Genomic DNA, 57,671 nt, shown 5'->3' on the forward strand with positions numbered 1-57,671 from the left:
GATTATTTAAAATTTAAGGCATACGAACTAAAAGCATATAAAAAAGAAGTAGACAACAATAAGTTAAACTGGAAAGACACTTGTATATTATACTTTAACGAAGAATCAACAAACTTTGGATTAGATTGGACAAAAGGACTTTTTTTTACTTTTCAATGGAGTTATCTTTTTTACATTTTGTATCTTATATCTTATTCATATTTTGTCTTAGATATAAATCTTATTCCTAAAATAGATGCTTATTTGGTCAACTATTTAAAATTCATAAATCCATTCTCTTTTTTAAAAGCACCTATTGAAGATTCTGAAAATTACTTTTGGCCTTTTCTATTTTTTATGCTAGGCAAAATATTGGTTTCTTTCGGAATTTACCAAACAGTACAAGCATTCAGAAAATTTGGCGTAAATGGAGGATAAGAAACTCATTTGCTAAAAAATATAGACCCGGTAATTTATGTTATCGGGTTTTTCTTTTATATCAAAGTCACTATTAAAAACTAGTAATCAATTCATTACAAAAAAAAAACAATTAAATCCAATTCAAATAAACATATGTAAAAAGCTACAAAAACAAAAATATTAACACCCTTCGCAGAATTTTGATGCAGTTCGTCGAAATTAACACAGAATTTAACACAAAAATTATAACTTGTAATCTTACAACTTTAAAACCAGATAATTATGAAAACTAAATTTTTTATTATTTTATCGATGTTAACTTTCTCGTTCGTTAATGCTCAACAAGAAGAAGTAGAGTCAGAAATGAAAACTGCAAAAGGAATCACTTTTGCGCATGGGGATATGTTTATAGAAGGTTCTATACAAATTAGCACTGGCGGCGACCAGGATTACTATGCTTTCAATCCTAAATTTGGATACTTTCTTAATAACAAATTTGCTGTTGGAGGCCAATTAAATTATTCAAGTAACAAATATGAATCAACAAATACTAAAACAAGCATCTTTGGTATTGGAGGATTTGCAAGATATTATGTGCTTGAATTAGATAAAAAACGTTTCAAAGCATATGGTGAAGCCGGTCTTGGCTATGGCCGAAACAAAGTTGAAACAAGTGCAGGTTCTAACGACAGCAACAGTCTTACTGCCAATATTAATGTTGGTTTAAACTATTTTTTAACCAAAAATATCGCGGTTACATTTACTCTTGCTAACATTTTATCTTACAATAGTGTTTCTCCGGAAAATGGTCCTTCATCAGATACTTTTCAATTAAACATCAACTTATTTGAAAACATTTTTGACCAACCTAAGTTTGGACTTTTGTATAAATTTTAATTCGTTTCTACGATTTACCTATAAAAGCTGTCTCAATTTGGGACAGCTTTTTTATTTCTTTAAACATCAAACCTTTGTAACTTTGAGCCTCTTAATCTTTGAACCCAAAAAAATGCTCGACGAAACTCCTAAAAGATTTGACCGAATTGTGGCTATCCTAATTCAATTACAATCAAAAAAGATTGTAAAAGCACAAGAATTGGCAGATCGATTTGATGTGAGTTTACGAACTATTTATAGAGACATTAGAACTCTTGAAGCGTCTGGAGTTCCAATCTACAGCGAAGCTGGCGTAGGCTACGCTTTAATGGAAGGCTACAGACTTCCGCCGGTTATGTTTACGCGTGAAGAAGTAAGCAGTTTTATTGCTGCCGAAAAACTAATGCAAAAGTTTACTGATCCTGCTCTTGGAAATCATTACGCATCGGCAATGTACAAGCTGAAATCGGTTCTACGAAGTACTGATAAGGACTGGCTTTCTAATATTGAATCTAAAGTTGTAATGCAGACTGCAGAACCAATGTTTAATGATAATTCTCCAAATACTTTAGCGGTTCTTTTTGAAAGTATTGCTGAGAAAAAACAAATCCTGCTTTCATACAAAACTTTTGAAAGTGATGAAACTAATGAACGAAATATTGAACCTGTCGGCGTTTTTCACGATCATAATAATTGGTATTTTTTAGGCTATTGCCATTTGCGAAAGGATTATCGCCAATTTAGAACGGACAGAATTCAAAAAATTCAGAAAACGGACTCTAATTTTACGATCGAACATAATTCGCTTGATACATATTTAACTAAAAACGAAACTATCCCAACTACAAAAGTCAGAATCTTAATTGACAAAAAAATATCCCGCTATTTAGGAACTGAAAAAAAATATCACGGCTTTATTTCAGAAAAAGAAGTGGATGGAAAAATCGAAATGACGTTTATGTGCAAGGATATTGAAAGTGGATTTCCGCGCTGGTTTTTAATGTTTGGTGATTATGCCGAAATCCTAGAACCTGAAAGACTAAAAACAAGAGCTTTAGAATTATTAGAAATTAACAGACTAAGACTTTTATAAAAAAAACTCCTCGAGAGAATACTTCTAGAGTTTTTTTGATTTATTTCTGTTTAACAACGTTATAAAAATTATAATCTGTATTTGAAGCATCAGTAATTCCTATATTTCGCCCCATTGTAACAATCTGCCCTCTGTGATAAGTACCATGATTGATAACCTGAAGTAAATAATCAGAGATTGGAAGTTCGCACTCAAACCAAGGATTACTAATTTTAACTTCTTTAACCAAATCTTCTTCAGACAATGAATGGATAATGTCTTTCAACTTTGCAGATGAATTTAATAGTCCCGCAAATATTTCCTCTTTCGACAATTCATTTTCTGCTTTCTTTTCTATTGGAGAAGTTTCAGAAATGATCGAAAACCAATATTCTTCTGTAGACCAGATATGATCCAATGTTTTCATAATATTTGAAAAACTGGAAGATACCTCAGCATAAAGCAAGTCATCAGATTTCGGCGAAAGCCAATTCACAAATTGTTGATTTACCCATAAATTATAATCTGCATAATTAGACATTATCTTTTTTAAACTCATAGCTGTTAATTTAGATTTTTAAAGTTAAACGAATTAAAAAGTAATCTGATTATCTTTCCCAGAAAAATGGAGGCTCAATATTTAAAGCTCGCAAATAAACGTAACCTTGCCCACGGTGATGCACTTCATTATCAATAAAATACAAAATATTCTGGATAATTGGAAATTCATATTGTCCAAATAGATTAAAGTTTTGATTAAAATCTTCTATCGACAATTTCTCCCAATATTTATTAATTTCCTCTGTTGCCTCGTCCCATTTTTCAAGGTACTGTGCTTTAAAAATCAATTTTTCTGTTCCTTCTGTGTAAGGCTGAACGTCACGATTAACTATTGATTTAAGTGCAGGTGCAGCAATAGCTAAAAGCTCATCTGCTAATTTTGCAAAAGGACGCATACCTCCGATCGAGAATTCAAAAAAATCTTTTTCAGGAAAAGCCTCAATCACATGACGTGTAAGTGCGCGATGTCCTTGCCAATGTTTCAATAATTCTTCTGAAGTAATTACTTGTGCTTCTAATGTTTTCATGATTTTAGTGTTTAATATTTCTATACTTCAAAAGTAAAATGAGCCGGTGACAACAGTTTGTCAGCAGTAAAAAACAATTTTTAAATTATTTTTTTATCTAATTATAAAGATGCCCATTAGTACATACAACATACCAGAGATCTACACGTAATTTGTACAGTAATGAGACGCACTGCCGTGCGCCTCTACAGTATAAACATGCTAGAAAAAAACTTAGAACCTTAGCCTCTCAGAATCTTAGTGTCTTTAGAAAAAACCTTTGTACCTTTGCACCTTACAAACTTTGGAACTTAAAAAAAATGATCGAAGATAAAAATCCTCAACGTACCAGTATAGCGCAATTAGGCGAGTTTGGCTTGATTGAACATTTAACCAAGAACTTTGATGTTACTCAAGAGTCTACTTTAAAAAGTATAGGCGATGATGCTGCTGTTCTTGATTTCAAAGCTAAAAAGGTGGTCGTTTCTACAGATTTATTAATAGAAGGTGTGCATTTTGATTTGGCTTATATGCCTTTAAAGCATTTAGGATACAAAGCTGTTGTGGTAAATGTATCTGACATTTGTGCTATGAATGCAAAACCAACGCAAATAACTGTTTCTGTAGCCGTTTCTAATCGTTTTCCATTAGAAGCCTTAGAAGAATTATTTGAAGGGATTACACATGCCGCAAAAGAATATAAAGTAGACGTTATTGGTGGTGACACTACCTCATCGCAAAAAGGATTAATTATTAGTATAACGGCTATTGGAGAGGCTGATGAAGATGAAATCGTTTATCGTAATGGCGCTAAGCAAACTGACTTATTAGTTGTAACCGGCGATATTGGTGCAGCATATATGGGATTGCAGGTTTTGGAACGTGAAAAACAGGTTTTCCAGGTTAATCCAAACAGTCAACCAGATTTGGACCCTTATACTTATTTGGTCGAAAGACAACTAAAACCTGAAGCACGCAAAGATGTTCGAACTCTTTTGCATGCGCTTGAAATAAAACCAACTTCGATGATTGACATTTCTGACGGCTTATCTTCAGAGATTATTCACATCTGCAAGCAGTCTAAAGTGGGTTGTAATTTATATGAAGATAAACTTCCTCTAGATCCGCAATTTATTTCGACTTGTGAAGAGTTTAATATTGACAGCACTACTGTTGCGATTAATGGCGGTGAAGATTATGAACTTCTTTTTACAATAGATATTAATGATTTTGATAAGATAAAAGGAAATCCAAACTTTTCAATTATTGGTCATATGGCTGATGAAAGCGAAGGAATTCATTTGGTAACTCGCGCTAATACGAAAATTGCCTTAAAAGCACGTGGCTGGGATGCTTTGAGTGAATAAATTTTAAAAAATCAAATAAAAAATTCCAAATTCTAATGTGTTTTAAGCCATTGGAATTTGGAATTTTTTGTTTCGAAATTTTATTTTTAGAAGAGTCCTTTGCTCTTTGCTTCTTTTACTAAATCATCATTTGAACCTGATTTTACTTTCAGCAGTTCCATTAAAGCAATCCTGCGTCTTTGAATTTCATTTAAAGAAATAGCAATATAATGGGGCATTTCAGAAAGTTCTGTTCCTTTTGAAAAGTGAAATAAAATCTGCTTATCAAACTCATCAATTTCTATAGAATTGTGCGGTGATTGATTTAGCATTTTTACAACTGATTGGCTATAATACTTTTCACATTTCATTACTTTATCAAACGCAAAAAGCAATTCATCAAAAGTTAAATCATTTTTTATAACTAATCCATTCGGATTAATTGTCCTGATAATGGTTTTGATTTTCAGCAATTCTGTGTACATCGTAAGCAAAACGATTTTACAGTGCGGCATTTTTTTAATGATCAATTTTGCCAGATCTTCGCCAGAAAAAAGATCTTTTTCTTCATAAGCCGGCATACTGATATCTAAAAAAGCAATGTCAAACTGAGGTGTATCCTCATCTTGCAATAACTCGTAAGCTGATTTACAATCGTGAGCTTGTGCAATTACAAACTCATATTCTTTGGGGTTATAGCGAGTTATTGCATTCTTATATCCTTCAATAATAAAAGGATGATCATCGACAATTAATATATTGGGTTTTATTAATTCCGAAATTGGGGCATTGCTATCAGATGTCATTTTTATGTAGGTTAATTTTTTGATCTATCGGAACTTTAACAACTAGAAGTGTTCCTTCTCCTTTGGCAGATTTTATGGCGACTGTGCCCTTACATTCTGCGGCCCGATATTCTATATTATGCAAACCAATACCCTTTTTTTTACGTTTGGTATTAAATCCAACTCCATCATCCATAATTGACAATATAAGATAATCTATTTCGCTTTTAAACTCGACTTTTATGGTTTCTGCATCTGCATACTTATTACAATTTTGAAGTGCTTCTTGAACAATTCTATACAAATTAATTTTAACCGTATTGTTTACAAGCTCCCATTTTATTTGAGAATCAAAAAAAGTAACCAATTTAGAATCGTATGTATTTCTTTGATTTTCAATTAGTTTATTCAAAATTAAAACAAAATTATTGACTAGTTCTGATTTCTCTCGATTTAAATCGTGCGATATTTCTCGAATATCTTCTTCAATACTTTTTAACTCAGCCAAATATTTTTTTCGTTTCGGCGCCGCAAGGCTTTCGTCTACTTTATCTAAACTATCCAAACTAATTCGAATTCCAAACATACGTCCTAAAACACCATCATGCAATTCCTGAGCAACATTTTTCTTTTCTCGAATTCGAGTTGCTTCTATCTCATTTTGCTGCGAAATCATCAGATTATAAATGTCTTCATTTGCCACCTGCTGCTGCTGTTTAAAAAGCAGTTCTCTATTTCTTGCCTGCTGGGTTTTATAAACATAAAAAAACAAACCTAGCAATGTACAAATACTAAAAACATACACCAGGGTTTTGTTTTTTTCTTGCAAGTTCGAGTTCTGGTCTTTTATTTCATTTGTTTCATATTCGATACGAGAGAATTTTTCTCCCATTTTTCGCTCTGCTTTCAGCATTTTATCATTCAACCTGATATATTCCTTTGAATAAACCGACGCATTGGCAGGATCAACAACAGCCAATTGTTTAAGTGCATCTAACGTACTAATCAATTTTGTTGTGCCTCGGGATGAATTTAACGCTTGTTTTGCAAATTGAACGGCTCTTAAAGTATCTTTTTTTAAAGCAAAGTATTCAGACAAATGTATTTTACTAGAAACTACTCCTGATGTAAGACCTAAACTATCTCTAATTTTTAATGATTTATAAAACAAATCCGGCAAGTTGTCAAATTCTTTTAATTTGAATTTAGAATAACCTAAATTATCAAGTAAAATGGCATATAGACTTACCCTGTCTTTAAAAAGGTTTTCTTGGTTTAAACCTTTTTCAAAAAATCCTTTTGCTTCTTTGTAATTATTCCAATTTAAATATATAAAACCTATATTATTTAATGAAGCCGCCTTATATTGAAACAATGTTGGTATTGATTTATCTTCCAAAGTCTTTAAAGCCTTGTTTTGAAACTCTAAAGCTTTTGTATATTCTCCTCTTTCATTGTATAATATTCCTAGCAAATTATAACTTTCATAGTATAATTCATTTACGTTTTGCTGTTTTTTTAAACTGCCCAAAGCTTTAAAAACAGCTATTTCACTTTCAAAAAAATCTCCCTCGTTATATTGCAGACTTGCTTTGTTTAAAATTGTTTTTGACAGATTAAAATTATCATTCAACTTCAGATAAATTTTTTCTGCTTTATAGTAATGCATGAAAGCACTATCCGAAATGGATTGAGAAGCATAATAATCTCCCAAATAGCTGTATGCTTTTGCCATATGGACAGAATCACTAGAATTAGTTGCTCTTTCTAAGATTAACTTGGTTACTTGAAGATAAGATTTCCAGTCACTTATATTATAATATCGATTGGCAACCTTAAAAAGATTTACTTTATTAAGAGAATCATCCTTCTGATTTAGAATTACATTTAACGCTTTCTCATTGTAACCCTTCTTAATATTCAAAGGAAGCTTATCTTCATTTGCTAATGATAGATACGTAGACAAACTATCTATTGTAGGAATTGCATTTTTATCAAATTCTGTTTTCTTGGTACATGCCATTAAAACAAAAATAAAAGCAATATTATTTTACGTTTTTTTTTCAATTGCGATTTAGAGTTTCACCAAAAATAGTAAAACTATAGACACAAAAAAAAAGCTGTCAAAAAATTGACAGCTTTACTATATATTATTCTAAGTTTAATTAATCTAATTTTTTATCTGTTCCAATAGATTGATTAACACTTGCAAAATTTAAATGTGAATTACTTCTTACTTGATGAAAATCAGCTTTCTTTTGTCCGCCTGTAGCACCTGTTCCATCCGTATCCATTAATTGTTCTCTTACTTGATGAAAATCAGCTTTTTTCTGTCCGCCTGTAGCACCAGTTCCATCTGTTTCTCCATCTCTCTCTATTGTCTGATTTTGTGCCAATAGTACTGAATTTGTTTTTGGTGTTGCAAAAGAAGTTGCTACCATTACTAAAGAAAATAATCCGAAAGTTAAAGCTGTTTTTTTCATGATTTGAGGTATTAATATTTTTAAATGATTTTTTTTGGAGTTGTTCACTTAGTGTGAATCATGATGTAAAACTAACACCGTAATCAAAAAAAATTTATACGAAAAAACAGGTTTATGGTAGATCATACCCAATTGATAGTCAATGAGCGTCAAATCAATGTAATCGCTTAATTGTTAGACTTCTAAATAATTTCCGGCAGTAAAATCGGCAATAATTAAGTCAACATTTGATTTATAAGTTTTTGAAAAAGGGATCTTTTTCAATGAGTTTTTTATGTAACATACTGAGTGTCCGCTATGAATTCTTGCAATGTAATTTCGATTTATAATATAACTGTTATGAATTCGAATAAACGGATACACTAAAACGTTCTCGAAATGCTTTAATGTCTTAAAAGCTGTTATCATTTCACCAGAATTTAAATAAATATCTGTTGAATTATTATCGGCTTGAAAATATGCAATATCATCGGCATTTATATAACGATGATCTCCATATGATTTAATACAGATTATAAGTGGTCTATCAAATATTTGACCCGTTTTTGTATCTGAGCTAATTAACGTAGAAACCTCTTGTTTAAAAACTTTTAAGTTTAGATCTTCGGTTATTTTGTTCAGTTTCAAAACTGTTTTCAACAAGTCTACAGGTATTATTGGTTTTATTAAATAATCAAACACGCCAAATTTAATCGCATTAAAAGCTTGTTCTGTTTTTAATGTGGTAATAACAATGTGAGGAATTGTATCTAAAAACCTGTGCAATTCATTAATAAAAGCAAGCGATAAATTACTTGAACTATCCTGGGGTTCAATTTCCAGAAAAACAATTGACGGCTTATGTTCTAAAACCAAATTTAAGCCATCTTGATAATTAGAAGCTGAAGCCGCAAAGGACAACTCCGAAAAACCTTCAGCAATTGTTTTGGTTTTTGAAATACTCTCAGCATCATCATCAATAATTATATACGAATACTTATTCAAGATAGTTTATATTGCTTTTTCATTAATCCCTTCCAGTGCTTTCTATTTGAGATTAGAAAACAGTTTCATAAATACTTTAAGAAAAAATTATTATTTTTCATTTTATCCGCATTTAAAAATACGAATTTCAATATTTTAAGCATTTCATTGTTAATACATTACTTCAAAATGTTAACACATACTGATGAAATGCAAAAATATCCGATGAATTGCATCATTTAAAATTAAAAAAATCCCAAACTCCTGCTAAGGAATTTGGGATTTATATTGTTCAGCATCCAAAGATTACATCTTCATCAACCAATTTTTCATTGAAACTTCGTTTTCAATAATACCTCTTAATTCAGAGATTTTTACACGATCTTGTTTCATTGTATCTCTATGACGAATCGTTACCGTTTCATCTTCGATCGTTTGATGATCTACTGTGATACAAAACGGAGTTCCAAGTGCATCTTGTCTTCTATAACGGCGTCCTACAGCATCTTTTTCATCATAAGAAACATTGAAATCCCATTTTAGATCTTCTATAATCTTTTTCGAAATTTCTGGTAAACCATCTTTTTTAACCAATGGTAAAACTGCTGCTTTTGTTGGCGCTAAAACTGCCGGTAATTTTAAAACTGTTCTTGACGAACCGTCTTCTAATGTTTCTTCTTGTAATGATGTTGCAAATACAGCCAAGAACATACGATCTAAACCAACTGAAGTTTCTACTACATATGGCACATAGTTTTCATTCAATTCTGGATCAAAATACTGTAGTTTTCTACCAGAATATTGTTCGTGTGCTTTTAAGTCAAAATCGGTACGAGAGTGAATTCCTTCTAATTCTTTAAATCCGAATGGAAAGTTAAATTCAATATCTGCAGCAGCATTTGCGTAATGCGCTAATTTTTCGTGATCGTGAAAACGGTAATTATCTTTTCCTAAACCTAAAGATAAATGCCAGTTTAAACGTGTTTGTTTCCAATGTTCGTACCATTGCATTTCTTCGCCCGGACGCACAAAAAATTGCATTTCCATTTGTTCGAATTCACGCATACGGAAAATAAACTGTCTCGCAACAATTTCATTTCTAAAAGCTTTTCCAGTTTGTGCAATTCCAAAAGGAACTTTCATACGACCTGATTTCTGCACATTTAAAAAGTTTACAAAAATACCTTGCGCTGTTTCTGGACGCAAATACAAGTCCATTGCAGACTCTGCAGAAGCTCCTAACTTTGTTCCGAACATCAAGTTAAACTGCTTAACTTCTGTCCAGTTTCTAGAACCAGTTTCAGGATCAGCAATTTCCAGCTCTTCGATCAAAGCTTTTACATCTTCAAGATCGCCATTTCCTAAAGAACGTCCTAAACGCTCTCTAATTTCTCTTTCTTTAGCCAAATATTCAATTACTCGAGCATTTGTAGTTACAAATTCTTCTTCATTGAAAGCGTCTCCAAAGCGAGCTTTTGCTTTTTCGATTTCTTTTTTAGCTTTTAGATTAATCTTTTCAGCATAATCTTCAACTAAAACATCGGCTCTATATCTTTTTTTAGAATCTTTATTATCAATTAATGGATCATTGAAGGCATCAACGTGACCTGAAGCTTTCCAGGTAGTTGGGTGCATTAATATTGCTGCGTCTAAACCAACAATATTTTCATTCATCTGAACCATTGATTTCCACCAATATTCACGGATATTCTTTTTTAATTCGACACCATTTTGTGCGTAATCATACACTGCACTCAATCCATCGTATACTTCGCTTGACGGAAATATAAATCCGTACTCTTTTGCGTGCGAAACCACATTCTTAAATAAATCGTCTTGTTTTGCCATAGTAATGCAAAAATATAAAAAGTACTTATAAAAAAAAGAAAAATTAAAAAGATTGAAGTTCAAATTTCTTTATTTTTGTAACTAAATTCTTTCTATTTGTGTTTAAATTCATAATCGACCTCTTTTTCCCTAAAGTTTGCTCGGGATGCCGCTCTGTTTTAATGACTAACGAAACCGTTTTATGTACTCGTTGCCGTCATGAAATACCTCTAACTCAGTATTATTTAGACCCAAATAATGGAGCTGTAAAGAAATTTTTCGGTAAGATTGAAATTGAACATGCTTCGGCATTTGTGTACTTCAACAAAAAAGGAATCGTTCAGGAACTCATTCACAACTTAAAATACAAAGGCCATGAAGAAATTGGAGTAGTATTAGGAAAATGGTATGTTGAAGATTTAAAAGAACTGCAATTAAAAACGCCTTTTGATATAATTATTCCTGTGCCGCTGCATCCAAAGAAATTTAAAGAGCGCGGCTATAATCAAGTTGCTTCTTTCGGGAAAGCACTTGCCGAAGGCTTAAAAATACCATATGATGATTCTGTTTTATATCGAACGAAGTATTCCAAAACGCAGTCAAAAAAGAATCTTTTAGGACGGTCCGAAAATATCGAAAATATATTTGATGTGATTTTAAAAGAAGAAAATCATAATAAGCATTTTTTAATTGTTGATGATGTACTCACAACTGGAGCAACTCTGGAGGCTTGTTCTCGTGCTTTATTAAAAATTGAAGGAGCAAAAATCAGCATTGCATGTATGGCAATGGCAAATTCTTAAAGAGAAATTCCAAATACTTTAATTAACTATTATTTTCTTAACCGTTCTTCTGTCTCCATCAATTACGGTAACGAGATAAATTCCAGCTGCTGCGTTTGGTAAGTGAATATTTTGATTGAAAACTCCAGAACTTTCAAAAGTGTTTTCGTAAACTTTTTTCCCTAAAATATCATGAACAAATACTTTACATCCTGTTGCTGACTCACTTTGAAACTGAATCGAAAAGCTGCCTTTATTAGGATTTGGATAAAGTGCAAAATCAATATTTTCGAAATCATCAAGTCCTAAAGTAAAACTCTGTGTACAAATATTTACAGAAGCTGAATTAATGGTTCCAGACATTCCCGAAACGGCATCACGAACTCCAAATGTCCAGTTTCCTTCTGGATTTTCTCCATTAAAAACACTTAATTGATCTACAGGAATAACGATTTGTTCTGTTGTTTTACTGCAATCTAAAACAGCACCGGAATCATCAAATCGGAAAATTAAAGTTGAATTCAAACTTGGACAGGATCTATTAAACAAACGAGCGACAGTTCCTTTTGGGCTTACAATTTGAATTTCAAGGTCTGACATTCTTTCGTGTGTTACATTTACTGAAACATTTACATCTGATACTGTACCTGTGGCGGCAGGAACACTAACGGTTTTTGTTGTAAATGTAGTTCCACCTGGAATACTAAACGAACTTCCAAAACTATAAGAAGCGCAAGTGGTTGATGGCGTATAACCCACCGCAAAAGGTTTGCTGTTTATCGCATAATAAATATTAGCCGTTGGCTCAATCAATAGTCGGCAATTAGTTGATGAAGCAACACTTGTTGGAAGTATAATGGTTTCTGAACCATCATTTGGAGTATTTGCCGCAAGTATTATTGGAAAAGTTAAACCACCATCTGTAGACAATTTAATGTTTACCTGCGATGATCCCTGAAGCGTATTGGTATTATTAACATTCCAAGTTACAGTTTCACTTAAGCCCTGCCACCAGCTTACGTCAGTACCATTATGAGAAGAAATCGTAAATGGTCCCGCAGTAGAAACGACATTTACTACCATAGCATCTGTATTGGTTTGTCCTGAATCTAAAGTTGAATTGTCTCTGCCTGTTAAAGTAAAGTTTAGTGTTCTTGGGATAGAAGAAACTGATTCCCAAGTTGTAGTGAGTCTATTGTCTAAAACATAACTCAACCTTGGCATATATCGAATTGGAGAACTATTAGGAATTACTGATCGAAACAAAGGCCCATCTGGTTTTGTTGGATAAGCAATACTTGTTGAGCCTGAAGTTGTTACTGCATTATCATTTTCTTCCCAATTAAAAGTAACGGTATCGCCATCGGGATCTGAACCACTGCCTTTTAAAACGAATGCAGTACTTATTGGGATGGTATAATCTAAACCGGCATCAATTACTGGCGGATTGTTAGTCAAGCTTGTATTGACAGGACAGCTTTTTCCTGCAAGGTTATTTTGGATCTGCAAAATACTTACATAGGCAAAATAATCATCTGAATTATCTTGTATATCATAATCCCCGCTTACTCCTGCATATCCCATTATTGTAGAACCGCTTCCGGGTTCAACATTTACATTGGTTCTTTCGGTAGAATCGTATGAAAAAGTATGACTTGCTCCTAATTGATGACCAAATTCATGTACAACAAAATCAACATCAAAAGTATCTCCTTGAGGTTTCCCATCGCCTGGAGATGTATAAGCACTTCCTTTTGCCAAAGAATCATTAGAAGTTGGATTTGTGCAAACACAGCCTATACAACCCGCATTTCCGCCTCCGCCAGAAGCACCAAACAAATGTCCTATATCGTAATTATTGTTGCCTATTACACTCGTTAAAGTAGTTTGTACTTCTTTATTCCAAGCTCCTTTAACCCCTGTTGATGCAACAGAATAGGGATCTGTCGACGCATCTGTATAAATTACGGCATCATTATTTGCAATTAAAACCAATTTCACAGCAAGATCTTTATTCAAAATTCCGTTGACTCTGGTCATTGTTGCATTCATTCCTTCTAAAGCTTTCGCTTTTGTACCGCCAAAATATGCCGTATATTCTCCCGTACAAGACAATGCTAAACGCAGGGTTTTTAAAACTTTTGTGTTTGCTACTGTTTTTGCTGTTTTACCAAAACTAGAATTGGCAATAAGTTCGTCTGATGTTTTACAATCTAACTTAACTTTTGAAGTTTTATCTTTAGACGTAAATAAAACGTATTCCGTTTTATTCTCTGGGTTTTCTTCTATAAACTCGGTAGCTTTATCTACTCTCAAAACCATTGTTTGTATTCCGCTTTCAGAAACACTGAAATGTATTCTAGCCGATTTATCATCTAATCCTCTTCCTTGATAAGCTCTAATTTCTGGATATTTGGCTTGTAATTCAGGTTCAAAATTGGAAGATTCCCAAACTTGAAACCGCTCTAAAACTCCATTTGAATTTGGGATTGTAATTTCTGCGGTATTATTTACTGCCGATTTTTCGGTTGTTTTTGCCAATTTTGAGGTTAAAAAACCAGCATTCAATTTGTAATACTGTTTACCAGAATCTAAAACGACTGTCTTTTTACTAAAAACTGAAGCAGTATTGACTTTCTGCCACAAATCATCGCTTTGAGCCTGCAATCCTGACCAACTAAAAAGTAAAAATAAGAATAGTAGAGTTTTTTTCATGGCAAGTTGTTCTTTACTACATCAAAATTAAAGGAATTAAATCAAATTCTTACTTTTAACCGACATTTAATATTTTTTAATCGACAAGTCTCACTTTTTTGTCGTCAAGGGAAACTTAATCTTCTTAAAAAAAATCAATTCGCCTAAGCCTAAAATTTAAAATAGATAGTATAAATTTGCAGCATCTTAAATTATTTGTTTTGAAGCTCTTTCATTCTATAAACGATTTTCATTCGACCAAGAAAACAATTTTAACTCTTGGTACTTTTGATGGTGTGCATATTGGTCATAAAAAAATTCTGGAACGAATTACTCAAAATACCGAAAATGGCAAATACGAAAGTTTGGTGCTTACCTTTTTTCCGCATCCAAGAATGGTTTTACAGGAAAAATCAGAAATAAAACTTTTAAACACGATTGCTGAAAAAACAAAACTTCTGGAAGCGACAGGAATCGAAAATTTAATCATTCATCCTTTCGACGAAAGTTTTTCGAGACTGACTGCTGAAGAATTTGTGCATTCGATTTTGGTAGATCAATTTCATATTCAAAAAATAATTATTGGTCACGATCATCGTTTTGGAAGAAATCGAACTGCCAATATTGATAATTTAATTGCTTATGGCGCTGAATATGGTTTTGAAGTTGAACAAATTTCAGCACAAGAAATTCAAGATGTCTCTGTAAGTTCTACTAAAATTAGAAAAGCTCTTACCGAAGGAAAAATGGATTTAGCCAATGAATATCTAGGTTATGACTATTTTTTGAGCGGTAAAATTGTAAAAGGAAAACAGTTAGGAAGAACAATTGGTTTTCCAACGGCTAATATAGAAATTGAAGAGGATTATAAATTGATTCCCAAAACTGGTGTTTATGCCGTTAAAGCTCTTATCGATCAAAAGGAGGTTTTTGGAATGATGAATATTGGTTTTAATCCAACTGTAAACGGTCAGAAACAAACTATCGAGGTGAATCTTTTTGATTTCGATGCTGATATTTATGACAAAGAAATCGAGGTTTCATTATTGCATTTTCTACGTGAAGAACAAAAGTTTGGATCGATAGATTTATTAAAAGAGCAGTTAAATCAAGATCGAATAAATGCACTGGCATTTATAAATCAATTGTAAGCAAATCTTAAGATATACTTTTCTTTAATTTTAAACCATCGTAGTTATTTTTTTAGTAAATTTGATATACAACTCTGTTTATCAAAACTTTACTATTAACTTCTTTAAAAATAACCACTATGAAACTACCTAAAGAAATAACCAACGGTTTTTTGATATTCCTCGGAATTGGCATTTACTTTTTATTGATGAATGTATTGGGTTTAGCTGATTTGTTTTACCTGCGTGTCTTAAATGTATTTTTTATTTTCTGGGGTGTAAACAGAACTATGCAAATGAATCTTCACGAGGGAGAAACGAATTTTGTATCTAATGCTGTTTCGGCAATGGCAACTTCAGTGGTTGGTGTTGCATTGAGCGTTTTCGGATTATTAGTATATAGTTACGCAAGAGGCGGTGATGCTTATGTGAGTACACTCTCAAAAACTTTCATGTTTGGAGGAAATCCTTCTGTTCCTACTTATTGCATCTGTCTACTTTTTGAAGGGCTTGCTTCATCTGTAATTGTTACTTTATTGATGATGTTATATTGGAATAATAAATATGTTGCTGATTAATATATCAGAAAAAACATTCATTTAAAAAAACACTCTAAAATCATAAAAGCTTTAATTTGATGATTTTAGAGTGTTTCTTTTTTGAAAATAATGCACTAATATTCATTTGCAGCGTTCCCTATTGCTGATTAGGACAATTTAATTACTTTTGAAGCTTCAAAAACAATGTATTCGATGAGCATTACAAAACACAACTGGACCAAAGACGAAATAATCGCAATCTACAATAAACCTTTAATGGAATTGCTTTATGAAGCTGCGACAATTCATAGACAACAACATGATCCGAATGTAGTTCAGGTATCTACCTTACTTTCGATCAAAACGGGCGGCTGCCCTGAAGATTGTGGTTATTGCCCACAAGCTGCACGTTATAATACTGGTGTTGAAGGAAATGATTTAATGAGTGTAAGTCAGGTAAAAGCACAAGCTTTGCGTGCAAAATCAAGCGGATCTTCACGCGTTTGTATGGGAGCGGCTTGGCGAAATGTAAAAGACGGCGAAGAATTTGATCAGGTTTTAGAAATGGTTCGTACCATTAATAAACTAGATATGGAAGTTTGCTGTACTCTAGGTATGATTACTGAAAATCAAGCGCAGCGTTTAGCCGAAGCTGGTTTATATGCCTACAATCACAACTTAGATACTTCTGAAGAATATTATAAAGACGTGATTTCTACGCGTGGTTTTGAAGATCGTTTGCAGACTATCGAGAATGTTCGAAAAACAAATGTTACGGTTTGCAGCGGCGGAATCATTGGTATGGGAGAAAGTATAGAGGACAGAGCTGGAATGCTAGTTGCTCTTTCTACATTAAACCCACAACCAGAATCTGTGCCAATTAATGCTTTGGTTGCTGTTGAGGGAACTCCAATGGAAGAGGAAAAACCAGTTGAAATTTGGGAAATGATTCGTATGGTGGCTACAACTCGAATTGTAATGCCGGAAACTCAGGTTCGTTTATCTGCTGGAAGAACCAATATGACTCGTGAAGGACAGGCAATGTGCTTTTTTGCGGGAGCAAACTCAATTTTTGCAGGTGACAAATTACTTACTACTCCAAACCCAGATGTAAACGAAGATATGAAGATGTTCGAAACATTAGGAATGGTGCCTCAAAAACCTTTTATCAAGGTAATGCAGCCTAAAACTGTTGAAGCAGCCGATTCTCAATTTACTTCATTGGGTGAAAAACCTAAATGGTCAAGACCTGGACATACTATCGAAAAAAATATTGAAGCTTCAGTTAAATCAAAAATTTAATTGACAAAGCTCAAAATCTCGATAAATATTTTTAAATTGCTTATAACTTGTGTGTTATAAGCAATTTTTTTATTTAGAAGATGGAGTTAAAACAAATCGAAAGGGTAAAAAAAATCTCTAAGGCCGATTTTATTTCCCAATATGTAAAAAAACAAATCCCAGTAGTTGTTGAGGAACTGACCGAAGATTGGCCAGCCTATAAAAATTGGAAACTTTCTTATATAAAGAAAGTCGCAGGAGATTTAATTGTGCCCTTGTACGATAATAGACCCGTTAATCATGAAGACGGTTTTAATGAAGCTCACACTAAAATGAAAATGAGCGATTATATAAATCTTCTGGAACAAAAACCAACAAATTATCGCATCTTTCTTTATAATTTAATGAAAGAAGTTCCGGCATTAAATCAAGATTTTTTATGGCCTGATATTGGCTTAAAACTTGTAAAGCAAATGCCAATGTTGTTTTTTGGCGGTGAAAACTCTAAAGTGTTCATGCATTTTGATATTGACTATTCAAATATTCTTCACTTTCATTTTCATGGAGAAAAACAATGTATGCTTTTTGCTCCTGACCAATCCAAATATATGTATAAAGTACCTCACGCTTTAATTTCGAGAGAAGATATAAATTTTGATGATCCTGATTACGAAAAATTTCCTGCTCTAAAAAATGCAAAAGGCTACATTACAAACTTAAAACATGGCGAAATGCTGTATATGCCAGAGGGTTATTGGCATTATATGAAATATTTAACTCCAGGATTTTCTATGAGCCTGCGCTCCTTTCCTAAAAACATAACCAATTTATCAAAAGCGGCTTATAATGTTTTTATTATGCGCTATTTTGATATTATGATGCGAAAGGTAAAAGGACAAAAATGGATTGATTATAAGAATGAAAAAGCAATTCAAAACACTCATGAAAAACTGCAAAAGACTTTTTGAGAAAAATTAATGAAAAACAATCTTTTGAGCTGCTGATTTTCCGCTGTCAAAAACTACATTAATTAACAATATCTGATCACTGGATTTGAAGTTTACAATCTGGTATTCTGTATTATTAATTGTTTTGTTATTGAATAACATTTTTCCTGAAACATCAAAAATTGATAGTTCTTTCATAATATCTTTTGTCGAATTTAATACTATATTTTTTCCTTTAACCGAAACGCAAAGTGAACTGTCTTGATTCTTAAATTGATCCGCACCTAATGTTTCAATATTATACCGAATTACAAAACGATCTAAAAAAGTTCCAGCTGTGGTTGTAAATTTATAGCTGCTTTCTAGAAGATTATGCATAACATTTTCGTTTTTGTCTTCTAAATAAACAGCGTGAGTACTCAAATCGCCATCTGCATGATCAATTGAAATTGAAAATTCGCCGGCAATTGTTGAGCTATATCCTAAAGCAACAAAATCTGATTCTGAAAAAGGTAAAGCACGCCCTTGAATTACAAGCTTTTTATCGTCAATTAAACTGTAAAAATCAACAAATTGATTTCCGTCTAATGATTCCGCATCATACTTTAAATCATAAAAATTAGTAGCCTCTTCGAGATATCCAATCAAAATTTGCTTAAAAGCTCCTTTTGAATTTTGAAAATTCAACCACAATCGATGTTTCTCTGTTTCATCACTATTCCGAAAACTTTGAACTTTAGAGGGTTTTAAAAAAGCATTATTATTTCCAAGAATTCGCATGCTGTCATCAAATTCTACTGTCCCGACTGCATTACTTGTAACAAAAAAGGACTGCCCTGAAGCTATTTTTCCGTCAGGAATTGTTTCATTTACCCCAGAAGATGATGCTTCTGTACCCACTCCTCCAACCAGATTATAGGACGCATAGTCATCTGAATTGTATTCAAAATTAGTTACCGGCGTATTATGTGTCCAAAAGTAAAGTGCGCCTTTGGTTTTAAGATTGTTTTTTTTCAAAAAAACTGCAGCATCTATTGCCGATGGATAGGGATTTCCGACTAAACTAAAACTATCTGTTTCTCCCAATTCAATTTCTACTTTTCCATTATTTGGGATTCCTTTAAAAACGGCTTCATAAACTGCTCTTGATGTTATCGAAAATTCCTGCGGTCCTCTTATTGCATATCCTTTACCTAACAGCATATTATTTAAACGTGATTCTTCTTTCCAGCCCGCGGCAGTATCAAATGACAAATATTTATCAAACAAGGTATTGGGCGATACATCTATTAATTTTTGATTATCGACAGGTGAAGACCAAAACGTATAGTCGTATCTTAAAATTGGTTTTGTTTTTCGATAAAGGTTAATAATCCCAGTATTTATAATACTATCGTCTGATTGATACAAACTTGCTGTATCTTCTAAAACTAATGTTCCTAAACCTGAATAAGAAAATTCTACACCTAAAGTGTTTCCGCTTAAAAGTGTCACCGTTTTGGCTGATTCAATTGTGCAGCTGCAAATATTTGCTGCAATTAAATTTGGATAACTTTCTTTAAAGAACACTTCTTTTCCGCTGGACGGGTAACCTTTTGTCCAAGAAAAGCCATCCCAAATTGTTGAATCTACACAAAGTTTTAATCGTGCTGCTCGATGTTTAGAAACTCCGTTGACCGAATTAAAATCACCACCTATCAAAAGTCTATAATCGTTGGTGAAATTTAAAGTTAAAAGATTTTTATTGAGCCGCGCATCAAATGAGTTATCAAAATCGCCTGTTTTCAAGAGTCTTATTAATCGCAGTGCCTGACTGTTTTTATAAGTTCCTGAAAAGGCGCCTCCAACTAAAAGTTTATCATCTGGCTGTACCAAAATACACCGCACGTCGCCGTTACTAAAGCCTGTTCCCGCAGAAAAACTATCGTCCAGACTTCCATTGGAGTTTAAACGGATAATTCTTTTTTGTGAAGAGCCTTTAAATGTCAAAAATGTACCACCAGCAATTATTTTTCCGTCTGATTGCATTGCAAGTGCGTAGATGTGTTTATCAAAACCGGTGCCTATATTAAAACTTAAATCGACACTTCCGTCTTCATTTAGACGAACTAAATGAGGATAGGACAGTCCGTTAAAAGTGGTAAATCTGCCTGCAGCCAATATTTTCCCATCTGGCTGAATTAAAACATCTTCAATAATAGCATCTGCACCTGTACCAACATTAAAAGTAACATCTCGTGATCCATCGGGCAATAATCTTACTATTCTAGCAGCAGATAAATCGTTATTGAACCGAGTGAAGTTACCAGCCGCAATAATTTTATTGTCTGACTGTACTGCTAAAGCATAAACTTGAGCATTAAATCCAGTACCGCTATTGAAAGTATTATCTAAAGAGCCGTTTGGTAATATTCTAGCAATTCTATTAGAAACTGCGTCATTGTACTTGGCAAAATTTCCTCCAAAAACAATTTTTTCTCCTTCTTGAACTACAGCTGCTTTTATTAGTTTATCGGCTCCTGATTTACCTGTATTAAAATCCAAATCAAGCGAGCCGTCTTCTAAAAGTCGTGCAATTCGATTAACTGGTAAATTATTGAATTTGCTGAAATTACCAAAAATCATTGTTTTTAAATTTGCTACTGGCAAAATCTTTAACACTGAATTATCAAAGCCAACTCCTGCTGACAAATAACCTGTATCTTGTTCTCCATTAGAATCTGTTTTAGCTAAACCTCCTTGATTTTGCCCATCAAAAACCGCAAATGAACCGCCAATAAACCATGATCCTTCTTGATCTTCTGCTAATGCAAAAACAGAAGCTGACCCAGGACCTGCGCCCAAATCAAAGTCAGATTTTATAGTTCCGTCGGCGTTTAAAAGTACTGCTCTATTTACATCATCATTTCCATATCTGCTGGAAAAAGATCCTCCCACCATTATATTTCCTAAAAGATCTTCTTTGATTATTTGCACTGAACCGTTATTAAAACCTAATCTTTGAAAACTTTGATCTAATGATCCATCTTCATAAATGCGAATAATTCTATTTGCGGTATTTCCATTATAAAGTGTGAAATTACCTCCTAGAAGAATTTTTCCGTCTCGTTGTACAGCAATGGCATTTACATCATCATTAAATCCAGAACCAATATTAAAACTATTATCAACGCTTCCGTCAGAATTCAATCGAATAATCCTGTTACTTAATGTGCCATTAAATGAAATAAAATTTCCTGTAATTAGGATTTTTCCATTTGATAGGATTCTAACATTAGTAATATTTGTAGAAGATCCGGTTCCTGTCGCAAATGTTCGATCTAAGGAGCCATTTGGAAGAACTCGTGCTATGCGGTTTACAGTTACATTATTGTATTTTGTAAAGCTTCCTACAATTATAATTTTTCCATCTGGCTGTTCTGCAATACTATAAATAATACCACTGCCGGCTCCCACAGAAGTATCAAAAGTTGAATCACGGGAACCATCTGCATTTAAACGAATTAATCTTCCTGAATTTACCGCATTATAACCTGTAAATCCTCCGCCAACTATTATTTTCCCATCGAGCTGTAAATAAGCGGTATAAACTTTACCACTGAACCCTGAACCTACAGTAAAACTTTCATCGATTGTTCCATCTGGTTTTAAACGTATTAACGATGGTGATGGAATTCCGTTTAGGCTGGAAAAATCACCCCCAACTATTAAATTATTATTGGGCTGCAAAAGTAAAGTTCTAACGGCACTATCGAAACCATCACCTTTTGTACCATCATCAAATGTATTAAAAGTGGTATCCAATTTTCCTTGCTGTGCATTAATGAAAGTACAGGAGAGAAAAGAAACCCAAAACAGCAGGTAAAGTAGTTTTTTTATCAAAACCAGATGATTATTTAAAATTGTAAGAATTAACCGAAATTAAACTGTTCTGATTTTAAAAACAATACCCACTTTTAGTGATTTTTTATAATGCCTAAAAAATGTTTTTTTCGCTTTAGGTATAAAAAATGAACACTCAAAAGTAAATTTTGAATCTTATAAACTGGGGGATTTATTTAAATTTGCTTTTGCTTTGATAGAATTTTCAAGAAAATGACTATTTGAAGCACTAAAAGATAAAAAGAAAGAAAAACACATGAATCCGACCTGTACTCCGAAAGAAGCTTTACAAAAACTAGAACACTTTTGTGCTTATCAGGAGCGTTGTCATGATGAAGTTGTATCAAAACTTTATAGTTTAAAAATGACTTCTGACGAAATAGATCTTATTCTGGTTCAATTAATTGAAGGTAACTTCTTGAATGAAACCCGTTTTGCATGCAGTTTTGCCAGAGGAAAACATCGCATTAAACATTGGGGAAAACTTAGAATTACAAATGAACTGAAGTTTCGAAATATTTCCAGCACAAATATAACTCTCGCACTCAAAGAGATTTCGCAAGAAGAATATATTGAAACTTTTGAAGCTCTTTCTGAAAGATGCTGGAACGGTATACAGGAGAAAAATATATTAAAAAAACGCAAAAAGTTCTGCGACTATATGCTTCGAAGAGGGTATGAAAGTAATCTGGTTTATGAAAAAGTAAAAGATCTTGAAAACCTTTAAACTATTTTAAGCAAAATAGTTCCTAGATATAAAAAACAAAAAATCCATTTACCTGTGATAAATGGATTTTTTTATTTTGAAGCTTTAAACTATGCTTTTTCGATTAAAATACTAACCGCATTTCCGCCAAAACCAACAGCATTAATCAAAACTTTTTTAATTGATCGGTCTTTAGTTATTGCTTTTGAAAAAGGAGTTTCGATAAAAATATCATGTTCCATCATTAAAAGCGCAAGCTCTACACTCAATATTCCAGACGCTCCAAAAGTATGTCCGATTTTCCATTTATTAGTGGTCAACAAAGGCTGTTTTGAACCAAAAACTTTTTCAATTGCACGAAGTTCTGTCAAATCTCCTTTAATTGTTCCGGGTGCATGCATTACAATAACATCAACACTATTTAAATCGGTATCTTTTAAAGCCATTTTCATAGACTTCTGAAAACAATCAGCTTCGGCAGAAATTGAGATATTATGTTCTAAAATTTCAGTTGCATAACCCACTCCCGTAACGTATGCAATAGCATTTTCTTTTTCTCCAGATTCTAAGCAGCATACTGCAGCACCTTCACCCAAAATCATGGTATTTTGTGTTTTCTCAAAATCAAAAGCAAGGTTGGGCCAAGAATCATTTTCTTGATCGATGCGTGAATATATTTTTAACGCACGCATTTGTCCAATAGTAAAATCTGTTAAAGGCGCTTCGCTGCCTCCTACCAAAAACTTATCAGCCATTCCCGATTTTAACCATGCAACACCGTTTAAAAGTGAATGTAATGCTGTTGAACAAGTTATTGAATGTGAAATTTCTGGTCCTGCACTTTGCAAATCATGCGCAATCCATGAAGAAATATTTCCTAAAGTTGTTGTAGGTGATGCTAAAGTCTGCGCTTTTCCTGTTTCTATATACTCAGCATAATGTTTTTCAAACAAATCTGTAGCTCCTCTTGAAGATCCAATATTTATACCAAAAACATCTTCGGAATTCCAACCAGCTTTTTGGACTGCTTTTCGTGAAGCTGCTAATGCAAACAAAACAGAATCGTCTAAAAATTTATATTTAGGATCTGATTCCCGTATTTGAGCAATCAATTGTTTTGAATTTGTACTTAAAGCTGCAACAAAAGTATCTTGCTGATCTAAAAATCGTTTAATAAAACAATGTTTTCCGTCCAGATATTTATTCCAAACCTCGTCTTTATCGCTTCCTAAAGGAGAAATAGAAGAAAAGGCTGTTATGGCAATTTTTTGTGTATTCACATTATTTTATTTAACCGCAAAGTTCGCAAAAGTTTATGCAAAGTTCAACGGGTTTTAGAGTAAAAAATAAAACGATATAAGCAATATATGTTACTAAAAATGACAGCATTACTTATACAAATCTATAGAACTATACCATTTCAATGGCTTCTTCAATTGTTTTATATACTTTTTGAAGCTGTTCGTTAGTCATGATATAAGGCGGCAATATGTAAACAATATTTCCCACGGGGCGCAGAACTACTCCGTTTTCTATGAAAAAATTATAAAGCTTTGTTCGCATCGACCCATAATAACTTTCTTCTGAGTCTGATTTAATTTCAACTGCAAAAATAACTCCCAATGTTCTAGCGGTAATTACTTTTGAATGGTTTTCGATTTTCTTTTGAAATTCTAAATGACTGGCATTAATTCTTTCAATATTAGCCTGCATTTCTGCAGTCTGCAATAAATCGATACTTGCCAGCACCGCAGCACAACCTGTTGGATTTGCTGTAAAAGTATGTCCATGAAATAATGCTTTATTAATATCATCATCATAAAAGGCATCGAAAATGTCTTGTGTAAAAGTCGTAATTGCCATAGGAATAGTTCCTCCAGTTAAGGCTTTAGACAAGCAAATCATGTCTGGCTCTTCAGAAACGTAATCCATTGCAAATGTTTTTCCAGTTTTACCAAAACCAGTCATCACTTCATCAGCAATTGTCAATACCTTATTTGCTGCACAAATCTGAATTAATTTTGCCAGCGCTTCTGGTTCGTACATTACCATTCCGGCTGCACCTTGTACCAATGGTTCAAATATAAAACCGGCACAATTATGATTTTGAATTACATTCGTCAAAGCATCAAAACTTGCCTGTTCCTGTCCTTTTATCGGCACTGGAATTCGAACAACATCAATAAACATTCCCTGAAAAGCCTGCGTATAAAAAGAGATTCCGCTTGCCGCCATTGCCGCAAAAGTATCGCCATGAAAAGCATTTTCGAAAGCAATTATAGTAGTACGCTTTTCATTTTTATTGAAAAAATATTGCAAAGCTACTTTTATTGCTACCTCGACTGCGGTAGAACCATTATCAGAAAAAAAGATCTTCTGTTGGTTTTTCGGTAAAATTTCAATCAGCTTTTCTGCTACTTTTATGGCTGGCTCATGTGTAAAACCGCCAAACAAAACATGCTCTAGAGTTGTTAATTGCTTATAAACAGCATCGGCAATAAATTTATTACTGTGTCCAAAAGGATTTACCCACCACGATGCAATTGCATCAATATATTCTTTACCATTTTCATCCCATAATAAAGCGCCTTCACCTCTAGAAATTGCAATTGGAGTTTGAGCTGTTTTGTGCTGTGTATAAGGATGCCAAAGATATTGGCTGTCTTTTTCTGTTAATGTCATTTTTAAGAAAATAGAAGAAAGAGAATAGAAAAAAGACTAAACTCAATTGTTTAAGCAAAGATAGGAAAGTCTATATTCTATTTTCTATAATCTTTGCTCTATAAATGAAGCAGATTTTCTCGAAACAAATCAGCGTATTCGCGAATTACATTCTGATCAAAATAAGGCTCTTCGTCGATTCTTCCAATTAATTTAATTCCAGTTCTTTCTAGAATTATACTTTCTGTTGCTTTATTTTCGCTTCCGCTAAAGATAATTCCAGCGATTTCAAAACCTCGATTTTTAATTGCTTCAATCGTCAGCAAAGTATGATTAATGCTTCCTAGATAATGTCTTGAAACGATGACTATTTTATAATCCGGCTGCATTAAATCAATAATAGAATCTTTGTCGTTTAAAGGAACAAAAATACCTCCTGCACCTTCAATTACTAAATGACTATTGGTTTTAGGTTCTTGTATTTGTTTTAAATCGATCGTAATACCGTCAATCTCCGCGGCTAAATGCGGACTTTCAGGCGTGTTTAATTTGTAGCTGTTCTCGAATATTTGAGACTTATTATTCGAGATTTTTATTTTGATTTTATAACTGTCTGAATTATCTAAATCTCCTGCCTGAACAGGTTTCCAATAATCAGCCTCTAAGGCTTCTACAATAATAGACGATGCAATTGTTTTTCCAACATCTGTTGAAATTCCGGTAACAAATATTTTCATAGTTTTTTATTTCATAACTATTCTAAAAAGACTTTTTATTCCTAAAAAACTATAGAATAATTTCAACAAAAATACCAATAAAAACAAAACCCATCATGGCGATGGGTTTTTATTATTTCTTATTCTTCTTTTAATTCGTCTATTACTTTTCGGATTTCCTTAGCGTATTTTCCATAGGAGTAATGTACCCACCATTCTGTTAGCACACCTATAAGTAAAATCGTGATTACAAAAACAAACACAATCAATCCTAATTTCTTGTTGGCAAAACCTTCATTTAAAATCTGCAGAAAATCAGGCATTTCATAAAGAATAAATCCAAAGAAATAAATTAGAAAAAAAGGTGATAACGAAAAAGTAAATGTCTTATAAAGCTGCATATTCAGCCTGATGTCAAGATACGTTTCGTACAAACTATCTTTAGTTTTCAATGCAGCCTTATCTAATCTTCTGTAAAACAAAAAAAGCTGTGTTAGATAATAAATACAAATAGCAACCAATATCCCAAATATAAAGTAATATGGCACCATTAAATTTGATGGAAACTTACTATGCAATGGCAAAAGACCTATAATCACCAAGGACAAAAACTGAATAAAGAATTCTATCCTTAAACTTTTTCTAATTCTATCCAAGGGCATACTTGCCGATTGTATTTTCTCTAAATTATTAGGAACAACAACATTATCTGTCTTTTCGCTATTCCAGGCGTTTTGTATATCGTTAAAATCCATATCCTTGATTTTTAATTATTTCTTTTAATTTTTCTTTTGCTCTGTTTAATTTCACTCTTGCATTTCCCTCTGATATTCCCAGATTCTCTCCTATTTCTTTATGAGAGAAACCTTCGAGCTGATAAAAAATGATTGCTTTATCAATTTTTTCTAGTTTTTGAACTGCTTTATAAAAATGATCTATCTGGCTTTCTTTGATATGTGAATCTCCTTCATCTTCCTTGATATTTTCAGAAGCGATTTCATATTTATCCACTTTTCGTTTTTCTTTTTTCAAGAAAACAATTGCTGTATTTACGGCAACCCGATACATCCATGTCGAAAACTGACTTTCGTTTCTAAAAGAATCATACGATTTCCAAAGCTGACAAATAATCTCCTGAAACAAATCTTGTTGATCATCATGATTATCCATGTACATTTTAGAAACTTTGTATAGTATTCCTTTATGACTTTCGATCCGATTTAAAAATTCTTGTTCTTTTTCTTTCAAAATAATACTAATTCATTACTGGTTTTACTTTGTATCCTGCCTTTCTTAACAAATTAATTACTCCTTCATCTCCAGCCAAATGTGCTGAACCAACTGCTACAAACAGTGCTTCATTTTTCATCATATCCTTCATTTTCTTCACCCAGTCACTATTTCTATCATCAAGAATATATTTTTTAGCTTTTTTACTCATTACCTTTTCATTGGCAATATCTCCATAAAGATCCATTATATTTTCATTTTTATAGTCCTTTACCATTTTTTTTGTTTGAGCTTTGCTCGCATCACCTAATGATTTGATCAGTTCTGAATCTGTGTAAGCATTAGAAAGCATATTCAACTGTCCTTTTACCGTTTCGAAACCACCTACACTTTTCTTTTCTTTCTGTGCCAAATCTGTAAAATCTGATTCGTATGATTTTAAGGTTTCACAATCAAACGTTTTAATAGTAATTAAACTCATAACTGTTGCTAAACTGTAACTGTCTACCTGCTGCACTTTTATACCTGTAGTTTTTTGTAAAATGGAATCTAATTCTGATAATTGTTCAGGCGTTAATTTTTTACTTAACAACTCTGGAGAAACTGCTAATTTTTGAGCGTCTGCCATTTCATTTGGATCAGAAAAGTTGATTTCGACAATTAACTTATCTGATTTTTGAAAAGCATTCTTCGTTTTTTCTGTCAAAAAATAATCTGTTGGACAAATAGAATGAATCGTTCCGTACAAATATGATGGTTTTGATAATCCATTTCCTGAAACTTCCCATAAAAGAGAGTTTTCAAGTTTTGCAGATTTTGTTTGAGCTTGTGTTGTTCCGCCGAAAACTAATGTGATGGCTGCAATTGCTGATGTAAATAAATTTTTCATTTTTGATTGATTTTAAATTTTGATTGATTTTGAATGATTGAAACTCCTCTTTAATATTTATTATTTTTATTTCTCTTCCACCAAACTGCAGCTAAAAAAACTACCAAAATGATGCTGAGTGCTTTTATTAAAAAGAAACTTATTAAACCTAAGATGAATCCTATCGAAGAAAAAAAGATAAAATCAAAGATTTTCCCGCTTATTGAAGTTGATGTTGTTTTCATAATTGTTTTGATTTATTTGATTACGACTCGTAAGTAATCAAACATTTTAAAACGTTACAAAAAAATTTTTATTTTTTTTTAAAACATCAATAAAATAAAGGGATTGCGAACATAAAAATTTAAAAATGATTTCAATCAATCAAATTCAAACTTACATTTATTGCATTTATACCTGTGTTTTGAATAAATAGGAATCAAAACAAGAAGTAATGAAAGAACAAAAGCTAAAAGTGTTTTTAAATCTTTTATTGAAGTTACCATTTCTATTTCTTCGGCTCCGCAACGCGGGCATTTAATCAATTCATTATTTTCATTTAGAGAATAGGGACTGATTTCTGATAGAATTTTATTTGCTTTTTCAAAATCCTGATTTTTTACAAAAAGCTTGACACCACCTACTGCATTGCTCCAAATAGGGTTTGAGTCTACAGTATTAATGTCTCTTAAATACACATCTACACCTTCTGACTCAAGCTTACTACAAAAAACCTGAGCTTCATAGGAATACTGATAACTTCTAACTAGTTTAAAATCCTCTTCCATAATTAAAATATAAAACCGCTTAATAATTGCAGAACTTGATTAATTTCTTCTTCTGAATTATAACTATGGATACAAAAACGCAAGCGCTCTTGTCCTTCAGGAACTGTAGGCGAAAGTATTGGTTTTACATCATAACCTTTGTCCTGAAGCTGCTGCGCCAATTTTTTTACATTTTCATTCCCCGGCACAATTGCCGATTGTATTGCCGATTTACTTCGAACAAACATTGGTTTTAAACCTAGTAAGTTTTTTTGCTGATTAAAAAAAATGATGTTTTGTCTTAATTTTTCAATCGTTTCTTTTTCAATATTCAATTGCTGATAAGCGGTAAAAACGGTGGAAACAGAATGTGGAGATAATCCTGTTGTATAAATAAAACTTCTGGCAAAGTTTACCAAATAATCTCTAAGATCTATACTGCCCAAAACTGCGGCACCATGACAGCCTAAACCTTTTCCGAAAGTCATAATTCGAGCAAAGATTCGATTATGCAATTTCAAATACTGTGTTAAACCTTCACCTTTTTCGCCAAAAACACCCAAAGTGTGTGCTTCATCGACTACTAAATAACAATTATACTTTTCCGATAATTCTACCAATTCTTCTAGATTTGGACTGTCGCCATCCATAGAAAAAACCGTTTCGGTAACGATATAAATATTCGTATCGGGGAATTTCAAGATCAATCGTTCGAGATCTTCAAAATCATTATGATTGAATTTATACGATTTAGCATTCGACATAAGGATTCCGTCTCTAATAGAAGCATGACTTAATTCATCATATAAAATAATATCATTTCGCTGCGGTACAGCGCTAAAAAAACCAACATTGGCATCGTAACCCGAATTAAAAATTAAAGCCGATTCAGCTTCATGAAACTGCGCAATAAAAGCTTCCGTAATTTGATATAAGGAATGATTTCCAGAAATTAATCTTGAACCCGTTGCACCGTTCTGAATAATCTCATTTTCGATTAAATAATGGTGTGATATTTTAAAAATCAGTTCTGATTTTGAAAAACCGATATAATCATTTGACGAAAAATCGACAAGATTATTAAAACTTGGCAATTGTCGTAACGAATTATTCAGCCTTCTATTTTCAAGCTTTTGAACTAGATTTTTAGGTAATTTCATAAAAGCAAAGTTATAAAAATTGAAGTCGGTTTTAAATAATCAGCGGGTTTGATACTGATTAAAGTTTATAATTTAAATTTCAAACAATTGTTAATTGTTTTTTTGTCTAATTTTAAACTACGAACTAACTACCACTAATTTAATTATTTATTAAAAAGAAAAAAATGAAAACCATTTGCAAAAACTGTGAAACACCCAATTATCCTGACTTTAATTATTGCCCTAATTGCAGTCAGAAAATCCATTTACATCGCATAAATCCACACGAAATTTTTCACGAAGCCGTTCATTATTTTACACATGCCGACAAAGGTATTTTTCAACTCGTTAGAGATCTCACATTAAAAAGCGGCGTTGTAGCTAAGGAATATATAAATGGCAAAAGAAAAAAGTACTTCGCACCGCTTAATTTTTTTTGCTGGTAGCAGCGGTCTTTGTTTTCATATCCAATATCCCAAAAGAAACATCTGCTATCAATATCTCACAGGAAAATACAGAGCTGAGCGCTATTTCTGATCCTATCCAAAAGGAAAAACCATACATCTTTACGAACGAAAAGAAAAAATGGTTCATTTCATGAAAAAATATTCCAACTTAATGGCAATGATGGCTTTACCTCTTACAGCATTCTTTTTCTGGTTGTTTTATAAAAAAGAAAACTACAACTATACAGAGCATTTGGTTGCTGGAATGTATATGTTAGGCTTTTGCATATTAGTCAATACGCTTTTAATTTTGCCTATTTCTTTATTATTTCATCTATCGTCTAATTATCAAGCTTTGCTATTCCTGCTCTTTCAGCTCTTTTACTTTACGCTTTTTTATTACAGGTTTTTAAATAAAAGCACCAAACTTCAATTAGTAAAAGCCTTTTCTACAAGTGCTTTCGGAATTATCTCTTGGGGGATTATCTCAGGTCTTACTGTTAACGCCTATGTTTCTACTGGTTTTTGGGGAATATTATAATAACCATTGAGTGTAATTCAAAAAAAAATCTAACACATAGAAACATAGATTTTATATCTAAAAAAGGAGACAAAAAGAAACACTTTTCTTCCACATAGTGAAGCTATGTATTAAAAAGAAGTAAAACGCCTAATTTTCAACTGCAAAAGCTATGTTTCTATGTGTTGAAAATAATTACAGCCAACGGGTTATAATAATATGAAATCATCAATCTAAACAAAAACAAAAAAGCCAAACATTTCTGTTTGGCTTTTTCTTTATTCAAAAATTGTCTTTAGTCAACTAAAACAATTACTTTATTGTCTTTCATCTCGATAGTACCAGACGTAATCTCTAATGTATAAGTCTGATCGTTTACCTTTGTGAATTTACCTACTACTTCTTTAGAAAAGTTAAAACTTGGCGCTGCAATTTTTACAGTTCCTTTTTCTAAAATAGAAACAATAGGAGCGTGATTATTCAATATTTGAAAGCTTCCATCAACTCCTGGTACAGTAACTGCTGTTACTTCTCCCGAAAATAATTTTGCTTCTGGTGATACTATTTCTAAAATCATCTTTTTTTTAGTTAATAGTTGATGGTTGATGGTTGATGGTTGCTCTCTAACAACTAACAACTAACAACTGACAACCAATTATGCTTCAGCTAACATTTTTTCTCCAGCTTCGATTGCATCTTGAATAGAACCTTTCAAGTTGAAAGCAGCTTCTGGAAGGTGATCTAACTCACCATCGATAATCATGTTGAATCCTTTGATAGTATCTTTAATATCTACTAATACTCCAGGAATACCTGTAAATTGCTCTGCTACGTGGAACGGCTGAGACAAGAAACGTTGTACACGACGTGCTCTTGATACAGAAAGTTTATCTTCTTCAGATAACTCTTCCATACCTAAAATCGCGATAATATCTTGAAGTTGTTTGTACTTTTGAAGAATCTCTTTTACTCTTTGTGCACAGTCGTAGTGCTCGTTTCCTAAAATTTGAGGAGTTAAAATTCTTGAAGTAGAATCTAACGGGTCAACCGCTGGATAAATACCAAGCTCAGCAATTTTACGAGACAATACTGTTGTAGCATCTAAGTGGGCGAAAGTTGTAGCCGGCGCCGGGTCAGTTAAGTCATCCGCAGGAACGTAAACCGCTTGTACAGATGTAATAGATCCTTTGTTTGTAGATGTAATACGCTCTTGCATAGCACCCATCTCTGTTGCCAAAGTTGGTTGGTAACCTACTGCAGATGGCATACGTCCTAAAAGTGCCGATACCTCAGAACCTGCTTGAGTAAAACGGAAGATATTATCAACGAAAAATAATACATCTTTACCTTGATCAGATCCAGCTCCATCACGGAAATACTCAGCGATAGATAATCCTGAAAGTGCCACACGTGCACGAGCTCCAGGTGGCTCATTCATTTGTCCGAAAACGAAAGTAGCTTTAGACTCTCTCATTCCTGGCATATCTACTTTAGATAAATCCCATCCTCCATTTTCCATAGAGTGCATGAAATCATCACCGTATTTAATAATTCCTGACTCTAACATCTCACGAAGTAAGTCATTTCCTTCACGTGTTCTTTCACCTACTCCTGCGAATACTGAAAGTCCACCGTGACCTTTTGCAATATTGTTAATCAACTCCTGAATCAATACTGTTTTACCAACACCAGCACCACCAAACAATCCAATTTTACCTCCTTTTGCGTAAGGCTCGATCAAATCGATTACTTTGATACCTGTGAATAAAACTTCAGATGAAGTTGATAAATCTTCAAATTTAGGTGCTTGTCTGTGAATAGACAAACCGTTTTCTCCTGTTTTTGGCAAGTTTCCTAAACCATCAATTGCATCTCCAATTACATTGAATAATCTTCCATATACGTCTGGACCGATTGGCATTTGGATTGGATTCCCAGTTCCAACTACTTCATATCCTCTGCTTAAACCGTCTGTTGAGTCCATAGAAATGGTACGAACAGTGTTTTCACCGATGTGAGATTGTACTTCTAGAACTAACAATGTTCCGTCTTTTTTAGTGATTTCTAGTGAATCATAAATTTTTGGAAGTTCAACATCCTTACCGTTGAAAACTACGTCAACTACTGGTCCAATGATTTGAGCAACTTTTCCTATTACTTTTGACATTACTTATGTGTTTATTAAATAGCTATTTAGGTTTATCGAAAATACCTCTTTTTTCAGAGCGCAAAGATAATTTTTTAAAATATAAAATCAATTTTTTTTTCATAAAAAATAGCATGATTTTGTTTGATTCTAAAAATGAGAGCTTCAAACTCCCATTTTAAGCATTTTTTACACTAACAAAAAAAGCCGCTGCTTTTAAAAAACAAACGGCTTTTTAATTAAAAAAAATGGTTTTATGGCAATACAGCAGGATATAAAACTGGATAATTACCCACATTTACACCTTTTAAATTTGATCCGTATTTAGCATTAATTGCTTCAATGAATTTATTTGCTATAAATGCATACCCTCTTGGCGAAGGATGAACCCCATCTAAAGAAAAAGTCCCTCCAGTTACAAATGTCGATGCCATTGTAAAACTATTGGCAGAAATTCCGCCTTGATCAATTTGTTTCATAATTGCATTTGCATCTACAAAAGCAAGACCTTTAGATTCTGCAATAGATTTTATAGTTGCATTAAACGCATTTGTCGCCACTTCAAGTTCTGCAACTTCAGTTGGTATCAAAACATATTTATCTTGCAAAGGATATGTAATTCCAAAATTATTCAAAGGAGCCGGCGGAGCCATTCCTATTCCTGAATTTTCAGCTGTAGGCGCTGTTCCAATAGCCGATTGCGTAGTTAAAAGAACTAAATCAGTCTTTGTAGCTTGACGAGCCTGACCAAAAACATTACCATAAAAAACTGCAGTCTGAGCTCCAAGTGTAGGCGTAAAAGCCGCTGTTAATTGCGCAGATAAGTTTGGAAGCGATTCGTCTTTTATCAATAATGGATTTGCCGCAGTTGTTGACAGCAAATTAATTCTTGATCCCGCTCCAAAAGCTGTCAAAGCTTGTTTTAACGGACCATATAATTGTGTATTTAATGCTGAAATAAGCGCAAGGCCTTGAGCAGCATTCCCTTTACCTATAGCAGAAGCCGTTAAAGGATTATAAGGAACAGTCTTAAAAAACGGAATTGATGTTACGTATGGAATATTTGCCACAACTCCTTTTGCTCCTCCCGAAGTCAAAGTAGTTACTAAAGCCGCGTATGTTCCATCAAAACCAACACCCGCAGCTCCAGAAGCTGGCGTAATTGGGTTCGTACCATCTCCTCCAGTGGTTGCATAACCCAAAACATCATTATTACCAATCCATAAAGAAAAGAATGTTGGCGTTTGGCTCATTGCGTAAGCAAGAACAGAAGTTGTTCCATTTGGAGCAAATCGCACATAATAAGGATTTGCCGTTCCGTTTGCTAAACCAGCCGCCGCTCCATAAGTTGGAGACAGCAAATGAAAACTTTTAGCACCAGGAACACCTGTATTATTATAAGGACCTGCAGCTGCAACCGCAGGATTCATCACTTCTGTTGTTGGAGTTCCGCTTACAGGATCAACTGTCGAACTAGGATGAGTTGGAGAAACTGTAGTATTAAAATAAAGTCTCGGACCAAATGCTATATTAGGCTGTCCTCCAAAAAGCAAACCACCAATATTATCATTAGTATAAGGAATTTTAAATTCTCCTCCTCCAACAAGTTTAAATTGCTGCGCCATTATATTGGTATACGCTCCTTCTTGTCCCTTTTTAAAAAGAGCACCATCACTAAAACCAGACGTTAAGGAATTTCCTAATGCAACATATTTAGAGAAATTAGCAGAACCAGATGTTAGAGGCAATCCGTCTGACGAATCAACAACAGTTACTGCATCGTCATCACTATTACAAGCCATAAAGGTCAAAGAAACCAATAAAAGCCATTTGAAATTTTTTATCATAATTTTTATATTTTAAAATTACCTGTTTCTAAGTCACATCTTCAGAAACATAAATAACGTATTTGACCTATAGTTAATAATCGATTTATGGATTAATAGTCCATGATACAAAATATTGCTGCCCGATTAATCCAGCTCCAATTACTTGATAATACTCTTTACCGCCAATATTAGCAGCTCCAAGTTTCACAACAGATTTCAACTTTGGAATTCCGTAATTTATCTGCGCATCTATTACTGTAGCAGATTTAATTGTACCATCGGCGAAGCCTGATTGCCACTCATATTCACTATTCCATCTTCCGCTGACATTAAACCCAAAATTCTCGAACAATTTATCATTCCCAACAGACAATTTAATTCTATGTTTTGGAGTATTAAATCCTGCTTCAAAACTTGGATCTTTTGCTTGATCAAAATCAAACTGAGCATAATTATAGTTCAACCCTAATTCAAAATTTGAAATTATTTTTTTAGTAAGTCCAACTCCAAATCCTAACGAATGTATCTCTACATCTGAATTTGTATACAATTGATACACTCTATACTCTCCATTTTGAATCGCTCTTACTGATTGAACCCCTGGATCTGTAACTCCTGCCGCAAGATTTGGATTGTCTTGAGCCGTTCCGTAATAAGGAGAAATTACATTTAAATTACCAATAAAGTTGTTGTATATATTATAGTAACCATTAATATCTATTGACATCCCTTCAAAAACAGAACGATATCCTAACTCAAAAGCTTTTACTTCTTCAGGCTTAACAAGATTAGCTCTTGTTTTTGTTAACAATGCTGCCGCTGCAATAGGATTACTTCCTGCCATAGCTGAAAAAGCACTAACAGAACTTGCCAAATACGAATTATAATAAGCATCATTACCACTCATAACTTTAGTTGGGCCTCCGTTATACACCTGTCCTTCTGCACTTAAATTAAAAGTTTCATTAAATCTTGTTAAGTTATCTGGCGCAGACCCAACCAATACCGCACTTCCAATATTAAATCCGATATATTGATCTTGAGTTGATGGGTTTCTGAAACCTGTTTGAAACGAAGCTCTAATATTATGATTTTTTCTCTCTCCTCCTGAATACACTAAAGATAAACGCGGTGAATAATTACCGTCAAAGTTTTTAGATTTATCATAACGTAGAGAACCAGTAAACTTCAATCTATCTTCTAAAAATTTCTTCATCAACTGAGCATAAGCTCCGTACTCGTTATAATTAATCGGTCCATTTGCATCTGTATAAATTCTGCCATGAGAATTAAGCTCATAAGCTCTAAACGAACCTCCTACTTGAATTTCGGCAAATTTTATCAAATCTCTAAAGTTATAATTTGCATCAGAATGATAAATTTTGGAATTATCTACCAATTTCGAACCCGTACGAACATCTGGATCAGCTATAACCTGATTAAAAGCATTTTTAAACTCTGTTGTACCTGGCATAAAACGACCTGTATCAGCCGTAGCCCTTCCAGCAGCATGCGCTTGTTGCGGCGTCATACCAGCTAACGTTCCTTGAATATAGGCTCCAGCGTATTGACCAAACCAAGTATTATCATCTTTCCATTTTCTATTTACATTAAGACCTGTAAAAATCATATCATAAGAATGCCCTCCATCTTCAGATGTTGTATAACCTCTCACAAAAAAATTCTTTCCTTTAACTTCTAATTTATGCTGCTGCATAAAAAAATCATTCAAGTAATATCTATTTCCTCCTTGATAAACTGCATTACCAGTACCAAATTTACTTTGCCAGATAATTTCCAATCTCTCATCTCCAAAAGGTCTTCCGTGAAAAGAGAAATCAACTTTTGTATTTCCTGCCTTATTATTAGTCAAATCAACTTCATTATACCCAGTTCTACTTACATTTGAATCTGGCAAAAGATTAGATGCTCCTGCAGGAATCAAACCCATTGCTTCTAATTTTTTACCTACTCCTTTAATATTTGTCGCAGCCTCGTCACCATAAACATTAATACCATCATAACTCGGATTAGTTCTATCAATGCCCGCTCTAGTTTTATCATCATAATTTGTTGCATACCAATCTGTAGCTTCCATATAGGTAAAGTTAGCTTTGGCCGCGAAATATTTATTAAAAGCATGTGCGAATCGAATACCAAAATCATAATACCCATTTGTACCCGCAGCCTCTTGTGAAGTCACACCATATTTAAAATAAGTTGAAATACCTTGATAAGTAAATGGACTTTTACTATTCATAAACAAAATCCCATTAAAAGCATTTGCCCCATACAAAGCAGAAGATGCTCCCGGCAGAAGTTCAACACTCTGCACATCAATTTCCGAAACCCCAATCATGTTTCCTAACACAAAATTCAACAACGGAGACGAGTTATCCATACCATCTACTAATTGCATAAAACGTGTATTAGCAACTGAAGCAAATCCTCTAGTATTAATCGACTTAAAAGTCATACTACTCGTATTCATCTGCACCTCTTTTAAATTTTCCAATCCATCATAAAATGACGGTGAAGCCGTTTTTTTAATATCCTGAATACCCATTCTTTCAATAGTAACAGGAGACTCAAAAACACGTTCAGGTGTTCTAGACGCAGAAACAACTATTTCATCAAGTTTAGTTTCTTCATCTTTTAAGATTACATTTACTTTTTGATTTACTGATGTAACACTAATAATTTTTGTTTCAAATCCTACCGCAGAAACCTTTATAGAAAAAGGCAGTTTAGCTTTAGTAGTTAATTTAAACGATCCGTCAAAATCAGTAGACGCACCACTGTTTTCTCCAGCAACAACAACATTAGCACCAGGAATAGATTGTTTGTTACCATCTGTAACCGAACCTGTTATTGTATTCTGCGCAAAAGATATTCCGCTGAACAATAACATAATTAGCAAGTAGACTCTCATTGGGTTAGTTTTTTTGTTAGTATGTAGCCAAAATACATAAATATTTTAATATGCATAAAAAACGTTAAAAAAATTAATATTTATACACGTATTTATGCAATATTTTAACTATTTGCTAATTCAATTTATTAAAATAAAACAAAGAAAACCTAAAGAAAAACTAATTTACTATGCATACATATTAATTTTCATCAAAAAATTGAAAAATTCACAAAAATACATAGACTCAAAAAAAAATCTGACAATAAAAAAAAGCGAGACCTAAATCTCGCTTTTTTAACATATTTAACATATTTAATATTTTAAAATATCTTTATTCTACTGTAACAGATTTTGCTAAGTTACGTGGTTGATCAACATTACAACCTCTCATAACTGCAATATAGTAAGATAACAATTGTAAAGGTATCGTAGTAATAAGCGGCGACAATGCATCTGAAGTTTCTGGAATTTCGATTACATAATCTGCTAATTCACGAACTTGTGTATCACCTTTAGTTACAACAGCAATAATTTTACCGCTTCGAGATTTAATCTCTTGAATGTTACTTACAATTTTATCGTAGTGACCTTGCTTTGGAGCAATTACAATAACCGGCATATGCTCATCGATTAAAGCAATTGGACCGTGTTTCATTTCGGCTGCAGGATAACCTTCAGCATGAATATAAGAGATCTCTTTAAGCTTTAATGCTCCTTCTAGCGCTACTGGAAAATTATATCCTCTTCCTAAGTAAAGACAGTTTGGCGCATCTTTAAAAGCCGCAGCAATTTCTTTAGCACGATCATTAGTCTCTAAAGCTTCGCTTACCTTTTCAGGAATTAATTCTAATTCTTGTAAATAAGCATGAAAATCAGGATTCGACAAAGTTCCCTTTGCTTTTCCTAACTTCAAAGCAATCATCGTTAAAACCGTGATTTGAGTTGTAAATGCTTTTGTAGAAGCTACTCCAATTTCTGGTCCCGCATGCGTATAAGCCCCTGCGTGGCTTTCTCTTGAAATAGAAGAACCTACAACATTACAAACTCCAAATACAAAAGCTCCGTTTTCCTTAGCCAGCTTAATAGCCGCCATAGTATCTGCTGTTTCACCTGATTGAGAGATCGCAATTACTACATCATCTTTATTGATAATTGGGTTTCTGTATCTAAATTCAGAAGCATATTCTACCTCTACTGGAATTCTTGTAAATTCCTCAAAAATATACTCTGCCACTAAACCTGCGTGCCATGAAGTTCCACATGCAACAATCAAAATACGTTTTGCATTTAGGAATTTCTCTAAATTATCCTCAACACCAGCCATTTGAACGATTCCTTCATTTGCATGAAGTCTTCCTCTGTACGTATCTTTAATTACACTTGGCTGCTCGTAGATTTCTTTAAGCATGAAATGATCGTAACCGCCTTTTTCAATTTGCTCCAAGTTCATTTGAAGCTCTTGAATATAAGGGTCTACTAAAGAATCATCTTTAATTTTTCTGATTTTTAGAGGCTTGTGCAATCTAATATTTGCCATTTCACCATCTTCTAAATATACTGCATTTGAAGTATACTCAATAAACGGAGAAGCATCAGAAGCGATAAAGTATTCTCCTTCACCCACTCCAATTGCCAATGGACTTCCTAGTCTTGCTGCCACAATTTCATTTGGATTCTTTTTATCAAATACTGCTATAGCATAAGCCCCAACAACCTGATTTAAAGCCACCTGAACCGCTTTCCCAAGCTTTATATTCTCATTTTTCTGAACTTCCTCAATTAAGTTAACTAAAACTTCTGTATCAGTATCAGACTTAAAAGTATAACCTCTTTTAATCAGCTCTTCTTTTAGAGGAGCATAATTCTCAATAATACCGTTATGAATGATTACTAAATCGCCAGAATTTGAAGCATGAGGATGCGAGTTCACATCATTTGGAACACCGTGAGTTGCCCAACGCGTGTGTCCAATTCCAATATTCCCATTGATTGTAAAACCTTCTTTTGCTTTAGCTTCAAGATCTGAAACCTTACCTTTTGTTTTACAAATTTTAACTCCTGCCTTGTCATCGTATAACATAACGCCGGCGCTATCATATCCTCTGTACTCAAGACGCTTTAATCCTTTTATAACAATAGGATAAGCCTCTCTATGACCGATATACCCAACAATTCCACACATATATATTTATTAATTTGGTTTCGTGTAGTAAACCTCAAGCCTCAATCTTTTATCCTCTGGTACTGAAGATTTCCCTCCATATAAAATAGTCCCAAGCGGATTCATAACTGACGCTCTTGGCGCTTGAGAGATATTCTCATTCTTATTCTTTAAAAAATTCGAAGTCGAAATCGCTATACTCTCCGTTACAACCAATCCTAAATCAACATTTTTGGCTGTTTTATCTTTTATAAGATTACGGATATGTTCTGTAATTCTAATTTTATAATTTTTTCCTCGTTTATTATCATCAAGGTTAATCATACCTCCATAAATATACTTAGCTGTTTTAGGATCTGATAATACAAGATTTCCACTTCCATCAACAAGGTAATCTACAACTGGAACATTATTAGTTAAATCATACAAATAAACTCTTTTGGGCTCTCTAGTCCCTGTCATTTTATCTGCATCGATATTAAACACCAAATTAGCTTCGTTTACTTTCCAGTTTTTAGCTCTGATGTCTTCTAGTTTTGCGACAAAATCATTAAGCTTAATAATAGCAAGAGAACCTTGACCACCTTTCACATAAAGCCTTTCATCTCCTTCAGTTTTATTTATGTTTGCCGTTGTAATAGCATTCTGATAATTAGCAGACTTTACATCTTGAAGCAAATTGGCATTTGCACTAGAATTTGCAGGATTTACAATTGTCATTGTAATTGTTTTGTCTTCTTTCTCTGTATCAGCATCTGTTGTACTTGCCGTTTTGGCTTTATAAGTAATTACAATTTTTCCTCCTGAGAAATCCAACAAAGCCATATTACCAGGACTTCCATCTGCTTTTTCAACACTAAAGTACAAACCTCTAAAATACTCCTGAAACAAATCTGGAGCAGAAAGCTTTGAAGCCGGAGCATTCAATATTTTTTGCTGAAAATAAGCGGTATTTAAATCCAAACGCATTTCTGGCGGAGTATAAGTTGTTGTTTCTTTTCCTGCCGCATCTGTCGTCTTATCCACATATTCTGCTGAACTAAAAAAGAATTGATCATTCTGTAGCACATTGCTTGAATTATTTAAACGAGCCCCCACTTTATACTGATTAAAAACATTGTTTTCATCTGTATAATAAAACTGCGGCAACGAAACTCCATTGCTCACATATGAACTACGCATTTGAACACCAGATTCATAAACACTTAACTTAAGTTTTCCTTCTGCCGGCCCATAAATAGAATCTAAAGTATAAGTATGAGTTCCATCACTATTAGTCGTTTTCAGCTTCTTAAAATAAGGTATACTTAATCTCACACTTGTAATTACAGGCTCTTCACCAATAATCAATGGATACGTAGTGCTTAAATCTACCTGTGTAGCAAAATTAGCAGTCGTTGTTCCAAAAACAGGATTATCGTAAATACCTAATGCATTAACCGCTAAAACATTTGACTGTATAGGTGTAACCTCCTGATTAAAAGCTACAACATCATATTTTTCAGACTCAAGTCCAAAATGATCGTCACCAATTAAATCATCTCCAATTGCATTAAAATCTTTATCGCACGAATATAAAAGAACAACCGTAAGAGCTAAAAGTATTTTCTTAATAAAAGAAGTATTGTACATGTTTAATAATAAAGTTAAAATTTAAAGTCCCATTTCTTTATAGAAATTTGTATACGCTTCAGCGAATGCATCTTTCGTGGCGAAAGGTAAAAAAGGTTTTCCTGAAGATTCTATAAATTTTGTTAAACTTGGAGAAACGTTTTCTGAAGCAATAATTACAGCATCAGAATGCAATATACTAGCTTTTAAGATGTTCTCATAGTTAGGAACTTCTAGATCTGATACAGATTCATGCGGAACTCCGTCAAATTTTACTTTGTTAATCATCTCCATATCTAGATTCTCATCAAAAGACTGACCATAAACTGATGTTACAATTTTTGTTTCAGAGAATAAAGCTTCATTTTTATAATAGTGCTTCATATAGATTGGCAGCATAGATGCCAGCCAGCCATGTACATGAATAATATCAGGAACCCAGTTTAATTTTTTTACTGTTTCAACAACACCTTTAGCAAAAAATATGGCTCTTTCGTCATTATCAGGATACAAAACACCTTCTTCATCAGCAAAAGTTGCTTTGCGTTTAAAGTATTCATCATTATCGATAAAGTAAACCTGAATTCTCTCTTTAGGAATTGAAGCCACCTTAATAATCAATGGCATATCTAAATCATTCACTACCAAATTCATCCCTGAAAGCCTAATTACTTCGTGTAATTGATGTCTTCTCTCGTTGATATTTCCATATCTTGGCATGAAAATTCTTATCTGACCTCCTTGATCGTTAATCATTTTCGGAACGTCATAAGACATTAAAGAAACTTCATTTTCAGCCAAATAAGGCACGACTTCAGATGATACATATAATATCCTCTTATCTTTCATAAATAGTATTTTACTTAATTTTTGGTAATAAAAACGTTGCAAAATTACAAAAATTTATGCAGTTATTAACTAATATATTATGTTTGCACTAAATTTTAATAATACCGCCATGCATATTTTCTACGGCAAAGTAGCTCTGATAGCTTATTTAAAAACTATCAAAACCGCAAATTCAACTATCGGATTTGTACCAACAATGGGAGCTTTGCACCAAGGGCATCTGGCTTTAATGCAGCGATCGCTCAAAGAAAACGACGACACTGTTGTAAGCATTTTCGTAAATCCAACCCAATTTAACAATCCTGAAGATCTCGAAAAATACCCTCGAACTCTTGAAGAAGATGTAAAAAAAATGCGAGGATTAAGCGATAAAATAATTTTATACGCTCCTTCTGTAGATGATATTTATGAAGGACAAACTATTTCGCAGTCATTTGACTTTGACGGATTAGAAAATCAAATGGAAGGCAAGTTTAGACCTGGACATTTTAACGGAGTTGGAACTATTGTAAAACGTTTGTTTGAAATCGTCACTCCAACTAACGCTTATTTTGGAGAAAAAGATTTTCAGCAGCTGCAAATTGTTAAAAAACTAGTCGAAAAAAATGACTTACCTGTAAATGTTATAGGCTGTCCAATTTTTAGAGAAGATAATCTGCTTGCCATGAGTTCTAGAAATGAACGACTGACTGCAGACGAAAGAAAAGAAGCGTCAATAATTTACAAAGTTCTTACTGAAGCTAAAGAAATCTTTCAAAACGGTACTCCTGAAGAAACCATCAAATTTGTTGAAGAATCTTTTAAAGACAACAAAAGATTCGAACTCGAATATTTTGTCATTGCTGACGAATCTACATTATTATCAATCGATCATAAAATTAACGATAAAAAATACCGTGCGTTTATAGCAGTATTTGTTAATTCTATAAGGTTAATAGACACCATTTCATTTAATTAAATTACCTTTGCAACATGCAAATTCAAGTTATAAAATCAAAAATTCATCGAGTTAAAGTAACTGGAGCCGATTTAAATTACATTGGCAGTATTACTATTGATGAAACATTACTAGAAGCTTCAAACATCATTGAAGGCGAAAAAGTAGCTATCGTTAACATTAATAACGGAGAACGTTTTGAAACTTATGCCATTAAAGGAGAAAAAAATTCAGGCGAAATTACGCTGAATGGTCCTGCAGCTAGAAAAGTTCAAAAAGATGACATTATCATCATTATTTCATATGCAACCCTAGAATTTGAAGAAGCAAAAACCTTCAAACCATGGATTATTTTCCCTAATGAAAATGACAATTCATTAACCTAGGTTTCAACCTCAAATTATATCTTATTTTGCTATTTGTCAAAAATTTATTTTGCACAAATAGGACTACTTTTGCCTAAACCCAAACAAACGCAAAAGCACAAATACTATTGCTTTTTTTAAAATCCCAAATAAATAAAAGAGCAAATAAAAGTATTATATTGCCATTCTATTTTCAATACTTTTTAATTCACTGAAATGCCACAAATCATGAAAAAAGTTTACCTACTAATTGCATTTATTTCCATTTCTGTTTTTTCGCAGAAAAAATTCGACAACATTCAATCCCAAAAACTCGGAGAAGAAAGAAGGATAACAATTGGACTTCCGGCTTCATATGAAGCTAAGCCAGACAAAAAATATCCAGTTTTATATCTTTTAGACGGCGATTATTTGTTTGACCCTTTTTCTGGAGCCGTAAGTTATGGTACTTATTGGGATGATATTCCAGAAATGATCATAATCGGGATTCATCAAAACAAAGATGAGGAACGTTACGACGACACAACAATTGATCAAAACGAGGGACTACCTTTTGAAAAAGGAGCAAAGTTTTTTGAATTTATAGGAGCAGAATTAGTTCCTTATATTGAAAAAAAATACAGAACCTCGCCTTTTAGAATTATTGCTGGACATGATGTAACGGCGAGTTTTGCCAATTTTTATTTATATAAAGAAAACCCGCTTTTCAGTGCGTATATTTGTCTAAGTCCAGAATTGGCTCCAAAAATGGAAGTACGTATTGCCGAAAAGTTTGCCAAAATACAAAAACCAATATTCTATTATCTTTCTGCGGGAGAAGGAGACATAAAAAAAATTAAAGAACCGATAGAAAAATTAGACAACAATATTAAAATCGCAAATAATCCGTTAGTAAATTATAAATACGAATTATTTAAAAACGCAACTCATTATACTGAAGTTTTACATTCGATTCCGAGTGCGTTATATCAGATTTTTGAAGTTTACAGACCAATAAATTCTGCAGAATACGCAAACAAAATCGCTGTACTTGAAACAGGTTATGCTGATTATTTAGAAAAAAAATACAATACAATGTCAGAAGTTTTAGGCGTTCAGATTCCAGTTCGAATGAGCGACTTTAAAGTGATTGAAAATGTAATCTTGAAAAAGAACGCATACGACGAACTAGGAAAAATGGCCGAAATAGGAAATGTAAATTATCCAAAAGCAATGCTGGGAGAATACGAACTAGGCTTAATGTATGAAAAAATGGGCGATGCAAAACATGCCTCAAAAAAATATCAAAACGCTTCTCAAATGGAACCTATCGGCGATTTGAACAAGGATTTAATGTATGAGAAGATGGACGAAATGAACGCACTTACTAAAAAAAGTAAATAATGTCAAAAGTTAAAACTTCCTTTTTCTGCCAAAATTGCGGCACCCAATATTCAAAATGGCAAGGCCAATGCAATGCGTGCAAAGAATGGAATACTATTGCTGAAGAAATTATTCAGAAGCAGGAAAAAGTGGCTTGGAAAAGCGAACCAACTTCATCAGGCAAAGCGCCGAGACCTTTAAAAATAAACGAAATCGACTCGGCTCAGGAAATTCGCATGAACACTACTGACGGCGAATTAAATCGTGTTTTGGGCGGTGGAATCGTTCCTGGCTCTTTAACTCTTTTGGGTGGCGAACCAGGAATAGGAAAAAGTACACTTTTACTTCAAATCTCACTAAAATTACCTTATAAAACTTTATATGTTTCTGGAGAAGAAAGTCAGAAACAAATAAAAATGCGCGCCGAAAGGATAACGCCAAACAGCGATAACTGTTATATCCTTACAGAAACAAAAACGCAGAATATCTTTAAACAAATCGAAGCAATTCAGCCCGAAATTGTAATCATCGATTCGATTCAGACTTTACATACTGATTATATTGAATCAACGGCGGGAAGTATTTCTCAAATTAGAGAAACCACTGCAGAATTAATCAAATTTGCTAAAGAAACCAATACTCCAGTTATTTTAATAGGACATATTACAAAGGACGGAAATATTGCAGGACCAAAAATTCTGGAGCATATGGTGGATACTGTTCTTCAATTTGAAGGCGACAGAAACCACGTTTACCGAATTTTGCGTTCGCTTAAAAACCGTTTTGGCTCGACGGCCGAATTGGGAATTTATGAAATGCTTGGTAGCGGTTTACGAGAAGTAAGCAATCCGTCAGAAATATTGATTTCGCACAAAGACGAAGAATTATCAGGAACTGCGATTGCCACAACACTCGAAGGCATGCGTCCGCTTATGATCGAAATTCAATCACTTGTAAGCACAGCAGTTTATGGAACTCCGCAAAGAAGCACAACAGGATACAATGCTAAAAGATTAAACATGATTTTGGCGGTTTTAGAAAAAAGAGCAGGATTTCGTTTGGGCGCAAAAGACGTTTTCTTAAATGTAACGGGCGGAATTTCTGTTGATGACCCCGCAATTGATCTTGCTGTTGTTGCTGCGATTTTATCTTCAAACGAAGACATTCCAGTTGGAAAAGGTTTTTGTTTTGCCGGCGAAGTAGGACTTTCTGGAGAAATTCGCCCTGTAAATCGTGTTGATCAGCGTATTCAGGAAGCCGAAAAACTAGGTTTTGATACTATTTTTGTTTCTAAATACAATAAAATCACTTTAAAAAACACTGGAATTAAAATTGAACTTGTTGCTAAAATTGAAGATGTTGCCAGTATTCTTTTCGGGTAATTTTTTTCGCCGCGAATTCCACAAATTAAACACGAATTTTTATTTAATTTTAAAATCTAAATTTAGACATTTACTAAATTCGAGAAATTAGTACAATTTGTAGCTGAAAAAACAACACTTCATTCTAATAGTTCTAAATTCTTTCGAAAACTGCTGATATGAATTTTCCAAAACAAAAAATATACAAAGCCCTAAAAATACTAGCCGTTATATTGGTTTTGCTTTGCATCGGATTGTACTTTTTTCGCAACTCGCTTCTAAAACAAGCTGTCGCAAAAGTCACTCACAAAATGGCTGTTGATTACAACAGTGATTTTTCTATAAAAGAAGCTTCCTTCAGCGGATTGTCCAGCATAAAACTTACAGATGTTGTTTTGGTTCCAAAAAACGCAGACACACTTTTAAAAATCAAAAACATTGAAACCAGTGTCAGCTTAAGCAACTTATTAATCGGCGATGTTCAAGTTGGTACTTTAAAAGTTAACAACGGCTACATTCAATTGGTTAAAAAGGGAAAAATTCGAAATTTTGATGCTTTCCTAAAAAGAAACCGTGATGATTCTGAGAAAAACGAAAAACGCAAATACGGTGCTTTTGCTTATCGCATTATTTCTAAACTATTAAATCTGGTTCCGACAGATATGAATTTGGAAAACTTCCAATTCAAAATCGATGATAATGGCAAAAAAACAGCTGTTGCAATCAATAAACTGGTTTTAAACAACAAACAGCTCGAAACTAATATTCATGTTCAAAGCAAAGATTTTGATCAGCGCTGGAACTTAAAAGGTTTTGCTGACCCAAGAAATCAAAAAGCCGACATTCGTTTCTTTAATTTAGATACTGGAGCCATTCGCGTTCCTTATCTTGATGAACGCTACAATTTAAAAGCAAGCTTTGATTCTATTCGCTTGAATGTTCAAAACATTGACAAAAGCGGCAGCGAATTGCACATTGACGGTTTCACCTCGATTGTTAATCTGAAAATTAATCATCCAAAAATTGCCAGTAAAGATGTTGTCATAAAAAATGCTCGTTTTGATTACCGCTTTTTACTGGGTGATGATTTTATATCAATTGACAGTACTTCAGCAATGCAATTGAATAAGATTAAAGTAAAACCATACGTCTCTTACAGCACAGAAAAAGATACTGTTTATACTTTGAAGGTGAATATTCCGAAAATGAAAGCGCAAGATTTCATTGTTTCGCTACCTGATGGTTTATTTACGCATTTTCAAGGTATGCAGGCAACGGGAAATTTTGATTATAAACTCGATTTCAAATTCAATAAAAACAAACCGAATACACTTGTTTTTGACAGTAAACTAAACAAAGAAGATTTACATATTACTAAGTACGGTGAAGCCGATTTGAATAAACTAAACGGTGAATTTGTGTATCGTGCCATTATTCAAAATGTACTGCAGCGTCCCGTTTTAGTTGGAAATGCAAATCCAAATTATACGCCATTAGATCAAATTTCGCCATATTTACGAAAATGTGTTTTAACAACTGAAGATCCTTCTTTCTTCTCGCATCGTGGTTTTATAAATGAAGCTTTCAAACAGTCTATTCTTAAAAACATTAGAACTAAGAAGTTCTCACGCGGTGCCAGCACGATAAGCATGCAGCTGATTAAAAATGTATTCTTAACGAGAGAAAAAACGCTTTCGCGAAAGCTTGAAGAAATCCTTTTGGTTTATATTTTAGAAAATAACCGAATTGTAAGCAAGGAAAGAATGCTGGAGGTTTATTTCAATATTATTGAATGGGGACCAAATGTATACGGAATTGGCGAAGCAAGTCATTTTTATTTCCAAAAAAGCCCATCCGCTTTAAGCGTAGACGAATGTTTATATTTAGCAACGATTATTCCGAAACCAAGAAAATTCATGTATCAATTTAATGATGAAGGTAATTTGAAAGATTTCGCCATCAAAAACCAGAAATTCTTAAAGAATCTAATGTTTCGCCGAGGTTTATTGATTCCAGAAGATACAATTGGACAATTACCCGTTTACATTTCTGGAAATGCACGCTCATTAATACGAATCAAAGCTCCAGATTCTACTGCAGTTCCTGCGGACTCTTTATCTATCAGCGACGAATTTGATTTGTAATTATGAAACCCACTTATTTATTTAAAAGAGTATTCGCCTTTGGAATTGACTTTATCATTTTAGCTCTTACAGTTAAAATACTATTTCCATATATCTCCTATAAAAATAGCAGTGGTGAGAGCTTCATTAAAACGGAAATTGGTCTTTTAATTTATTATCTCTTTTTTATTCTGCAGGATGTTTTTATGAATAAAACTATTGGAAAGCACATCTTCAAGCTGCAAATGACATTTGATCATCCTATGAAAATAAAAGGATACAAAAAATATTTTAGAATAATTATTAGACGAATTTTTGATCTGCTTGAATTAGTTTGTCCTTTCCTTTATTTAATCACAATTGCTTTGACAAAGAAGAATCAAAAATTGGGTGATTTAATCGCAAAAATAGTGGTAACACAAAAACCGAATAATTAAGACAGCTGCTTTTGACGGCACAAAAAAAGCCACAAATTATCACGGATTAGTCTGTGTTACTTTGTGGCTTTTGTGTTTATTACAAAATTGAAATTAAGGCGCTGGATCAGGAATTATGGCCTGAACTTGATTAATTTCGGCAATAATATCTTTTGAAAGCACGACATCAATTGTGGCAATATTTTCTTTTAATTGTTCTAAAGTTGTTGCACCAATAATTGCACTTGTTAAAAACGGCTGCTGCAATACAAATCCCATTGCCAATTCTGTCAAAGTTAAACCGTGTTTTTCAGCAATTTCTAAATACAACTTTGTTGCTTTTGTGCATTGTTCACTATTGTAACGCGTGTATTGAGGAAAAAGTTTTATTCTAGAATTGGGATGTGCTTCTCCTGTCAAAAATTTACCCGTTAAAACCCCAAATGCTAAAGGCGAATAAGCCAGCAACCCAACATTTTCATGCATTGAAACTTCGGCTGAATTCACTTCAAAAAGACGGTTTAATAATGAATACGGATTTTGAACGGTTTTAATTCTAGGCAGATTATGATATTTACTTTCTTCTAAAAGACGCATCATTCCCCAAGAATTCTCATTTGAAACACCAATATGTTTAATTTTTCCTTCTTTAATTAATCCGTCAAACGTTTCTAAAATTTCTCTAAAGTTGTCTTCCCATGCATCTTCAAAACCTGTAAATGCACGGTGCCCAAAATTATTAGTTTTTCTTTCCGGCCAATGCATTTGATACAAATCAATATAATCTGTCTGCAAACGCTTTAAACTGTTTTCTAAAGCATATTTAATACTTGCAGGCGAAAAATCTAATTTCTCACGCATATAACCAAAATTCGGATTTGGCCCTGCTATTTTAGAAGCTAAAACGACTTTATCACGGTTTCCTGATTTTTTAAACCAAGTTCCAATAATTTTTTCAGTACTTCCGTAAGTCGCTTCACTTGCCGGCACCGAATACATCTCTGCAGTATCAAAAAAGTTCACGCCTTGTTCCAGTGCATAATCCATTTGAGCATGACCTTCTGCCTCTGTATTCTGTTGACCAAAAGTCATGGTTCCAAGATTGATTTTACTAACTTTTATATTGGTATTGGGTAATGTAGTGTATTTCATTTTTTTCTAAGGTACTAAGGTTCTGAGAAACTAAGATTCTAAGGTTTCTTTTTTGAATAATAAGCTTCAAAGATACGATGCTATTCTTCAAATGAAAATCTCAGAATAGTTAAAAAAACTACAAGTTTTTCTTAGAGGCTAAGGTTCTGAGGAACTAAGGAACTAAGCTGAATTTAGAGCAATAAAAAAGGCTCAAAGCATAAACTTTGAACCTTTTAAAAATCTCAGCATCTTAGTTCCTCAGAACCTCAGCACCTTAATTAATACTATTAAGCATCTCCGCAATCTCGTCTAATCTTGGAGTTAAAATAATTTCGATTCTGCGGTTTTTAGCTTTTCCTTCTGGAGTCGCATTACTTGCTAAAGGAGAGAATTCACTTCTTCCAGCCGCAGTTAATTTTTGTTTGTTGATTTTAGCATTTTCACTTAAAATAGCCACAATTGCAGTCGCTCTTTTAGTAGATAAATCCCAGTTGTTTGCAATTGGCCCAGAACCAGCATATGGATCATCATCTGTATGTCCTTCAATAAGAACCGAAAGATCAGGATTGTCGCCTAGAACTTTTCCTAATTCTACAACAGCCTTTCTTCCCTCTGTTCCAACAGCCCAGCTTCCAGAATTGAAAAGCAGTTTATTTTCCATAGAAACATAAACTTTTCCGTTCTTTTGTTCCACCGTCAAACCTTTACCTTCAAAACCATTTAAAGCTTTCGATAAAGTTTCTTTCAGCTTGCGCATTGATTCCTCTTTTGCAGCAATCATATCTTCAAGCTCTTTTAATCGACTTGCCGTTTTATCAAGACTTGCTTGTTCTTCAGCCAATTTCTTTGATTTTGCTTCCAACTGCGCTAACAATTCGCGGTTTTTATTCATGTTTTTCTCCAATGCGTCATTGCTGTTTTTTTCAAGAGCATTGTACGAATCTTGTAAAACCTTATATTTATTTTGCGCAGCGGCTAAATCAGCTTTTTGTTTCGCCAATTCATCTTTCGTGCTATTTAAATCTTTGGTTAAATTATCGCGTTCTAATTCCAGCTGATTCTTTGATTTTTGCAAATCGGCATTTTGATCCGCAATAGAACGATTTTCTTTTTTAAGATCTGAATACTTTGTTTCCAAATCATTATAAATCTTTTTAGACACACAAGAAGTCATAGACAAAGCCAAAACCACTAATCCTATCGAAGCTTTTTTAATCATTTTATTTTCTGTTTTTTTTATTTGAAACGTATTATTAATTCCTGATTTAAACGATAATTCGAATAAAATCTAAATGAACATTTTCTTTAAAATCAAAGTAAAATTCAATTTATCAGAATTTCCGAATCCCATTTCTCTCAACAAGAACAATACCAAATTTTACTCAATCTCAACTAAAACCGGACAATGATCTGAATGCATCGCATCCGGAAGAATCACAGCACGTTTTAAACGATGTTCCATCTGAGCACTTACCAAATTGTAATCGATGCGCCAGCCTTTGTTATTTCCTCTCGCTCCTGCACGATAGCTCCACCACGAATAATGATGCGGATCTTTATTAAAATGACGGAAACTGTCAATAAAACCAGATTTCATAAAAGCATCAAGCCACGCACGTTCAGCAGGCAAAAATCCTGAAACTGTTTTATTACGTACTGGATCATGAATATCTATTGCTTCGTGGCAAATGTTATAATCACCGCAAATAATTAGATTCGGAATAGCTAACTTCAATTCATTAATATACGTTTGAAAATCATCCATAAACATAAATTTATGATCTAATCTTTCAATATTAGTTCCAGACGGAAGGTATAAACTCATTACCGAAACATCATCAAAATCAGCGCGAAGATTACGTCCTTCAAAATCCATATGATGAATTCCTGTACCGTAGACTACATTATTGGGTTTTGTTTTGGATAAAATTGCAACACCGCTGTAACCTTTTTTTGTTGCTGGATAATAATATTGATAAGGATAGCCCGCGGCCGTAATATCGTCAACCGGAATTTGATCCTGCGTAGCTTTGATTTCCTGAAGGCAGATTACATCAGGATTTGCCTGTTGCAGCCATTCGATAAAACCTTTGTTAATTGCAGCACGAATTCCGTTTACATTATAAGAAATAATTTTCATCAGATTGTATTTTTAAGGATTTCAAATGTAATAAAAAAGTGGAAAGTTTGCGTTTGAATAAACGAAAAGTAGAGTTTTTTGTTATCTTTGTTGGCTGCTCTAATAATTTAAAAATAGTACATGGGTTTAGTTACCGCGAAAGAAGTTGCAAAAGCAATAAATGTTGATAAGTACGGAGTGTTTGGTACTTTTTCAGGCTGGATTCTTATGAAGGTCCTTAAGATCTCTACCCTAAATAAAATTTACGATCACAATAAACACTTAGAGGATGTTGCGTTTTTAAACGGGATTTTGGATGAAATGGAAATCAAATTTGAAATTCCTGAAGAAGATCTAAAACGTTTACCTAAAGATGGCGCTTATATTACCATTTCAAATCATCCGCTTGGAGGAATTGATGGTATTTTGCTTTTGAAATTAATGCTCGAAAGAGAACCAAATTTCAAGATTATCGCTAATTTTTTATTGCACCGAATTGTTCCTCTTAAAAAATACATCATGCCCGTAAATCCTTTTGAAAATCATAAGGATGTTAAATCGAGTGTGGTCGGAATTAAAGAAACTTTACGCCACTTAAGCGACGGAAAACCTTTAGGAATATTCCCTGCTGGTGAAGTTTCGACTTATAAAGATGGAAAATTAGTAGTTGACAAACCTTGGGAAGAAGGCGCTTTAAAATTAATTAGAAAAGCCAAAGTTCCAGTTGTACCCATTTATTTTCATGCTAAAAACAGTAAATTATTCTACTGGCTTTCTAAAATTGATGATACTTTGCGTACGGCAAAATTACCTTCGGAATTACTGACACAGAAAGATCGTGTGATTAAAGTTCGTATTGGAAAACCAATTTCAGTAAACGAGCAAAACGAAATCGAATCGTTTGAAGAATATTCTGAATTCTTGAGAAAGAAAACTTATATGTTGGCTAATCCGTTTGAAAAAGATACCAAATTGATTGACACTGCTAGTTTAAAAATAGCAAAAGCACCTAAAAAAATTGTTACGCCGGCGAACGAATCAAAAATGATTGACGAGGTTAATGCGCTAAGAAATAGTGATTGCCGCTTGCTGCAGAGCAAAAATTACGAAGTGTTTTTTGCACGTGCAAAATCGATTCCTAATATTCTGCATGAAATAGGTCGTCTGCGTGAAATCACCTTTAGAGAAGTAGGTGAAGGAACCAACGAATCTATTGACTTAGACGAATACGACAAATATTATCACCATATGTTTTTATGGGATGATGAAACCAAAAAAATAGCAGGTGCTTACCGCATGGGATTAGGTTCTGAGATTTATCCAAAATATGGTATCGAAGGTTTCTACTTGACAGATCTTTTTAGATTTGAACCAGAACTTCACGATATGATGCACAAATCTATTGAAATGGGACGTGCTTTTATCATTCGTGAATATCAGCAAAAACCGATGCCTTTGTTCTTGTTATGGAAAGGAATTATACACACTACTCTTCGCCATCCTGAACACAAATATTTATTAGGCGGCGTAAGTATCAGTAATCAATTTTCTGATTTCTCTAAATCGTTGATGATCGAGTTCATGAAATCAAATTATTACGATCCTTATATTGCGCAATACATTCATCCGAAGAAAGCTTATAAAGTAAAATTAAAAGATGCTGACAAAGACTTTATCTTCGACGAAGCGGAATCTGATTTAAATAAATTTGACAAAATCATTGATGAATTAGAACCAGGAAATTTACGTTTACCTGTTTTAATTAAAAAGTACATCAAGCAAAATGCGCGTGTTGTTGCTTTCAACGTAGATCCTTTGTTTAATAACGCTGTTGACGGCTTAATGTACATTAGAATCGCTGATATTCCAGAAAGCACTATGAAGCCCGTTATTGAAGAATTTCAAATAGAATTAGAGCGTAAATTATCTGAAAAAGAAGATTAACTGCAATCTTTCAAAATAAAAAAATCCCATTTGTAATAACAAATGGGATTTTTCAGTTTCAACGCTTATTTAAAAACAAATTAGACTTTATTCTTTTCCAATTTCATCTAATTCTTCTAATCCATTTTTAGGATCTGCACCATATTGATTTGGTCCTTTTTCACCTTCAGTAGCAAGTAATACAATATTATAAAGTGGAATAAGAATATACCATCCGCTTTTACCGATATCGTGCATTCTTCTAATTGCGACAGCGATTCCAGGAATTAAGACCGCTAAACTATAAATAGTGCTTACGATTGTTAATTTAGGAGAAATAAAGCCTAAACCAAACAACAAACCATAACCTATAATAACATTCAACAAAGTGAACAACCAATATTCTCTTCTTCTAGCTCTTCCGTTAAAGTTTGCGTAGTTTTCCAAAACTACTTTTTTGTACATTTCTAACATAATAAAATCTTTAAAATTGCCCTACTCTTTATGGATTTTCAGTTACTCCATTACTTTTTAACAAAGTTCAAGATTACTTACTTTTACAATTATTTAAAGAAACTAACCGACATTATAGTATCAAAAAAAGACATTTTTTTTAAGAACGAACTGCTTACAAACAAAAATCCCATTCATTACTGAATGGGATTTTTTATATTTTTAGAACCAAGTTTTCTGACCAACCTGATAAGTCTGATAAAACTCTTCATCGCTCTTCGTTAAATAAATAATGCCTTCTATAAGACCAATTATGGCACCTATACCGCATAATAATCCTAAAATAAGCTGAATAATACCCTCTTTAGTATAACCTAAATAAAATTTATGCACTCCTAATCCTCCAAGCAAAATCGCAAAAATTCCTGCTACAACTTTTTTATTCTCTGGTTTAGCATTTCCAAACTCCGATTGTGTGTTTTCCATAATTTATATTTTTAAGTTCAATAGTTAATTAAATAATATGGGGTAATCAAAAAAAAATCCCATTTGCTAATTGCAAATGGGAATACATATTTTTAGAACCAGCCTTTTTTTCCAACTTGATACGTTTGATAAAAGTCTTCTTCACTTTTAGTAAGGTAAATTATTCCTTCTATAAATCCTATTAAACTACCTAGTCCACATAAAAGATTAAGAAGTATTTGAATTATTCCTTCTTTCGTGTAACCCAAATAGAATTTATGAATTCCTAAAGCTCCAACTAAAATTCCTAAAATTCCGGCAGCAACTTTTTTATTTTCTTGTCTTGGAGCTGACGGAGTATTCCAAGCTTCTGGTTTTGTATTTTCCATGTTTATATTATTGTATTTTAGATTATTTATATTTCAGCACGTCCTATTTCGTTTATTTCTTCAAAATCGTCCTTAGGATCAGGTCCGTACGCATTTACACCGCTATTACCTTCTGTACACAAGACAATAAGTAACCAGATAACTCCCGCTAACGGAATAAGTACAACCAGAAAAAACCAACCGCTTTTACCCACGTCGTGTAAACGTCTTACCATTACTCCTAAACCAGGTAAAAAAACCAATAAGCTATAAATCGACGATAATATTCCTGAATCTGCAAGACCAAAAGTCAAACCAGCAATATTATCCAAAGTTGAAAGTATTATAGAAACAATTATAGAAGCTAGTGTATAATACCAATACTCACTTCTTCTTGCACGACCTGAAAAATTCGCATAGTTCTCAAAAACTACTTTCTTGTACCACTCAATCATAAATAATAAATTAGTTTGTTAATATTTATCGCATTTGAAGACTTTGATTATTTCTTCCTTTAATTTTTGTTAAAATCGCAACAATATTATCAAAAATTAATTTTATAAACTAATTATGACGTGAGTTTTTTCACAAGAAAAAACTCGTTATAAAATGTTAACTATTACAGTTGTCTTTGTTTACTTTTTATAAATGGCTTTTATCTTATCTACAATAACCTGCGCAAGGCGCTCATGGCTTTCAAAAGTCCATCCGGCAATATGCGGTGTTAAGATTACTTTTCTTCCATCTAAAAGATATTGGAAGGCTTCTGGTGTATTTTTGTCTTGAAAAAGCGTTTCAAAAGACAGTTTTTCATACTCTAAAACATCCAAACCTGCACCCAATACTTTTCCTAACTTCATTGTTGCGACCAAATCTGCCGTTACAATATTTTTACCTCGTGAAGTATTAATGATCCATATTGGCTTTTTAAACTCATTAATAAATGCCGCATCAACCATTTTATCCGTTTCAGGAGTCCACGGAATATGCAAACTCAATACATCGGTTTTTTCATGAAGTTCTTTTAACGATACTTGTCTGGCATTTTCATCACCTACATTATCTTGAATGTCATAACATAAAACTTCAACATCAAATCCTCTCAGTTTTTTGGCAAAAGCTTTACCCATATTTCCATATCCAATAATCCCAACGGTTTTACCATCAAGTTCATGACCACGATTACTTTCTCTATTCCATTGACCTGAACGAATTTCATAATCAGCAATATTCAATTTATTAAAAAGAGAAAGAATCATTCCTAAAGTATGTTCTGCCACGGCATTGCAATTTCCTTCAGGAGCAGCAATTAATTCAATATCTTTATCCAAGGCGTAATCACAATCAATACTTTCTAAACCTGCGCCAACTCTTGCGATAAACTGCAAATTGACCGCTTTATCAAGAAACGTTTTGTCGATTTTGAATCGGCTGCGAATTACGATTCCATTATAATCTTGAATCTTCGCCTCAATTTCTTCTTTAGAAGAAGTAAAATCGGCATAATTTTCAAAACCAGCCTCTTCCAACTGTTTCCATAAAATTGGATGGTTACTGTCAATATGTAGAATTTTTACACTCATTTTTATTTAATTTATTAAAACAAAAATACGGTTAATTCTCTTAGTTTTTTATTGATTTATTAATCTCATAAACACTGCCCGTTTTCACTAAACCTGCACATCCTATTCAATAATTTAAAGAAATCCCTTTCAAGCCAACTAACGGCTTCCGCATTCCTTAACTTTAACATCACAAAAATTAAATCACTAATAAGAGTTAATCAATTAATTTTCATAATTTTATAGATACCTGTTACTTTAAAAACAAATCATAAACCTGCCTCATTTTTTCTTAACCTAAAAAAATAATTGACCAATCGTTTAAACAAACTGATATTAAATTCTAATTAAGCAATTTACATTTTAACCACTTAAACAATAAAACAATTATGGCAACACAAGATTTAACCATTATTTTGGTTCACGGAGCATGGGGAGATGGATCAC

Annotated in this window: 52 protein-coding genes (1 of these 52 running past the window's edge); 20 read left to right on the plus strand and 32 right to left on the minus strand. The window is 33.3% G+C overall.

Going from position 1 to position 57,671, the window contains the following annotated elements:
• The 3 genes from BOW55_RS20795 to BOW55_RS07940 form a co-directional block, all read left to right on the plus strand.
• Positions 1-417: hypothetical protein (locus BOW55_RS20795; RefSeq protein WP_164975014.1), on the plus strand; the 417-nt coding region annotated here is incomplete at its 5' end.
• Between the two features lie 264 nt (positions 418-681).
• The gene (locus BOW55_RS07935) at positions 682-1,296 is read left to right on the plus strand and encodes an outer membrane beta-barrel protein (protein WP_129023682.1); all 615 of its coding nucleotides are present in this window, start codon (positions 682-684) and stop codon (positions 1,294-1,296) included.
• Positions 1,297-1,408: 112 nt separating this feature from the next.
• Positions 1,409-2,368, plus strand: coding sequence for a YafY family protein (locus BOW55_RS07940; protein WP_129023683.1), 960 nt, complete (start codon positions 1,409-1,411; stop codon positions 2,366-2,368).
• A 40-nt stretch (positions 2,369-2,408) separates the two neighbouring features.
• Here the strand turns inward: BOW55_RS07940 and BOW55_RS07945 are convergent, their stop codons facing one another.
• Both BOW55_RS07945 and BOW55_RS07950 read right to left on the minus strand, forming a co-directional pair.
• A complete protein-coding gene (locus BOW55_RS07945) occupies positions 2,409-2,906 on the minus strand; it encodes a DinB family protein (protein WP_129023684.1) in 498 nt (165 codons plus the stop codon).
• A 49-nt stretch (positions 2,907-2,955) separates the two neighbouring features.
• On the minus strand, positions 2,956-3,435 hold the full coding sequence (locus BOW55_RS07950) for a DinB family protein (RefSeq protein WP_129023685.1): 480 nt from the start codon (positions 3,433-3,435) through the stop codon (positions 2,956-2,958).
• Positions 3,436-3,734: 299 nt separating this feature from the next.
• On the opposite strand from BOW55_RS07950, the gene thiL reads away from it, so the two are divergent.
• On the plus strand, positions 3,735-4,781 hold the full coding sequence (gene thiL, locus BOW55_RS07955) for a thiamine-phosphate kinase (protein WP_089053341.1): 1,047 nt from the start codon (positions 3,735-3,737) through the stop codon (positions 4,779-4,781).
• An 86-nt stretch (positions 4,782-4,867) separates the two neighbouring features.
• Here thiL and BOW55_RS07960 read toward each other — a convergent pair whose 3' ends face one another.
• The 5 genes from BOW55_RS07960 to BOW55_RS07980 form a co-directional block, all read right to left on the minus strand.
• Positions 4,868-5,566, minus strand: coding sequence for a response regulator transcription factor (locus BOW55_RS07960; protein ID WP_129023686.1), 699 nt, complete (start codon positions 5,564-5,566; stop codon positions 4,868-4,870).
• Positions 5,556-7,568 (minus strand): tetratricopeptide repeat-containing sensor histidine kinase, encoded by a 2,013-nt coding sequence (locus tag BOW55_RS07965; RefSeq protein WP_129023687.1) that lies wholly within the window; start codon positions 7,566-7,568, stop codon positions 5,556-5,558. The genes BOW55_RS07960 and BOW55_RS07965 overlap by 11 nt, the downstream gene beginning before the upstream one ends.
• A 142-nt stretch (positions 7,569-7,710) precedes the next feature.
• Complete coding sequence (locus BOW55_RS07970; RefSeq protein WP_129023688.1) at positions 7,711-8,028, minus strand: hypothetical protein; 318 nt, start codon at positions 8,026-8,028, stop codon at positions 7,711-7,713.
• Between the two features lie 174 nt (positions 8,029-8,202).
• Positions 8,203-9,012, minus strand: coding sequence for a LytTR family DNA-binding domain-containing protein (locus tag BOW55_RS07975; RefSeq protein ID WP_129023689.1), 810 nt, complete (start codon positions 9,010-9,012; stop codon positions 8,203-8,205).
• A 285-nt stretch (positions 9,013-9,297) separates the two neighbouring features.
• Positions 9,298-10,839 carry a glycine--tRNA ligase gene (locus BOW55_RS07980; protein ID WP_129023690.1) on the minus strand — a complete coding sequence of 514 codons (1,542 nt, stop codon included), beginning with the start codon at positions 10,837-10,839 and terminating at the stop codon, positions 9,298-9,300.
• 161 nt (positions 10,840-11,000) lie between these two features.
• Here BOW55_RS07980 and BOW55_RS07985 point away from each other — a divergent pair, with 161 nt between their 5' ends.
• Complete coding sequence (locus tag BOW55_RS07985) at positions 11,001-11,621, plus strand: ComF family protein (RefSeq protein ID WP_129023737.1); 621 nt, start codon at positions 11,001-11,003, stop codon at positions 11,619-11,621.
• Between the two features lie 18 nt (positions 11,622-11,639).
• On the opposite strand, the gene BOW55_RS07990 is transcribed toward BOW55_RS07985, so the two are convergent.
• Positions 11,640-14,315 (minus strand): reprolysin-like metallopeptidase, encoded by a 2,676-nt coding sequence (locus tag BOW55_RS07990; RefSeq protein WP_129023691.1) that lies wholly within the window; start codon positions 14,313-14,315, stop codon positions 11,640-11,642.
• 200 nt (positions 14,316-14,515) lie between these two features.
• Between BOW55_RS07990 and BOW55_RS07995 the strand changes: the two genes are divergently transcribed.
• From BOW55_RS07995 to BOW55_RS08010, 4 genes are all read left to right on the plus strand, one after another.
• Positions 14,516-15,445: a bifunctional riboflavin kinase/FAD synthetase gene (locus BOW55_RS07995; protein ID WP_129023692.1), complete on the plus strand. Its 930-nt coding sequence runs from the start codon at positions 14,516-14,518 to the stop codon at positions 15,443-15,445.
• A gap of 119 nt (positions 15,446-15,564) precedes the next feature.
• Positions 15,565-16,002 carry a hypothetical protein gene (locus tag BOW55_RS08000; RefSeq protein WP_089053350.1) on the plus strand — a complete coding sequence of 146 codons (438 nt, stop codon included), beginning with the start codon at positions 15,565-15,567 and terminating at the stop codon, positions 16,000-16,002.
• A 174-nt stretch (positions 16,003-16,176) separates the two neighbouring features.
• Positions 16,177-17,265 (plus strand): biotin synthase BioB, encoded by a 1,089-nt coding sequence (gene bioB / locus BOW55_RS08005; protein WP_129023693.1) that lies wholly within the window; start codon positions 16,177-16,179, stop codon positions 17,263-17,265.
• A gap of 80 nt (positions 17,266-17,345) precedes the next feature.
• Positions 17,346-18,212 (plus strand): cupin-like domain-containing protein, encoded by an 867-nt coding sequence (locus BOW55_RS08010; RefSeq protein ID WP_129023694.1) that lies wholly within the window; start codon positions 17,346-17,348, stop codon positions 18,210-18,212.
• Positions 18,213-18,218: 6 nt separating this feature from the next.
• Here the strand turns inward: BOW55_RS08010 and BOW55_RS08015 are convergent, their stop codons facing one another.
• On the minus strand, positions 18,219-22,073 hold the full coding sequence (locus BOW55_RS08015; protein WP_241686516.1) for a T9SS sorting signal type C domain-containing protein: 3,855 nt from the start codon (positions 22,071-22,073) through the stop codon (positions 18,219-18,221).
• 256 nt (positions 22,074-22,329) lie between these two features.
• On the opposite strand from BOW55_RS08015, the gene BOW55_RS08020 reads away from it, so the two are divergent.
• On the plus strand, positions 22,330-22,800 hold the full coding sequence (locus BOW55_RS08020) for a regulatory protein RecX (protein WP_129023695.1): 471 nt from the start codon (positions 22,330-22,332) through the stop codon (positions 22,798-22,800).
• Between the two features lie 89 nt (positions 22,801-22,889).
• On the opposite strand, the gene BOW55_RS08025 is transcribed toward BOW55_RS08020, so the two are convergent.
• From BOW55_RS08025 to BOW55_RS08060, 8 genes are all read right to left on the minus strand, one after another.
• Entirely contained in the window at positions 22,890-24,059 is a 1,170-nt protein-coding gene (locus tag BOW55_RS08025) for a beta-ketoacyl synthase N-terminal-like domain-containing protein (protein WP_129023696.1), read from the minus strand.
• A gap of 130 nt (positions 24,060-24,189) precedes the next feature.
• Positions 24,190-25,461 carry an adenosylmethionine--8-amino-7-oxononanoate transaminase gene (bioA, locus tag BOW55_RS08030; protein ID WP_129023697.1) on the minus strand — a complete coding sequence of 424 codons (1,272 nt, stop codon included), beginning with the start codon at positions 25,459-25,461 and terminating at the stop codon, positions 24,190-24,192.
• Positions 25,462-25,559: 98 nt separating this feature from the next.
• Positions 25,560-26,177: a dethiobiotin synthase gene (bioD, locus tag BOW55_RS08035; protein ID WP_129023698.1), complete on the minus strand. Its 618-nt coding sequence runs from the start codon at positions 26,175-26,177 to the stop codon at positions 25,560-25,562.
• Positions 26,178-26,296: 119 nt separating this feature from the next.
• Positions 26,297-26,911 (minus strand): hypothetical protein, encoded by a 615-nt coding sequence (locus tag BOW55_RS08040; protein WP_129023699.1) that lies wholly within the window; start codon positions 26,909-26,911, stop codon positions 26,297-26,299.
• Entirely contained in the window at positions 26,901-27,404 is a 504-nt protein-coding gene (locus BOW55_RS08045) for an RNA polymerase sigma factor (protein WP_089053358.1), read from the minus strand. Before BOW55_RS08045 ends, BOW55_RS08040 begins: the two co-directional genes overlap by 11 nt.
• Before the next feature lie 7 nt (positions 27,405-27,411).
• The gene (locus BOW55_RS08050) at positions 27,412-28,275 is read right to left on the minus strand and encodes a TraB/GumN family protein (RefSeq protein WP_129023700.1); all 864 of its coding nucleotides are present in this window, start codon (positions 28,273-28,275) and stop codon (positions 27,412-27,414) included.
• Between the two features lie 359 nt (positions 28,276-28,634).
• A complete protein-coding gene (locus tag BOW55_RS08055; protein WP_129023701.1) occupies positions 28,635-29,042 on the minus strand; it encodes a DUF2007 domain-containing protein in 408 nt (135 codons plus the stop codon).
• A gap of 2 nt (positions 29,043-29,044) precedes the next feature.
• On the minus strand, positions 29,045-30,181 hold the full coding sequence (locus BOW55_RS08060; RefSeq protein WP_129023702.1) for a pyridoxal phosphate-dependent aminotransferase family protein: 1,137 nt from the start codon (positions 30,179-30,181) through the stop codon (positions 29,045-29,047).
• Positions 30,182-30,345: 164 nt separating this feature from the next.
• Between BOW55_RS08060 and BOW55_RS21660 the strand changes: the two genes are divergently transcribed.
• Positions 30,346-30,606: a DUF3667 domain-containing protein gene (locus BOW55_RS21660; protein WP_129023703.1), complete on the plus strand. Its 261-nt coding sequence runs from the start codon at positions 30,346-30,348 to the stop codon at positions 30,604-30,606.
• 151 nt (positions 30,607-30,757) lie between these two features.
• The gene (locus tag BOW55_RS08070) at positions 30,758-31,147 is read left to right on the plus strand and encodes a hypothetical protein (RefSeq protein ID WP_129023704.1); all 390 of its coding nucleotides are present in this window, start codon (positions 30,758-30,760) and stop codon (positions 31,145-31,147) included.
• Between the two features lie 274 nt (positions 31,148-31,421).
• On the opposite strand, the gene BOW55_RS08075 is transcribed toward BOW55_RS08070, so the two are convergent.
• The 7 genes from BOW55_RS08075 to BOW55_RS08105 all read right to left on the minus strand — a co-directional run bounded on the left by BOW55_RS08075 (position 31,422) and on the right by BOW55_RS08105 (position 42,636).
• The gene (locus BOW55_RS08075; protein WP_129023705.1) at positions 31,422-31,703 is read right to left on the minus strand and encodes a F0F1 ATP synthase subunit epsilon; all 282 of its coding nucleotides are present in this window, start codon (positions 31,701-31,703) and stop codon (positions 31,422-31,424) included.
• 78 nt (positions 31,704-31,781) lie between these two features.
• Positions 31,782-33,293 (minus strand): F0F1 ATP synthase subunit beta, encoded by a 1,512-nt coding sequence (atpD, locus tag BOW55_RS08080; protein WP_089053364.1) that lies wholly within the window; start codon positions 33,291-33,293, stop codon positions 31,782-31,784.
• A 233-nt stretch (positions 33,294-33,526) separates the two neighbouring features.
• Positions 33,527-35,119: a G-D-S-L family lipolytic protein gene (locus BOW55_RS08085; protein WP_129023706.1), complete on the minus strand. Its 1,593-nt coding sequence runs from the start codon at positions 35,117-35,119 to the stop codon at positions 33,527-33,529.
• Positions 35,120-35,204: 85 nt separating this feature from the next.
• Positions 35,205-38,033, minus strand: a complete 2,829-nt coding sequence (locus BOW55_RS08090) for a TonB-dependent receptor domain-containing protein (protein ID WP_129023707.1) — start codon at positions 38,031-38,033, stop codon at positions 35,205-35,207.
• A 313-nt stretch (positions 38,034-38,346) separates the two neighbouring features.
• Positions 38,347-40,197 (minus strand): glutamine--fructose-6-phosphate transaminase (isomerizing), encoded by a 1,851-nt coding sequence (gene glmS / locus BOW55_RS08095; protein ID WP_129023708.1) that lies wholly within the window; start codon positions 40,195-40,197, stop codon positions 38,347-38,349.
• A 9-nt stretch (positions 40,198-40,206) separates the two neighbouring features.
• The gene (locus BOW55_RS08100; RefSeq protein WP_129023709.1) at positions 40,207-41,808 is read right to left on the minus strand and encodes a DUF4270 domain-containing protein; all 1,602 of its coding nucleotides are present in this window, start codon (positions 41,806-41,808) and stop codon (positions 40,207-40,209) included.
• Between the two features lie 21 nt (positions 41,809-41,829).
• Positions 41,830-42,636 (minus strand): glycogen/starch synthase, encoded by an 807-nt coding sequence (locus BOW55_RS08105; RefSeq protein WP_089053369.1) that lies wholly within the window; start codon positions 42,634-42,636, stop codon positions 41,830-41,832.
• A gap of 79 nt (positions 42,637-42,715) precedes the next feature.
• Here BOW55_RS08105 and panC point away from each other — a divergent pair, with 79 nt between their 5' ends.
• The 6 genes from panC (at position 42,716) to BOW55_RS08135 (ending at position 49,221) form a co-directional block, all read left to right on the plus strand.
• Entirely contained in the window at positions 42,716-43,594 is an 879-nt protein-coding gene (panC, locus tag BOW55_RS08110) for a pantoate--beta-alanine ligase (RefSeq protein ID WP_129023710.1), read from the plus strand.
• A 14-nt stretch (positions 43,595-43,608) separates the two neighbouring features.
• On the plus strand, positions 43,609-43,959 hold the full coding sequence (gene panD, locus BOW55_RS08115; protein ID WP_017495920.1) for an aspartate 1-decarboxylase: 351 nt from the start codon (positions 43,609-43,611) through the stop codon (positions 43,957-43,959).
• A 207-nt stretch (positions 43,960-44,166) separates the two neighbouring features.
• Positions 44,167-45,321, plus strand: coding sequence for an alpha/beta hydrolase (locus BOW55_RS08120; RefSeq protein ID WP_129023711.1), 1,155 nt, complete (start codon positions 44,167-44,169; stop codon positions 45,319-45,321).
• Positions 45,321-46,682 carry a DNA repair protein RadA gene (gene radA, locus BOW55_RS08125; protein ID WP_129023712.1) on the plus strand — a complete coding sequence of 454 codons (1,362 nt, stop codon included), beginning with the start codon at positions 45,321-45,323 and terminating at the stop codon, positions 46,680-46,682. Before BOW55_RS08120 ends, radA begins: the two co-directional genes overlap by 1 nt.
• A gap of 158 nt (positions 46,683-46,840) precedes the next feature.
• Positions 46,841-48,805 carry a transglycosylase domain-containing protein gene (locus BOW55_RS08130; protein WP_129023713.1) on the plus strand — a complete coding sequence of 655 codons (1,965 nt, stop codon included), beginning with the start codon at positions 46,841-46,843 and terminating at the stop codon, positions 48,803-48,805.
• 2 nt (positions 48,806-48,807) lie between these two features.
• Complete coding sequence (locus BOW55_RS08135; protein ID WP_129023714.1) at positions 48,808-49,221, plus strand: RDD family protein; 414 nt, start codon at positions 48,808-48,810, stop codon at positions 49,219-49,221.
• Positions 49,222-49,314: 93 nt separating this feature from the next.
• On the opposite strand, the gene BOW55_RS08140 is transcribed toward BOW55_RS08135, so the two are convergent.
• From BOW55_RS08140 to BOW55_RS08150, 3 genes are all read right to left on the minus strand, one after another.
• Complete coding sequence (locus tag BOW55_RS08140) at positions 49,315-50,352, minus strand: aldo/keto reductase (protein ID WP_129023715.1); 1,038 nt, start codon at positions 50,350-50,352, stop codon at positions 49,315-49,317.
• Positions 50,353-50,608: 256 nt separating this feature from the next.
• Positions 50,609-51,553 (minus strand): OmpA family protein, encoded by a 945-nt coding sequence (locus tag BOW55_RS08145; RefSeq protein ID WP_089053376.1) that lies wholly within the window; start codon positions 51,551-51,553, stop codon positions 50,609-50,611.
• A gap of 159 nt (positions 51,554-51,712) precedes the next feature.
• Positions 51,713-52,474 carry an exodeoxyribonuclease III gene (locus BOW55_RS08150; RefSeq protein WP_129023716.1) on the minus strand — a complete coding sequence of 254 codons (762 nt, stop codon included), beginning with the start codon at positions 52,472-52,474 and terminating at the stop codon, positions 51,713-51,715.
• A 120-nt stretch (positions 52,475-52,594) separates the two neighbouring features.
• Between BOW55_RS08150 and BOW55_RS08155 the strand changes: the two genes are divergently transcribed.
• Positions 52,595-54,397, plus strand: a complete 1,803-nt coding sequence (locus BOW55_RS08155) for a lysophospholipid acyltransferase family protein (RefSeq protein WP_129023717.1) — start codon at positions 52,595-52,597, stop codon at positions 54,395-54,397.
• An 87-nt stretch (positions 54,398-54,484) separates the two neighbouring features.
• Here the strand turns inward: BOW55_RS08155 and BOW55_RS08160 are convergent, their stop codons facing one another.
• The 5 genes from BOW55_RS08160 to BOW55_RS08180 form a co-directional block, all read right to left on the minus strand.
• On the minus strand, positions 54,485-54,850 hold the full coding sequence (locus BOW55_RS08160) for a DUF805 domain-containing protein (protein ID WP_129023718.1): 366 nt from the start codon (positions 54,848-54,850) through the stop codon (positions 54,485-54,487).
• Positions 54,851-55,051: 201 nt separating this feature from the next.
• Positions 55,052-55,315, minus strand: coding sequence for a TM2 domain-containing protein (locus BOW55_RS08165; RefSeq protein WP_129023719.1), 264 nt, complete (start codon positions 55,313-55,315; stop codon positions 55,052-55,054).
• Between the two features lie 92 nt (positions 55,316-55,407).
• Positions 55,408-55,683, minus strand: coding sequence for a TM2 domain-containing protein (locus BOW55_RS08170; RefSeq protein ID WP_129023720.1), 276 nt, complete (start codon positions 55,681-55,683; stop codon positions 55,408-55,410).
• A 26-nt stretch (positions 55,684-55,709) separates the two neighbouring features.
• On the minus strand, positions 55,710-56,117 hold the full coding sequence (locus BOW55_RS08175) for a DUF805 domain-containing protein (RefSeq protein ID WP_129023721.1): 408 nt from the start codon (positions 56,115-56,117) through the stop codon (positions 55,710-55,712).
• Between the two features lie 180 nt (positions 56,118-56,297).
• Complete coding sequence (locus tag BOW55_RS08180) at positions 56,298-57,245, minus strand: 2-hydroxyacid dehydrogenase (RefSeq protein ID WP_089053383.1); 948 nt, start codon at positions 57,243-57,245, stop codon at positions 56,298-56,300.
• 368 nt (positions 57,246-57,613) lie between these two features.
• Between BOW55_RS08180 and BOW55_RS08185 the strand changes: the two genes are divergently transcribed.
• On the plus strand, positions 57,614-57,671 hold the 5' end (the start) of the coding sequence (locus BOW55_RS08185; protein WP_129023722.1) for an alpha/beta hydrolase. 632 nt of this gene lie beyond the right edge of the window; 58 of the gene's 690 nt are visible here — the first part of the coding sequence; it begins with the start codon at positions 57,614-57,616; its stop codon lies off the right edge, out of view.

It is taken from the genome of Flavobacterium sp. YO12, from assembly GCF_004119495.1.
Taxonomy (GTDB): domain Bacteria; phylum Bacteroidota; class Bacteroidia; order Flavobacteriales; family Flavobacteriaceae; genus Flavobacterium.

Excerpts from the sequence above, each read along its gene's own strand:
- BOW55_RS07990 (WP_129023691.1), bottom strand. The coding sequence starts at position 14,315 with ATGAAAAAAACTCTACTATTCTTATTTTTACTTTTTAGTTGGTCAGGA.
- BOW55_RS08130 (WP_129023713.1), top strand. The coding sequence starts at position 46,841 with ATGAATTTTCCAAAACAAAAAATATACAAAGCCCTAAAAATACTAGCC.
- BOW55_RS08150 (WP_129023716.1), bottom strand. The coding sequence starts at position 52,474 with ATGAAAATTATTTCTTATAATGTAAACGGAATTCGTGCTGCAATTAAC.
- BOW55_RS08100 (WP_129023709.1), bottom strand. The coding sequence starts at position 41,808 with ATGTACAATACTTCTTTTATTAAGAAAATACTTTTAGCTCTTACGGTT.
- BOW55_RS07945 (WP_129023684.1), bottom strand. The coding sequence starts at position 2,906 with ATGAGTTTAAAAAAGATAATGTCTAATTATGCAGATTATAATTTATGG.
- atpD (WP_089053364.1), bottom strand. The coding sequence starts at position 33,293 with ATGTCAAAAGTAATAGGAAAAGTTGCTCAAATCATTGGACCAGTAGTT.
- BOW55_RS07960 (WP_129023686.1), bottom strand. The coding sequence starts at position 5,566 with ATGACATCTGATAGCAATGCCCCAATTTCGGAATTAATAAAACCCAAT.
- BOW55_RS08085 (WP_129023706.1), bottom strand. The coding sequence starts at position 35,119 with ATGATAAAAAATTTCAAATGGCTTTTATTGGTTTCTTTGACCTTTATG.
- BOW55_RS07985 (WP_129023737.1), top strand. The coding sequence starts at position 11,001 with ATGACTAACGAAACCGTTTTATGTACTCGTTGCCGTCATGAAATACCT.
- BOW55_RS08145 (WP_089053376.1), bottom strand. The coding sequence starts at position 51,553 with ATGATTAAAAAAGCTTCGATAGGATTAGTGGTTTTGGCTTTGTCTATG.
- BOW55_RS08105 (WP_089053369.1), bottom strand. The coding sequence starts at position 42,636 with ATGAAAGATAAGAGGATATTATATGTATCATCTGAAGTCGTGCCTTAT.
- BOW55_RS21660 (WP_129023703.1), top strand. The coding sequence starts at position 30,346 with ATGAAAACCATTTGCAAAAACTGTGAAACACCCAATTATCCTGACTTT.
- BOW55_RS07965 (WP_129023687.1), bottom strand. The coding sequence starts at position 7,568 with ATGGCATGTACCAAGAAAACAGAATTTGATAAAAATGCAATTCCTACA.
- BOW55_RS07935 (WP_129023682.1), top strand. The coding sequence starts at position 682 with ATGAAAACTAAATTTTTTATTATTTTATCGATGTTAACTTTCTCGTTC.
- BOW55_RS08020 (WP_129023695.1), top strand. The coding sequence starts at position 22,330 with ATGAATCCGACCTGTACTCCGAAAGAAGCTTTACAAAAACTAGAACAC.
- BOW55_RS08160 (WP_129023718.1), bottom strand. The coding sequence starts at position 54,850 with ATGTTAGAAATGTACAAAAAAGTAGTTTTGGAAAACTACGCAAACTTT.
- BOW55_RS07970 (WP_129023688.1), bottom strand. The coding sequence starts at position 8,028 with ATGAAAAAAACAGCTTTAACTTTCGGATTATTTTCTTTAGTAATGGTA.
- BOW55_RS08180 (WP_089053383.1), bottom strand. The coding sequence starts at position 57,245 with ATGAGTGTAAAAATTCTACATATTGACAGTAACCATCCAATTTTATGG.
- BOW55_RS08090 (WP_129023707.1), bottom strand. The coding sequence starts at position 38,033 with ATGAGAGTCTACTTGCTAATTATGTTATTGTTCAGCGGAATATCTTTT.
- BOW55_RS08000 (WP_089053350.1), top strand. The coding sequence starts at position 15,565 with ATGAAACTACCTAAAGAAATAACCAACGGTTTTTTGATATTCCTCGGA.
- BOW55_RS08135 (WP_129023714.1), top strand. The coding sequence starts at position 48,808 with ATGAAACCCACTTATTTATTTAAAAGAGTATTCGCCTTTGGAATTGAC.
- panC (WP_129023710.1), top strand. The coding sequence starts at position 42,716 with ATGTTTGCACTAAATTTTAATAATACCGCCATGCATATTTTCTACGGC.
- BOW55_RS07980 (WP_129023690.1), bottom strand. The coding sequence starts at position 10,839 with ATGGCAAAACAAGACGATTTATTTAAGAATGTGGTTTCGCACGCAAAA.
- BOW55_RS07950 (WP_129023685.1), bottom strand. The coding sequence starts at position 3,435 with ATGAAAACATTAGAAGCACAAGTAATTACTTCAGAAGAATTATTGAAA.
- BOW55_RS08070 (WP_129023704.1), top strand. The coding sequence starts at position 30,758 with ATGAAAAAATATTCCAACTTAATGGCAATGATGGCTTTACCTCTTACA.
- BOW55_RS08170 (WP_129023720.1), bottom strand. The coding sequence starts at position 55,683 with ATGGAAAATACAAAACCAGAAGCTTGGAATACTCCGTCAGCTCCAAGA.
- BOW55_RS08010 (WP_129023694.1), top strand. The coding sequence starts at position 17,346 with ATGGAGTTAAAACAAATCGAAAGGGTAAAAAAAATCTCTAAGGCCGAT.
- BOW55_RS08165 (WP_129023719.1), bottom strand. The coding sequence starts at position 55,315 with ATGGAAAACACACAATCGGAGTTTGGAAATGCTAAACCAGAGAATAAA.
- BOW55_RS08055 (WP_129023701.1), bottom strand. The coding sequence starts at position 29,042 with ATGGAAGAGGATTTTAAACTAGTTAGAAGTTATCAGTATTCCTATGAA.
- radA (WP_129023712.1), top strand. The coding sequence starts at position 45,321 with ATGTCAAAAGTTAAAACTTCCTTTTTCTGCCAAAATTGCGGCACCCAA.
- BOW55_RS08050 (WP_129023700.1), bottom strand. The coding sequence starts at position 28,275 with ATGAAAAATTTATTTACATCAGCAATTGCAGCCATCACATTAGTTTTC.
- BOW55_RS08140 (WP_129023715.1), bottom strand. The coding sequence starts at position 50,352 with ATGAAATACACTACATTACCCAATACCAATATAAAAGTTAGTAAAATC.
- BOW55_RS08120 (WP_129023711.1), top strand. The coding sequence starts at position 44,167 with ATGAAAAAAGTTTACCTACTAATTGCATTTATTTCCATTTCTGTTTTT.
- BOW55_RS07940 (WP_129023683.1), top strand. The coding sequence starts at position 1,409 with ATGCTCGACGAAACTCCTAAAAGATTTGACCGAATTGTGGCTATCCTA.
- BOW55_RS08040 (WP_129023699.1), bottom strand. The coding sequence starts at position 26,911 with ATGGATTTTAACGATATACAAAACGCCTGGAATAGCGAAAAGACAGAT.
- thiL (WP_089053341.1), top strand. The coding sequence starts at position 3,735 with ATGATCGAAGATAAAAATCCTCAACGTACCAGTATAGCGCAATTAGGC.
- panD (WP_017495920.1), top strand. The coding sequence starts at position 43,609 with ATGCAAATTCAAGTTATAAAATCAAAAATTCATCGAGTTAAAGTAACT.
- BOW55_RS08155 (WP_129023717.1), top strand. The coding sequence starts at position 52,595 with ATGGGTTTAGTTACCGCGAAAGAAGTTGCAAAAGCAATAAATGTTGAT.
- BOW55_RS08060 (WP_129023702.1), bottom strand. The coding sequence starts at position 30,181 with ATGAAATTACCTAAAAATCTAGTTCAAAAGCTTGAAAATAGAAGGCTG.
- bioB (WP_129023693.1), top strand. The coding sequence starts at position 16,177 with ATGAGCATTACAAAACACAACTGGACCAAAGACGAAATAATCGCAATC.
- BOW55_RS08075 (WP_129023705.1), bottom strand. The coding sequence starts at position 31,703 with ATGATTTTAGAAATAGTATCACCAGAAGCAAAATTATTTTCGGGAGAA.
- BOW55_RS08175 (WP_129023721.1), bottom strand. The coding sequence starts at position 56,117 with ATGATTGAGTGGTACAAGAAAGTAGTTTTTGAGAACTATGCGAATTTT.
- bioA (WP_129023697.1), bottom strand. The coding sequence starts at position 25,461 with ATGACATTAACAGAAAAAGACAGCCAATATCTTTGGCATCCTTATACA.
- glmS (WP_129023708.1), bottom strand. The coding sequence starts at position 40,197 with ATGTGTGGAATTGTTGGGTATATCGGTCATAGAGAGGCTTATCCTATT.
- bioD (WP_129023698.1), bottom strand. The coding sequence starts at position 26,177 with ATGAAAATATTTGTTACCGGAATTTCAACAGATGTTGGAAAAACAATT.